50 protein-coding genes, 1 tRNA gene and 2 pseudogenes (1 of these 53 only partly in view) are annotated in these 56,703 nt (G+C 68.8%); 27 read left to right on the top strand and 26 right to left on the bottom strand.

Annotated elements, in window-relative coordinates:
• Both ACYVF6_RS02560 and ACYVF6_RS02555 read left to right on the top strand, forming a co-directional pair.
• Positions 1–610, top strand: partial view of an aldo/keto reductase gene (locus tag ACYVF6_RS02560; RefSeq protein ID WP_460515281.1) — the 3' portion only. The gene continues 260 nt to the left of window position 1, outside the view; the window shows 610 of its 870 coding nt (coding positions 261–870); its start codon lies off the left edge, out of view; the stop codon is at positions 608–610.
• Between the two features lie 184 nt (positions 611–794).
• The gene (locus ACYVF6_RS02555; protein ID WP_460515279.1) at positions 795–3,269 is read left to right on the top strand and encodes a DUF4091 domain-containing protein; all 2,475 of its coding nucleotides are present in this window, start codon (positions 795–797) and stop codon (positions 3,267–3,269) included.
• A gap of 30 nt (positions 3,270–3,299) precedes the next feature.
• Here the strand turns inward: ACYVF6_RS02555 and ACYVF6_RS02550 are convergent, their stop codons facing one another.
• From ACYVF6_RS02550 to ACYVF6_RS02540, 3 genes are all read right to left on the bottom strand, one after another.
• Entirely contained in the window at positions 3,300–4,301 is a 1,002-nt protein-coding gene (locus tag ACYVF6_RS02550; RefSeq protein ID WP_460515278.1) for an aminoglycoside phosphotransferase family protein, read from the bottom strand.
• A 39-nt stretch (positions 4,302–4,340) separates the two neighbouring features.
• Entirely contained in the window at positions 4,341–5,384 is a 1,044-nt protein-coding gene (locus tag ACYVF6_RS02545; RefSeq protein WP_460515276.1) for a phosphotransferase family protein, read from the bottom strand.
• Positions 5,385–5,484: 100 nt separating this feature from the next.
• Positions 5,485–5,976 (bottom strand): GNAT family N-acetyltransferase, encoded by a 492-nt coding sequence (locus ACYVF6_RS02540; RefSeq protein ID WP_460515274.1) that lies wholly within the window; start codon positions 5,974–5,976, stop codon positions 5,485–5,487.
• 212 nt (positions 5,977–6,188) lie between these two features.
• On the opposite strand from ACYVF6_RS02540, the gene ACYVF6_RS02535 reads away from it, so the two are divergent.
• The 3 genes from ACYVF6_RS02535 (at position 6,189) to ACYVF6_RS02525 (ending at position 12,773) form a co-directional block, all read left to right on the top strand.
• Positions 6,189–7,001 (top strand): hypothetical protein, encoded by an 813-nt coding sequence (locus ACYVF6_RS02535; protein ID WP_460515272.1) that lies wholly within the window; start codon positions 6,189–6,191, stop codon positions 6,999–7,001.
• Positions 7,002–7,499: 498 nt separating this feature from the next.
• Positions 7,500–9,038, top strand: a complete 1,539-nt coding sequence (locus tag ACYVF6_RS02530; protein ID WP_460515271.1) for a DNA polymerase Y family protein — start codon at positions 7,500–7,502, stop codon at positions 9,036–9,038.
• A 309-nt stretch (positions 9,039–9,347) separates the two neighbouring features.
• Entirely contained in the window at positions 9,348–12,773 is a 3,426-nt protein-coding gene (locus tag ACYVF6_RS02525; protein WP_460515269.1) for an error-prone DNA polymerase, read from the top strand.
• Between the two features lie 98 nt (positions 12,774–12,871).
• Here the strand turns inward: ACYVF6_RS02525 and ACYVF6_RS02520 are convergent, their stop codons facing one another.
• Positions 12,872–13,843: a CU044_5270 family protein gene (locus tag ACYVF6_RS02520; protein ID WP_460515267.1), complete on the bottom strand. Its 972-nt coding sequence runs from the start codon at positions 13,841–13,843 to the stop codon at positions 12,872–12,874.
• Entirely contained in the window at positions 13,836–14,462 is a 627-nt protein-coding gene (locus tag ACYVF6_RS02515; RefSeq protein WP_460515265.1) for an RNA polymerase sigma factor, read from the bottom strand. The genes ACYVF6_RS02520 and ACYVF6_RS02515 overlap by 8 nt, the downstream gene beginning before the upstream one ends.
• Before the next feature lie 218 nt (positions 14,463–14,680).
• Here ACYVF6_RS02515 and ACYVF6_RS02510 point away from each other — a divergent pair, with 218 nt between their 5' ends.
• On the top strand, positions 14,681–15,910 hold the full coding sequence (locus ACYVF6_RS02510; RefSeq protein WP_460515263.1) for a hypothetical protein: 1,230 nt from the start codon (positions 14,681–14,683) through the stop codon (positions 15,908–15,910).
• Here ACYVF6_RS02510 and ACYVF6_RS02505 read toward each other — a convergent pair.
• On the bottom strand, positions 15,907–16,725 hold the full coding sequence (locus ACYVF6_RS02505; protein ID WP_460515261.1) for a Rossmann-fold NAD(P)-binding domain-containing protein: 819 nt from the start codon (positions 16,723–16,725) through the stop codon (positions 15,907–15,909). The two genes, ACYVF6_RS02510 and ACYVF6_RS02505, sit on opposite strands and share 4 nt — an antisense overlap.
• Positions 16,726–16,772: 47 nt before the next feature.
• On the opposite strand from ACYVF6_RS02505, the gene ACYVF6_RS02500 reads away from it, so the two are divergent.
• The 6 genes from ACYVF6_RS02500 (at position 16,773) to ACYVF6_RS02475 (ending at position 21,731) form a co-directional block, all read left to right on the top strand.
• Entirely contained in the window at positions 16,773–17,426 is a 654-nt protein-coding gene (locus tag ACYVF6_RS02500) for an HAD family hydrolase (RefSeq protein ID WP_460515259.1), read from the top strand.
• A 242-nt stretch (positions 17,427–17,668) separates the two neighbouring features.
• Complete coding sequence (locus tag ACYVF6_RS02495) at positions 17,669–18,055, top strand: hypothetical protein (protein ID WP_460515257.1); 387 nt, start codon at positions 17,669–17,671, stop codon at positions 18,053–18,055.
• Between the two features lie 81 nt (positions 18,056–18,136).
• Entirely contained in the window at positions 18,137–19,045 is a 909-nt protein-coding gene (locus tag ACYVF6_RS02490; protein WP_460515255.1) for an ABC transporter ATP-binding protein, read from the top strand.
• Positions 19,046–19,057: 12 nt separating this feature from the next.
• The gene (locus ACYVF6_RS02485) at positions 19,058–19,795 is read left to right on the top strand and encodes an ABC transporter permease (RefSeq protein ID WP_460515253.1); all 738 of its coding nucleotides are present in this window, start codon (positions 19,058–19,060) and stop codon (positions 19,793–19,795) included.
• A 44-nt stretch (positions 19,796–19,839) separates the two neighbouring features.
• Entirely contained in the window at positions 19,840–21,102 is a 1,263-nt protein-coding gene (locus ACYVF6_RS02480; RefSeq protein WP_460515251.1) for a sensor histidine kinase, read from the top strand.
• Positions 21,099–21,731: a transcriptional regulator gene (locus ACYVF6_RS02475; protein WP_460515249.1), complete on the top strand. Its 633-nt coding sequence runs from the start codon at positions 21,099–21,101 to the stop codon at positions 21,729–21,731. Before ACYVF6_RS02480 ends, ACYVF6_RS02475 begins: the two co-directional genes overlap by 4 nt.
• Here the strand turns inward: ACYVF6_RS02475 and ACYVF6_RS02470 are convergent.
• On the bottom strand, positions 21,728–22,168 hold the full coding sequence (locus tag ACYVF6_RS02470; protein WP_460515247.1) for an NUDIX domain-containing protein: 441 nt from the start codon (positions 22,166–22,168) through the stop codon (positions 21,728–21,730). The two genes, ACYVF6_RS02475 and ACYVF6_RS02470, sit on opposite strands and share 4 nt — an antisense overlap.
• 31 nt (positions 22,169–22,199) lie before the next feature.
• Between ACYVF6_RS02470 and ACYVF6_RS02465 the strand changes: the two genes are divergently transcribed.
• From ACYVF6_RS02465 to ACYVF6_RS02450, 4 genes are all read left to right on the top strand, one after another.
• Positions 22,200–23,393, top strand: a complete 1,194-nt coding sequence (locus ACYVF6_RS02465) for a hypothetical protein (protein ID WP_460515245.1) — start codon at positions 22,200–22,202, stop codon at positions 23,391–23,393.
• Between the two features lie 186 nt (positions 23,394–23,579).
• Entirely contained in the window at positions 23,580–23,954 is a 375-nt protein-coding gene (locus tag ACYVF6_RS02460; protein ID WP_460515243.1) for an RNHCP domain-containing protein, read from the top strand.
• Positions 23,955–24,066: 112 nt separating this feature from the next.
• Positions 24,067–24,510: a nucleotidyltransferase domain-containing protein gene (locus ACYVF6_RS02455; protein WP_460515241.1), complete on the top strand. Its 444-nt coding sequence runs from the start codon at positions 24,067–24,069 to the stop codon at positions 24,508–24,510.
• Between the two features lie 90 nt (positions 24,511–24,600).
• Entirely contained in the window at positions 24,601–26,646 is a 2,046-nt protein-coding gene (locus ACYVF6_RS02450) for a tetratricopeptide repeat protein (protein ID WP_460515239.1), read from the top strand.
• A 339-nt stretch (positions 26,647–26,985) separates the two neighbouring features.
• Here ACYVF6_RS02450 and ACYVF6_RS02445 read toward each other — a convergent pair whose 3' ends face one another.
• Both ACYVF6_RS02445 and ACYVF6_RS02440 read right to left on the bottom strand, forming a co-directional pair.
• Complete coding sequence (locus ACYVF6_RS02445; protein ID WP_460515237.1) at positions 26,986–27,966, bottom strand: ribose-phosphate diphosphokinase; 981 nt, start codon at positions 27,964–27,966, stop codon at positions 26,986–26,988.
• Positions 27,967–28,086: 120 nt separating this feature from the next.
• Positions 28,087–29,289, bottom strand: coding sequence for an ABC transporter permease (locus ACYVF6_RS02440; protein WP_460515235.1), 1,203 nt, complete (start codon positions 29,287–29,289; stop codon positions 28,087–28,089).
• 104 nt (positions 29,290–29,393) lie between these two features.
• Between ACYVF6_RS02440 and ACYVF6_RS02435 the strand changes: the two genes are divergently transcribed.
• Positions 29,394–29,999, top strand: coding sequence for a TetR/AcrR family transcriptional regulator (locus tag ACYVF6_RS02435; RefSeq protein ID WP_460515233.1), 606 nt, complete (start codon positions 29,394–29,396; stop codon positions 29,997–29,999).
• A 38-nt stretch (positions 30,000–30,037) separates the two neighbouring features.
• Entirely contained in the window at positions 30,038–31,900 is a 1,863-nt protein-coding gene (locus ACYVF6_RS02430) for an acyl-CoA dehydrogenase (protein WP_460515231.1), read from the top strand.
• A 106-nt stretch (positions 31,901–32,006) separates the two neighbouring features.
• Here ACYVF6_RS02430 and ACYVF6_RS02425 read toward each other — a convergent pair whose 3' ends face one another.
• The 3 genes from ACYVF6_RS02425 to ACYVF6_RS02415 all read right to left on the bottom strand — a co-directional run bounded on the left by ACYVF6_RS02425 (position 32,007) and on the right by ACYVF6_RS02415 (position 36,447).
• The gene (locus tag ACYVF6_RS02425) at positions 32,007–32,813 is read right to left on the bottom strand and encodes a hypothetical protein (protein ID WP_460515229.1); all 807 of its coding nucleotides are present in this window, start codon (positions 32,811–32,813) and stop codon (positions 32,007–32,009) included.
• A 55-nt stretch (positions 32,814–32,868) separates the two neighbouring features.
• Entirely contained in the window at positions 32,869–33,846 is a 978-nt protein-coding gene (locus tag ACYVF6_RS02420) for an LLM class F420-dependent oxidoreductase (protein ID WP_460515228.1), read from the bottom strand.
• A gap of 279 nt (positions 33,847–34,125) precedes the next feature.
• Positions 34,126–36,447, bottom strand: coding sequence for a family 43 glycosylhydrolase (locus tag ACYVF6_RS02415; RefSeq protein WP_460515226.1), 2,322 nt, complete (start codon positions 36,445–36,447; stop codon positions 34,126–34,128).
• A 255-nt stretch (positions 36,448–36,702) separates the two neighbouring features.
• Between ACYVF6_RS02415 and ACYVF6_RS02410 the strand changes: the two genes are divergently transcribed.
• Entirely contained in the window at positions 36,703–37,176 is a 474-nt protein-coding gene (locus ACYVF6_RS02410; RefSeq protein ID WP_460515224.1) for a GNAT family N-acetyltransferase, read from the top strand.
• A gap of 27 nt (positions 37,177–37,203) precedes the next feature.
• On the opposite strand, the gene ACYVF6_RS02405 is transcribed toward ACYVF6_RS02410, so the two are convergent.
• Both ACYVF6_RS02405 and ACYVF6_RS02400 read right to left on the bottom strand, forming a co-directional pair.
• On the bottom strand, positions 37,204–38,751 hold the full coding sequence (locus ACYVF6_RS02405) for a DUF6297 family protein (protein WP_460515222.1): 1,548 nt from the start codon (positions 38,749–38,751) through the stop codon (positions 37,204–37,206).
• A gap of 386 nt (positions 38,752–39,137) precedes the next feature.
• Positions 39,138–39,764: pseudogene (locus tag ACYVF6_RS02400) on the bottom strand (ABC transporter ATP-binding protein); the annotation flags it as partial.
• Positions 39,765–39,886: 122 nt separating this feature from the next.
• Between ACYVF6_RS02400 and ACYVF6_RS02395 the strand changes: the two are divergent.
• Entirely contained in the window at positions 39,887–40,930 is a 1,044-nt protein-coding gene (locus ACYVF6_RS02395) for a glycoside hydrolase family 5 protein (protein WP_460515220.1), read from the top strand.
• Positions 40,931–40,983: 53 nt separating this feature from the next.
• Here the strand turns inward: ACYVF6_RS02395 and ACYVF6_RS02390 are convergent, their stop codons facing one another.
• Positions 40,984–41,787 (bottom strand): hypothetical protein, encoded by an 804-nt coding sequence (locus ACYVF6_RS02390; RefSeq protein WP_460515218.1) that lies wholly within the window; start codon positions 41,785–41,787, stop codon positions 40,984–40,986.
• 146 nt (positions 41,788–41,933) lie between these two features.
• Between ACYVF6_RS02390 and ACYVF6_RS02385 the strand changes: the two genes are divergently transcribed.
• Positions 41,934–43,166: an ROK family transcriptional regulator gene (locus ACYVF6_RS02385; protein WP_460515216.1), complete on the top strand. Its 1,233-nt coding sequence runs from the start codon at positions 41,934–41,936 to the stop codon at positions 43,164–43,166.
• Between the two features lie 464 nt (positions 43,167–43,630).
• On the opposite strand, the gene ACYVF6_RS02380 is transcribed toward ACYVF6_RS02385, so the two are convergent.
• The 4 genes from ACYVF6_RS02380 to ACYVF6_RS02365 form a co-directional block, all read right to left on the bottom strand.
• Complete coding sequence (locus tag ACYVF6_RS02380) at positions 43,631–45,439, bottom strand: NHL domain-containing thioredoxin family protein (RefSeq protein ID WP_460515214.1); 1,809 nt, start codon at positions 45,437–45,439, stop codon at positions 43,631–43,633.
• 93 nt (positions 45,440–45,532) lie between these two features.
• Complete coding sequence (locus ACYVF6_RS02375; RefSeq protein ID WP_460515212.1) at positions 45,533–46,471, bottom strand: phosphotransferase family protein; 939 nt, start codon at positions 46,469–46,471, stop codon at positions 45,533–45,535.
• A complete protein-coding gene (locus tag ACYVF6_RS02370) occupies positions 46,471–46,872 on the bottom strand; it encodes a RidA family protein (RefSeq protein ID WP_460515210.1) in 402 nt (133 codons plus the stop codon). The genes ACYVF6_RS02375 and ACYVF6_RS02370 overlap by 1 nt, the downstream gene beginning before the upstream one ends.
• Positions 46,869–47,474 (bottom strand): uridine kinase family protein, encoded by a 606-nt coding sequence (locus ACYVF6_RS02365; protein WP_460515208.1) that lies wholly within the window; start codon positions 47,472–47,474, stop codon positions 46,869–46,871. The genes ACYVF6_RS02370 and ACYVF6_RS02365 overlap by 4 nt, the downstream gene beginning before the upstream one ends.
• Positions 47,475–47,861: 387 nt before the next feature.
• Between ACYVF6_RS02365 and ACYVF6_RS02360 the strand changes: the two genes are divergently transcribed.
• The gene (locus ACYVF6_RS02360; protein WP_460515206.1) at positions 47,862–48,344 is read left to right on the top strand and encodes a GNAT family N-acetyltransferase; all 483 of its coding nucleotides are present in this window, start codon (positions 47,862–47,864) and stop codon (positions 48,342–48,344) included.
• 9 nt (positions 48,345–48,353) lie between these two features.
• Here the strand turns inward: ACYVF6_RS02360 and ACYVF6_RS02355 are convergent, their stop codons facing one another.
• Positions 48,354–49,001 (bottom strand): LysE family translocator, encoded by a 648-nt coding sequence (locus ACYVF6_RS02355; RefSeq protein WP_460515204.1) that lies wholly within the window; start codon positions 48,999–49,001, stop codon positions 48,354–48,356.
• 115 nt (positions 49,002–49,116) lie between these two features.
• Here ACYVF6_RS02355 and ACYVF6_RS02350 point away from each other — a divergent pair, with 115 nt between their 5' ends.
• Positions 49,117–49,578 (top strand): GNAT family N-acetyltransferase, encoded by a 462-nt coding sequence (locus ACYVF6_RS02350; protein ID WP_460515202.1) that lies wholly within the window; start codon positions 49,117–49,119, stop codon positions 49,576–49,578.
• Between the two features lie 7 nt (positions 49,579–49,585).
• Here ACYVF6_RS02350 and ACYVF6_RS02345 read toward each other — a convergent pair whose 3' ends face one another.
• A complete protein-coding gene (locus ACYVF6_RS02345; protein ID WP_460515200.1) occupies positions 49,586–50,047 on the bottom strand; it encodes an HIT family protein in 462 nt (153 codons plus the stop codon).
• An 11-nt stretch (positions 50,048–50,058) separates the two neighbouring features.
• Entirely contained in the window at positions 50,059–50,571 is a 513-nt protein-coding gene (locus ACYVF6_RS02340) for a 3'-5' exonuclease family protein (protein WP_460515198.1), read from the bottom strand.
• A gap of 71 nt (positions 50,572–50,642) precedes the next feature.
• Here ACYVF6_RS02340 and ACYVF6_RS02335 point away from each other — a divergent pair, with 71 nt between their 5' ends.
• Complete coding sequence (locus ACYVF6_RS02335) at positions 50,643–51,182, top strand: DinB family protein (RefSeq protein ID WP_460515197.1); 540 nt, start codon at positions 50,643–50,645, stop codon at positions 51,180–51,182.
• A 734-nt stretch (positions 51,183–51,916) separates the two neighbouring features.
• On the opposite strand, the gene ACYVF6_RS02330 is transcribed toward ACYVF6_RS02335, so the two are convergent.
• A tRNA-Gly gene (locus tag ACYVF6_RS02330) sits at positions 51,917–51,990 on the bottom strand.
• 63 nt (positions 51,991–52,053) lie between these two features.
• On the opposite strand from ACYVF6_RS02330, the gene dcd reads away from it, so the two are divergent.
• The 3 genes and pseudogenes from dcd to ACYVF6_RS02315 all read left to right on the top strand — a co-directional run.
• The gene (dcd, locus tag ACYVF6_RS02325; protein ID WP_460515195.1) at positions 52,054–52,629 is read left to right on the top strand and encodes a dCTP deaminase; all 576 of its coding nucleotides are present in this window, start codon (positions 52,054–52,056) and stop codon (positions 52,627–52,629) included.
• An 81-nt stretch (positions 52,630–52,710) separates the two neighbouring features.
• Entirely contained in the window at positions 52,711–53,568 is an 858-nt protein-coding gene (locus ACYVF6_RS02320) for an endonuclease/exonuclease/phosphatase family protein (RefSeq protein WP_460515192.1), read from the top strand.
• Positions 53,569–53,598: 30 nt separating this feature from the next.
• Positions 53,599–53,826, top strand: a pseudogene (locus ACYVF6_RS02315) (VOC family protein); the annotation flags it as partial.
• A gap of 36 nt (positions 53,827–53,862) precedes the next feature.
• On the opposite strand, the gene ACYVF6_RS02310 reads toward ACYVF6_RS02315, so the two are convergent.
• The 3 genes from ACYVF6_RS02310 to ACYVF6_RS02300 form a co-directional block, all read right to left on the bottom strand.
• Positions 53,863–54,768, bottom strand: a complete 906-nt coding sequence (locus tag ACYVF6_RS02310; RefSeq protein WP_460515190.1) for a hypothetical protein — start codon at positions 54,766–54,768, stop codon at positions 53,863–53,865.
• 94 nt (positions 54,769–54,862) lie between these two features.
• The gene (locus tag ACYVF6_RS02305) at positions 54,863–55,630 is read right to left on the bottom strand and encodes a phytanoyl-CoA dioxygenase family protein (protein ID WP_460515188.1); all 768 of its coding nucleotides are present in this window, start codon (positions 55,628–55,630) and stop codon (positions 54,863–54,865) included.
• Between the two features lie 62 nt (positions 55,631–55,692).
• Positions 55,693–56,592 (bottom strand): aminoglycoside phosphotransferase family protein, encoded by a 900-nt coding sequence (locus ACYVF6_RS02300; RefSeq protein WP_460515186.1) that lies wholly within the window; start codon positions 56,590–56,592, stop codon positions 55,693–55,695.
• Positions 56,593–56,703: the final 111 nt, after the last annotated feature.

Below are 56,703 nucleotides of genomic sequence, written 5' to 3'. Positions count from 1 at the left end.
GATCAACCATTCGCTCGAACGGCTGCAGACCGATCGCGTCGACCTGCTGCAGCTGCACGCGGTCGGCGACCTCGGTGAGCTCGACAAGGTCACCGGCAAGGACGGCGCACTCGAAGCCGCCGTCCGCGCCCGCGACGAGGGCCTGGTCGGCGAGGTCGGCATCACCGGCCACGGCCACGACGCCCCGGCGACGCACCGTGAGGCGCTGCGCCGCTTCCCGTTCGCGACGGTCCTGACGCCGTTCAACTACACCCTGGCCCGCAACGAGAAGTACCTCGCCGACTTCAACGAGCTCGCGGCCGAGACCCAGCGCACCGACACCGGCCTGATGATCATCAAGTCCGCTGCCCGGCGCAACTGGCCGACGGAGGAGCACCGCTACTCCACCTGGTACGAACCGTTCGACCAGCAGGAGCTCATCACGGCGGCGGTGGGCTTCGTTCTCTCGCGGCCCGAGGTCACGGGCATCGCGACGCCCGGTGAGGTGAAGCTGTTGCGCCAGCTGATCCAGGCCGAACGCGATCGCGCGGCGCTCACGAGTGCCGACATCGCGGCAACGCTGGACCGGGCCGAGGACTACACCTCACCCTTCGCGGCGATGCCGATCTAGCCGGCCCTCCGCTCACGCGCCCGTCGCTCCTGGTTGAGCGGCGGGCGCGCTCGTGTGCTCGCTGGGAAACTGAAAACCGCGACCACCTTTGACCAAGCCCTGCCGGATGCGTTGACAGCGTTCTCCACCCGGCCCTAATTTCGGTCCTGGTCAAAATTCCCCTCGAGGTACTTGGGAGGGTCTCGTGTCACGTCTCTCACTCGCCGCGGTCGTCGCCGCCTTGTTCGCCGCTTCGTCCGCCGCCCTGATCGCACCGATCCACCCCGCCGCGGCGGCTGAGGACGTCGTCCTGTCCGACTTCGAGACCGCCGACTCCCTGCGGGGCGCGACCCTGCCTGCCGGCGACGTCGACCACATCGAGGTCGCCCAGAACTTCGCCACCACGGGCAAGGCCTCGCTGCGCTTCGACATCGGTGCGTTCGACAGCGCGGCCGGCAAGGTCTTCCCGCGCGTCTGGCTGAACGTCGGCTCGACGCTGCCGGACGTCGACTGGACGCAGCGGCAGTACCTCCACGTCGGCATGGCGAACGCCTCCGCCGAGCGCGCACGCATGTACGTCGTGGTCTGGGACAAGGCCGGCAAGTACCTCCTCCGCTCGATCTGGGCCGACCCGTACGACTACCGCGTGTTCCAGATCAGAACCGCCGACATCACCGCGGCGGGCGTCGACCTCGGCAACCTGGACAAGATCCAGCTCAGCACCGAGCGTTCCGCGAGCCCGAAGCTGTTCTACGCCGACGATGTGCGCCTCACCGACACGCCCGCCGACGTACCGGCCGAGCAGGCCCGCGTCGCAGGCGACCTGATCGGGCTGATGCGGCTGTCCGTCCTGCAGACCGGCGCGGACCGTTCCCTCGAGGCGCTTCGTAAGCGAATCCCGCACGGCCAGGCCGCGCCGGACCAGGCGCTGACCGCCCAGGCCGACGCGCTCGAACAGCAACTCGCCGACCTCCAGGCAAGAATCGACGCGCTGGGCGGCGACGTGCCGGAAGCCCGCGCGATCTGGACGGCGCTCACCGGCATCGACTGGAAGATCAAGCGCCTCGGCACGCTCGTAACCGCCCGCGCCGCGCAGCCGAAACAGCCGATCGGGCTGGGCTTCGCGGACTCGATGTCGCGCGTCTACCCACGCGACCTGCCCTGTGCCTGCACGTTCGGGCAAGCCACCCTTGACACGGTGCGCGGCGAGCACGAGAGCGTGCAGCTGGTAGCGATTCCATACGCGGCTTCGCTCGGCAACGCCGAGGTCCACGCGACCGTCCAGGGCCAGGGAGTCAGCGTCGACGCCCACCCGGTCTACTCCCTGAACCTCGTACCGCCCGTCGAGCAGAAGCCGGCGGCGCCGACGAAGTACCGCCCGGCTGTGTACGAAGGCTGGACACCGGACCCGATCCAGACCGCCCGCGACAGCGTGAACGTCGCCTCCGGCGACCTGCAGGCGTTCTGGATCAGCGTCGAGACCAGCCGGAACACCAAGCCCGGCGACTACCAGATCGACCTCGAGCTGCGTACCGACGGTGTGAAATCCCAACGGACACAGCTGGAACTGCACGTCCACAACGCGACGATCGCCGACCGGCCCGGCCTGCGCACCGCCATCGGCCATGATCCGGCGGCGTACGCCGAGCCCTACGGCGTAACGGATCCGGCCGAGAAGGCGAAGCTCGTCGAGCAGGAGTACGCGTTCCTGAGCGAGTACGGCCTGCAGGGCGACAACATCTACCGCAGCATCTACGAGCCGAACCCACCGTCGGTCGAGAGCCTGCGGAAGGTCGACGAGGAGCAGGGCGGGCTGCGGCAGTTCAACGTGTGGTACTTCGACCCGCGCCTGTTCGACCTCCAGGCGCCGGACACCTGGCAGGCGCAGTCGGATGTGTTGTTCGACCGGATCCAGCCGTACATCGACCAGTACCGCGCCGCCGGCTTCGCCGACAAGGCGTACCTCTACTGCTGCGACGAGACCCGCGCGGAGTACACCGCGGTCATCACCTACGTCCTGACGCGCTTCAACGAACGCTTCCCCGACGTCAAGGTGCTCACGACCGCCATCGACGACCAGATGGGCAGCCAGAACGGCCTCGGCGACCTGATCGACTGGTGGGTACGCGACGTCCCGTGGTACGACCCGGCGATCATCTCGCAGCGGCACGCCGCGGGGCGCGAGGCCTGGTGGTATCTCCACGCGGGCAACACGAATCCGACGCCGAACCTGTTCGTCAACTACGACCCGGGACAGCTGCGCGTCCTGCTCGGCCCGATGTCACACCAGGCCGGAGTTGACGGATTCCTCTACTATCGCGTCGATCGGTGGTACGGGCACGGGATTCTCGACTCCGGACCGCTCAGTTCGTGGGAGCCACGAACCTGGAACAACCTGGCCGGAGACGGCTCGCTGCTCTACCCCGGACCGGACGGCCCGATTCCGTCCATCCGGCTGGAGAACATCCGCGACGGGCTCGAGGACTACAATCTGCTGGACGCGTTGCGCACCGCGATCGACCGCGCACCGGCCGGCACCGACCCGCGGCTGATCGAGCGGGCGAAGCGGTTGGTGAGCGGTTCGGACGTCGTGACGAGCAACTTCTCCTACGTCGACGAGCCGTCGGCCTACCGTGGCTGGCGTTCTGAGGTGTTGCGAACGCTCGACCGGCTCACCTAAGCCGCGTTCAGTGGTCCTGGTGCAGGCAGATCAGGTTGCCGCAGGTGTCGTCGAACATCGCGTCGGTGCCGCCGTACGGCAGCTTCGTCGGCGGATCATCCAGTCGAGGGCGGCGATGCCCTGCGCCCACTGGAACTGCCGGATCGTCGGCAGGTTGGGGATCGGCGGCTGCATGGAGTGCGGGATGAAGTAGCCGGTGAGTGCGGCGAGCGTGACGTCGAGGTCGTGATCCGGCACGTCGCGGGTCAGCGGATGCCGCTCGACGATCGGCTGCGGATCGGTGCCGTGCATCGCGACGCTCGGCAGCATGAACATCAGGTCGCAGTGCGGTGCACCGAGGCTGGCGAACGGCCAGTCGACGAAGACGACGCGGTCGGAGGTGAGCAGCATGTTGTCGGCGCGTAGATCACCGTGCACCAAGGTCTTTCCGGCGCCGACGTGCTGGAACTCCGCCTCCAGCTCGACCAGTTCGCCGAGATGTTGCGCAGCCCAGGGCGCGAGCTCCTCCAGCGCCGAGACGGCCTGCGGATCGGCGGCGACCTGCCTCCAGCCGTCGAAGTCCTCCGTGCCGACGATGGGTAGCGCCTCGATCGGCGCCGGCGTGAGGCTGGTCGCCAGGTCCGTCAGTGCGTCGAGGACCCGCTCCAGTTCGTCGTTACGCCATGGCACGGCCGGCTGGTGGCCGTCGACCGCCTCGTAGACCAGGGCGACCCAGCCGTCCTCGTCGTACGAGCCGAGGAACTTCGGCGCGGGCACGGCTTCGGGTAGGGCGGAGACGACGCGAAGCTCGTCGCGGTACATGCGCGGGCCCTCGGCTGAGCGCTCGGGCCCGACTGCCTTGGCGAAGACGCGCTGCCCGTTGTCGAGGTGGAGTACGGAGGCCAGGCCGGGGGAGAAGCCTCCAGCTTGGCCGTGTGCGCTCACGACGCGTCCGCCCGCGATCGCCTCGATGCCGTGGCGTACGGCAGCGGGCGTCTGGTCCCAGGTGATGCGCCGGCCGCCTTCCGCCGCCGGCGCGCTTTGCTCTGTCACGCTTGTAGAGCTTGCCAAACCTACGGCGGTTCACGCATCTCAGTTTCGCGGCAACCGCTCGATCAACTCCGCGACGAACTCGACCTGCTGGACGCCTGTCGCCCAGACCTCGTCCGGTGCTTTCGTGGCGGCGTTGAGCAGCTCGTCGATCTGCCAGCCGTGCCGGATCGCTGTGGACGTGGCGATCGAGCGCCGCAGCTCGTCGGCCGGTCCCGTCCAGCCGGCCTCGCGGATCGCGTCGACGTAGGTGCCGGTGAGCTCGTCCCAGTTGGTGCGGGGCGTCGAGCCGACCTGATGCCAGCTGTCGAGGGCCAGGTGACCGGCGTCGTGGCCGACCGGACCCCAGCCGACGTAAGCCCAGTCGATCACGCGAACGCCGCCGTCCGGTGTGCGGCCGATGTTGCAGTGGTGGAAGTCGTAGTGGGTGAGTACGGGTGGGAACTCGGCCAGCGCCTTCCGAGCCTCTGGGGGATCTGTGACGCGGTTGCTCACGGCCTCGCGAACGCGTGGGTCGAGCCCGCGTTCGATGGCGAGCTCCCAGTTCGGGTGCGCCTGGGTCTTGGCGTTGACGAGACCGTGGCGTCGCAGGTGCGTGGGTATCCAGTCGCGCGAGAGCCAGCCGGCGGAGGCTTTGGTGGTCGCGAGCTGCCAGTTGGCCAACGAGGCAAGAGCTTTCTCGTAGGTGTCGCGCTGCTCGGAGGCCACCTCAACCGCCTCCAGCCAGACCTCGATGGTCTCCGCCAGCCCGTCGGTGACCCCATAACAACGAGCGGCGGCCGCCTGCGGCCCCCAACCGTCGGTGGCGAGTTCGGAGCGGTAGAACTCGGCCTCGCGTACCCACCAGTGCGGATGCCCCGGCCCGAGCGACCCGCGCCACACCTTGTTGCGGCCGAGGAACTGCGCGCCGAGCCGCTTCACGACCAGCCCGGGCTCGAAACGCCAGATGCCACCGTTGGGAAAGTGCCCGTCGTAGCCGACCTTGCTGCGTTCCCAGCTCGCGGCAGGATCATCGCCGAGCTGCCGAATCACCTTGCCCGGTGGACGTTCCGGCGCCTGCTCGAACCGTTCGAGGGGTGCTGGCATGAAGGTAGTCTAGACATGCCAGGCAGTACATCGCTCGGCGAAGTGCTTGAGCGCGCCGCTCTTCACCACGATCGTGTGCGGGCGGAAAGGGCTACCGGGCTTACGGGCGGATCAGGGAGTAGCGCAGTTCGTCGCCGTCTTTGCCGGTGTATTCGAAGCCGGCTTTTCTCAACACGCCTTGGGATGCGGGGTTGTCGTCGGTGGTGCCGGCGCGGACTTCCTTGACGTCGGGGAAGCTCCAGGCGTGGGAGAGCATCGCGGCGAGGGCCTCGGTGGCGTACCCGCGTCGCTGCCGCGACGGGACGATGCCGTAGCCGATCTCGACCCAGCCGTTGTCGGGTGGGCCGAAGAAGCCGATTCCGCCGACCACCAAGCCGGATCCGATCTCGACGACCTGGCGGATGCCGAAGTCGACGGCCTCGGGCGACAGCGCGGGCGAGCCGGCGACGTAGCGCGCGATCTCGAAGTCTCCGGTGTCGGGGTAGTCATCCGCCCAGTCGGGCTCCCGCTTGCCGTCGACGATCGCCTGCGCGGACTCGGCGGTCAGCGGGCGAAGCAGCAGCCGCTTGCTGAGGATGACGTTCTGGGACACAGGTCTCCTTCTGGCTCTGTCGAACCGGAGCCCCTCCCGGCCCCGGTGGGAGCTTAGGCCCCGACGGTGCGAAACGCCAGCAGCCGGACAAACGGGTTCAAGATCATCGAGGTCGGCATTGTGGGCTGGGTGGTCGTGGCGCTGGGTAGTTGGAGGCGGTCGAGGCGCCAGCCGTGTTGACTTGTTCGAACTGATGTTCGATAATCGTTCGTGTGATGGTCAGCACGGCGCACAGCGGCCAATCCGGCAGCGTGACCTCGGCAGGGCGGCGCCGAGCCACGCTTGAGCAGCTGCGCGCCGAGCTGGCCACCACACAAGTCGCCGCCACGGTGCCGACGGATCCAGCGTTCTCCCGGTTGCTCTCGGGCCCGGGTTTGCGCAAGGGCGCGGTCTATGCCGTGGCGGACCAAGCTGACCGCACTGCGGGCCCGAGCGCGTCCACCAGCGTGATCCTCGGGCTGCTCGCCGGACCGTCGCAGGCCGGGCTGTGGTGCGGTGTGGCCGGGCTGCCCGGACTCGGTGTCGAGGCGGCCGCGGGCTACGGCATCGACCTGCGCCGGCTGGTGCTGGTCCCGTCGCCGGGGCCGCGCTGGCTGGAAGTGGTCGGTGCGCTGGCCGACGTACTCGACGTAGTGGTCGTGGAGCCTCCGGCACCCGCGCCGGACGCCCAGACCCGCCGGCTGGCGGCTCGCCTACGCGAGCGCGGCACGGTCCTGATCGTCGCCGGATCGGCCGGCCGGGCCGGCGCCGGAACCCGCGCCGAGCGCAACCTGGCGTGGCCGGGTTGCGAGGTGCAGTTCGCGGTGACGTCGAGCCAGTGGTCCGGCCTGGGCGAAGGCCACGGCTACCTCGCCCAGCGCCAGGTCACGGTCGAAGCCTCCGGCCGCGGCGTGGGCTGGCAGCCGCGCACCACCAACCTCTGGCTCCCCGGCGACGACGGCCGGTTAACCCAAGTCGAGGAGACCGCCCCGGTCCTCCCGCTGACCCGTGCCTTCGCCGATCGCGAACAGCAGAAGGCGAGCTGACCCCACAATGCCCACGATGTCGGTACGCTCAGCGCTCGCATCAGCCACGCCCGAGCCAGGCGGATGGCGTACCGACGCCACCACCGCCCGACCGCGCCTGAGCCCGCCCGGTGCTCCGGTCAGCGCCCGGGCCTGTGACCTGCCCTCGCACCGCCATCTCCCGTGCCGCGGCTGCCGCGAGGCGCTGGATGCCAGCTCGCGCGGCACCCCCGGCAGCCCGCGCCGTGGCGGGTCCTTCGGCTCACATGAGGTGCCGAGCATCGGCCTGAGCGATGGCCAGGGATGTCGCCGGAGCTGGGGCCTGCGCTTGAGCCGCTTTCAGCGCCGTGGCGGGCGCTGCGGTTCACGTGAAGTGCTGAGCGTTGACCTGAGCGGTGCGCCAGGTGGCGGCCGGAGCTGCCACTGGAGCCCGGGCTGTCGGCTGGGCGTTGGCTATGGCTGGGGGCGCTGCCACTTGTTCCATCCTTCGCGTCACCCTTCGCGGCAGGCGTTTCCGGCATGCGTACCGTCGTGATCTGGCTGCCTGACTGGCCGGTGACCGCAGCTGCCCGAGAGGCCGGTTACTCGCCCAACGAGCCGCTCGCCGTACTCGACAAGGGGCGCATCTTCGCCTGCTCGAAGCCGGCCCGCGACGTCAAGGTGCGCCGCGGCATGCGGGTCCGGGAGGCGCAGTCCCGCTGTCCCGATTTGGTGGCCTTGCGTTACGACCCCACCGTCGATGCGCGGGCGTTCGAGCCGGTGATCGATGCGGTGGAGGCGATCGCGCCGGGGGTGGAGGTGATCCGGCCCGGGGTGTGTGCGGTCGCGGCGCGGGGGCCGAGTCGTTACTTCGGGGGTGAGCACGCGTTCGCCGACGTACTCCACAACCATCTCGATGTCGTCGGCTACAGCTGCGTGATCGGCATCGCCGACGGGCCGTTCGCCGCTGAGCAGGCAGCGAGGTCCGGGCTCGAGGTCGGGTACGCCGAGTTCCCGCCCGGCGAGTCCGCCACGTCGCTGGCCGGCCTGTCGATCGACCTGCTCGAACGCCCCGAGCTCGTCGACCTGCTGCGCCGCCTCGGCATCCGTACGCTCGGCCAGTTCGCCGAGCTGCCCCGCCGCCAGGTGCTGGCCCGGTTCGGTACCGACGGTGCGCTCGCCCACCGGCTGGCCTCCGGCGACGAGGATCGCCCGCTCGCGCCTCGCCGGCTGCCGCCCGACCTGTCCACCGGCGTCGACCTCGAACCCGCTGTCGAACGGGTCGACCAGGTGGCGTTCGCCGTCAAGGGCGCCGCCGACCGGCTGATCGCCGGCCTGACCGAGCGCGACCTGGTGTGTACGTGCCTGCTGATCGAGCTCCACACCGAGAACGGCGAGGTATCCGAACGCCGCTGGCGCCACCCTCGCTGGTTCAGCGCCGCCGACGTGATCGACCGCGTGCGCTGGCAGGCCCAGGGCCGGGCCGGCAGCCGCCGCGCCGAAGACTCCGACCACGAAGGCCTTGTGTCCGGCGTCACCGGTGTCCGGCTCATGCCCGAAGAGGTGGCCCGTACCGGTGGCTTCGCCGAAGGGCTGTGGGGAGACCGGGCACCCGAAGAACACGTCCACCGCGGCCTGTCCCGGATCCAGAGCATGCTCGGCCACGAAGCCGTACTGACCGCCGTCCTCGGCGGCGGCCGTTCGCTCACATCCCGGGTCACCCTCGTCCCGTGGGGCGACGAGCCGATGGCCGAACGCCCGGCCGACCCGCCCTGGCCCGGCCGGCTACCGATGCCTGCCCCGGCCACCGTCCTCCCCACCCCTGAACCGATCGACCTGCTCGGCGCCACCCTCGACAACCGCGGCGACCTACTGGAGCCGCCGAAGGCATTGCGCCGCCGCGGCGAGCCCGCGACCGCGATCGAGCGCTGGGCCGGCCCCTGGCCCGTGACCGAACGCTGGTGGGACGAGAGCAAAGCCCGCCACTACGTCCGCCTCCAAGTCCTCTGCGCCGACGGCCGCGCCTACACCCTCCTCCACGAACACGCCCGCTGGTGGATCGAGGCCTGCCATGACTGACCGCCGGCCACCCGCCCGCCGCGCCGCCGATTGCTGCTCCGCCGACCGCCGCGCCGCGCTTGGCGCTGCCAGCGCTGTCGATTGTCGCGCTGTCGACCGTCGCACCTCCGACTGCTGCGCTACCGATCGCCGCACCGCCGATCGCCGCGTCGGCGACCGCGATGCCGTGCCTGGCTTTGCCGTCGCTGTCGACCACCGCGCGGTCGGCCAGGGCATCGCTGGCGAGTGGCTCCAGCGCGGGTGCCATCTCGCCGGTGGGTGGCGACGGTTCGGATTCGTTTGGCGTTGCTCGGTGGGGAGGGTCGGCTGATGGGCTGGGGTAATCCACCGATCTCGTGGTCGGAGTTCGAGCGGCGGTTGTCCGGTCGACGCCGGCCCGGCGGGCCGCCTGGCGAAGCCGACGGCGGTGACAGTCCTGCCTGGTCGCAGCATCGCCCGCCCTACGACCCGTCGCCCGCGGATCGGCCGCAGCCGCCCGTTGGGCCCCAGGTTCCCTATGCCGAGCTGCACTGCCACTCCAACTTCAGTTTCCTCGACGGCGCCAGCCATCCCGAAGAACTGGTCGAGGAGGCCGTCCGTCTCGGCCTCAAGGCCATCGCCCTCACCGACCACGACGGCTTCTACGGCGTGGTCAGGCTCGCCGAGGCTGCCGAGAAGTACGACCTGAAGACCATCTACGGCGCCGAGCTCTCCCTCGGCCTCACCGCCCCCCAGAACGGCGTCGCCGACCCCGAGGGCACCCACCTCCTCGTCCTCGCCAAAGGGGAGGAGGGCTACCACCGCCTCGCCGGTGCCATCACCCATGCCCAGCTCAAAGGCAAGGAGAAGGGCAAGCCCAAGTACGACCTCGAGAAGCTGGCCGCCACCGCCGACGGTCACTGGCGCATCCTCACCGGCTGCCGCAAGGGCCTGGTTCCGCATGCCCTTGCCAGCAACGGCAAAGCGGCCGCCGCCAAGGAGCTGGACCGCCTCACCGCGCTCTTCGGCCGCGACAACATCGCCGTCGAGTTGATCGACCACGGCTACCCACTCGACACCGACCGCAACGACGCGCTGGCCGAGCTCGCCGATGAGCGCCGCCTGCAGATCGTCGCCACCAACAACGTCCACTTCGCTACGCCTGCCCGTGCCCGGCTGGCCGCCGCGATGGCAGCCGTCCGCGCCAGGCGCGGCCTCGACGACCTCGACGGCTGGCTGCCCGCCACCGGAACCGCCTTCCTGCGTACGGGAGCCGAGATGGCCCGCCGCTTCGCGCGCTACCCAGGCGCCGTGGCCAGGACAACAGAAATCGCCGACGAGCTCGCGTTTCCCCTGAAGAAGGCCAAGCCCAACCTGCCCAAGCTCGAGGTCCCCGAGCCGTACACCAGCCTGATGGGTTGGCTGCGCGGCGAGGTCTGGAAGGGCGTGCGCGACCGCTACCGCAACTTCAGCCGCAAGGACATGGATGCCATCGAGCAGCGGGTCGCCAACGAGCTGCAGGTCATCGAGGACAAGGACTTCCCGGGCTACTTCCTGATCGTCCACGACATCGTCAACTTCGCCAGAAAGCACAGAATCCTCTGCCAGGGCAGGGGTTCCGCCGCCAACTCCGTCGTCTGCTACGCGCTCGGCATCACCGCCGTCGACTCCTACTCCTACCGCCTGCCGTTCGCCCGCTTCCTCTCCACCACCCGCAACGAAGAGCCCGACATCGACGTCGACTTCGACTCCGACCGCAGGGAAGAAGTCATCCAGTACGTCTACAACAAGTACGGTCGCGAGAACGCCGCCCAGGTCGCCAACGTGATCCAGTACCGCCCGAAGCTGGCCGTCCGCGATATGGCCAAGGCGTTCGGCTACAGCCCGGGTCAGCAGGACGCTTGGTCCAAGCTGATGGACTCCTGGGGCTCGACTCTCGTCAACCAGGACGGCGAGGTGCCGGAGCGCGTCATCGAGCTCGCCGAGGAGTTGATGAAGGCCCCACGCCACCTGGGAATCCACTCCGGCGGCATGGTTCTCACCGAGCGCCCGGTGGGCGAGGTCTGCCCGATCGAGCATGCCCGCAAGGAGAATCGCACCGTACTGCAGTGGGACAAGGACGACTGCGCGTGGATGGGCCTGGTCAAGTTCGACCTGCTCGGTCTCGGCATGCTGGCCGCGCTGAGCTACACGATCGACGACATCGAGCGGCATCTCGGCGAGCGCTGGGATCTCGGCACGATTCCCAAGGAGGAGCAGGGCGTCTACGACCAGCTCTGCCGCGCCGACTCGGTTGGTGTGTTCCAGGTCGAGAGCCGCGCGCAGATGGCGACGCTGCCCCGACTACGTCCACGGGCGTTCTACGAGCTGGCCATCGAGGTCGCGCTGATCCGGCCCGGCCCGATCCAGGGCGGTGCCGTCCATCCGTACATCCGCCGCAAGACCGGCCTGGAAGCGCCCGAGCCGCCGCACTCGTCGTTGCGCGACGTCCTCGAACGCACCAAGGGCGTGCCGTTGTTCCAGGAGCAGCTGATGCAGATCGCCGTGGAGGTCGGCGACTGTACGGCAGACGAGGCCGACCTGCTGCGCCGGGCGATGGGCTCCAAGCGCGGCCTGGAGAAGATCGGGTCGCTGAAGGACAAGCTCTACGACGGCATGCGCAAGAAGGGAATCGTCGGCGAGGCGGCCGACTCGCTGTACGAGAAGATCGAGGCGTTCGCCGACTTCGGTTTCGCCGAGAGCCATGCGATCAGCTTCGCCCTGCTGGTCTACGCGAGCGCGTGGTTCCGCCTGCACTATCCAGCGATCTTCCTGGCGGCGCTGCTGCGTGCCCAGCCGATGGGCTTCTACTCCCCGCAGAGCCTGGTCGCCGACGCCCGGCGGCATGGTGTCGAAGTACGCAAGCCCGACTTGCGCTTCTCCGGTGTGTTCGCCGACCTCGAGCAGCTCGACGACACGGTCGACGCCAGCCGGCCGACCGGCGATCCCGGGTGTCTCAACCAGTTCCCGCCACCGATCGAGGCGTACGATCCGGAAGCGCCGGCAGAGGACGAGAAACATCGCAGGGACGGCAACTTCGCCGTCCGGCTCGGGCTTTCCGACGTGAAGTCGATCAGCGACGACGTGGCCAAGCAGGTCGTCGGCGAACGCGAGCAGCACGGTCCGTACACCAGCCTCAACGACCTCGCTCGCCGCACCGGTCTGACCGCCGCACAGCTCGAGGCGCTGGCGACGGCCGGCGCGTTCGACGGCTTCGAGCTCACCAGGCGGCAGGCGCTGTGGATGGCCGGCAGTGCCGCGCAGGAACGCCCGGACCAGCTACGCGAGGAGCAGCCGCCGAATCAGACGCCCATGCTGCCGGTGATGAACGGGGCGGAAAAGGTGATGGCCGACCTCTGGTCGACCGGAATCTCGCCGGACGACTACCCGACCCGCTACGTACGCGACTTCCTCGACAAGTGCGGCGCGATCACAGCCGAACGGCTGAAGACGCACGAGAGCGGACGCAGGGTCCTGGTCGGCGGCGTCGTCACCCATCGCCAGCGTCCGGCGACGGCCGGGAGCGTGACGTTCCTCAACCTGGAGGACGAGACCGGCATGATCAACGTGATCTGCCCGCAAGTGGTCTGGGACAAGTACCGAAAAATCGCGAGAAGCTCGCCAGCACTGTTGATTCGTGGCATGCTCGAACGCTCCGAGGGGGTCACCAACGTGCTTGCGGAGAAGTTCGCCGAGCTGCCGATGACGATCCGCACGATGTCCCGCGACTTCCGTTGAACTACCAGTTGAACCACCGCTAGCCACTCCGGAAACAGTGATGCTCGCGGCCGGCGGCCTGGGGCTGGCCGCCGGCCGCGAACGTCACCACCCCCTGACTACGGCCGCTCGCCCGCACTGTCGACCATGCCCGACCGCAGCAGCGACGTCCCTTCGACGACCTTCCCGTTCTCGACCCGGCTCGCCGTGCCGAGGAACCCGTAGGTGTCCGGATCGATCACGATGCCGAACTCGAACGTTCGCGTGCGACGCGACAACAGCACTCCTTCCCGGCCCGCGAGGTCGGTGACGCCACGGGTGATCGTCAAGCCGGGGACCTTCGCCAGCGCGCGGTACAGCGCCGCCTGCTGCTCCGGTGCCGGCACCAGCCCGGGGTCTTCGCCGAGCAGGGCGCCGATCAGCCAGATCGTCCGCTCGTCGAGCCCTTGGCCGTGGTGGAACTCCGGATTGTCGGGATAGATCCGCTTCACCTCGGCGTGAACGGCGGCCAGTACCTTGTCGGGGTCGAGCGGAAGGGCGGCGTGCATGTTCCAGACCTGTGCCGGATAGCGCTCGTCGTCGCCGGTCAGGTCGATCGGGCTCTGCCGCAGCTTGCCACGTTCGTCGTAACCGGCCATCGCCGTGCCGTCGAACCGGAACCAGCCCTCGCTCGTCACGACGTCGACTTCGCGATCGCTCCGGGACTTCGAATCAGACCCGTCACCGAGCTCCTGACGGATGGTGACGTTCGTCGTCATCTTCTTCGTGTACAGCCACTGGTCGTCGCGGGGACGTTCCCGCGGACTCGGCTGCGCTGCCAGGGTGGTCGCGGCGCGTTCGAGAAACACCGAGGCACTCGCGGAGTCGGGCCGGAACCAGCCGCCTTGCGTGACCGTGACTCCCACGAGCATCGCGACCGCGAGCCCGCCCGCCAGGCCGATCCGCCAGGCGAGCTTGGGCAGGCCAAACCTGCGGCGCGGTGGGGCAGTGGTCATCGACCGGAACAGTCCGGCTCGCAGCGCCGCCATTCGCCGCGGCGAGGCCGGCTCGACCTCCCCGCGCAGCTCGCGCAGGGCTTGCATCTCATCCATTGCTGGGCTCCTCTTCTTCGGTCAAAGGATTGGTTCCGCCCAGCGCCTCACGTACTTTTCTTCGAGCCCGGTGCAACCGCGAGCGAACCGTGCCGAGCGGGATCCCCAGCGCGCCGGCGATCTCGTCGTACGCCAGATCCGCCCAGGCGTACAGCAGCAGCACGTCGCGGTCACCGCGGGACAGTCCCACCAGCGCGGCCGCCAGTTGACGTTCGACGGCTGCGGCCGCCACCCGTGACTCCGCGCGTTCGATTCCGGAGTCTTCGGAGATGAGGGAGGCGACGACCGGATCGCTGCCGGTACGGGCGAGCGCGCGGTAGGTCCGCACCTCCGCCCGCCGGTGCCGGCCGATCAGGTTCGACGCGATCCCGTACAACCACGGCCGGGCGTCGCCCCGGCCGAGGTCGTACTTCCGTCTTCGCCGGAACGCGGCCAGGAACGTCTCGCCCACCACGTCGTCGGCGGCCGAGTGGCCCAGCCGACGGGTGACGTAACGGTGGATCTCGGCCGCGTGCCGGTCGAAGACCGCGGAGAATGCTTCGGGCTCATCCCAGGACCGCTCGATGACCTCGGCGTCGCCGAGTGTCGGTTCTGCCGAAGGCTGCGTGGTCGCCGGCATCGAGTGCTCCGTCCTGGTCGAGGGTCAAGTGTTCTACGAAGGCGCATGACCCGGTCGACTTCTCTCACCCGAACCCCTCGAACGAGTTCACGCCCGGCACAGCTCGGCTGCCGGCGCGCCGATGATCGCCTCGCCGAAGCCGGGAACCACGCCGTCCGGTGTGGCAGCCAGCTGCCAGGCCGGTTGACACGAATCGGGCCACGACGGACTTTGCAGGCATGCGTAGTCGCAGCCTGCCGCCGCCGGCCCTGCTCACCGTCGCAGTCGCCGTCGTGCTCACGCTGGCCGTACTCACGGCACCCGCGCTGCTCGGCCGGCCCGCCGCCCGAGCCGCGGCGGCGTTTCCGCGCATCGACGCGTCGGGGTTCCAGCTGGTGGCGGGCTCGACGTTCGCGACGTACGGGCAGCGGATCGCCCAGCTGGAGCAGAACGCGCAGCTGACCCCGGCCGGCCTGGCGCCGATCCTCGACGAGGCCAACCGGCAGGGCCGCGCGCTCTGCCACGAGACGTACCTGTCGGCCTCGATCCCGCGGGACGGCTTCTGCTGGCAGGACGGCGAGGACGACGACGAGAACGTCTGGATCCCGCAGGGCGTGACCGGCTCCGGCGACGCGCAACCGTCAGGCACGGTTGACGGCAGGCGCGTCGTGGCAGCGACCTGGCACTACACCGACGACTCGCTGATCCGGGTGTCGTTCGTCGACCTCGCGACCCGGAAGTACCGGCACGTGCTGCTGGTAGAGCCCACGTCCGGCACCGCCTTCCAGGCGATCGCCGGGCACGGGCACGGCCTGTTCTGGTACGGCGACAAGCTGGTCGTCGCGACCGGTGGCTCCGTGCTGCGAGTGTTCGATCTCAACCACGTCTGGCGAACCGACACCTCGACAGCCGAGGTGGGCCTCGGCACCGACGGCCGGTTCCACGCGCGCTACCACGCGTTCGCGCTGCCACAGATCGGCGCGTTCTGGTACGAGGGCGGCGGAGGCTGTGCGCCGAGCACGGGCGATCACCCATGCTTCTCGAGCCTCGCGCTGGATCGCAGCGGTACGGACTCCTTCGTCGCGGCCGAGCACACCACGCGCGGCGGAGGCCGGATCGTACGCTGGCCTCTCGACGCCTCCACGGCGTTGCCGGCGATCTCCACCGACGGCTACGTCCACGCCCGCGAGGCGTTCGCGTCGCCCGTGTGGGGAATGCAGGGCGCGACGGCGTACGACAACGCGTTCGTGATCACCGGTGTCTGTCCGGAGTACGCCGACAACATCGGCGATGGCGTCGACTATCCGAGCTGCCTGCATCGCGGCATCGGCGGCGACTCGACGACGGTGTGGACGAAGGCGCCGAAGAACACCGAGAACCTGTCGTACTGGCCCGCGACCGGTGAGCTGTGGTTCATCAGCGAGCAACTCCGCGAACGTGTGACCGTGCACGTCCCGTGGCCGGGCTAGGCCATGGGCTGGGGGTCGTCGATCCCGTATTCAGCTGAGAGCTCTCCAGTGGTCACCACCTTTCCTGAATGGCGCATGACATCGGGGTCGGCGGCCAGCGCCGCCACCACCCGTCCGACGAACAGCGGCGACTCCGAGCTCGACAGGTCGAAATACTCGGAGGCCTTCAGCACCGACTCCGTGCGCACCAGTCCGGGATACAACGACACGACCGCGATCCCGTGCTCCCGAAGCTCGTGCGCCATGCACGCCGCCATCCGATCCGTCGCGGCCTTGGCAACGCCGTATGCGACACCGGCGTCGTCCTTGCCCGCCGCTTCGGCGGAGACGTGAACGATCAGGCCGCCGCCCGCCGGCACCATCAGCCGGGCTGCCTGAACGCTCGCGACGTAGTGAGCGCGCACACCCGCCGCGAACATGGAGTCCCAGCGGGAGATCGGAGCCGTCCAGAATCCGTGTTCGTTCCAGAACTGCGTGCCGTCCCAGAAGTGTTCGTAGCCGCCCCAGGCGTTGTTGACCAACACCTCGAGCCGGCCCGACCGTCGCCGGATCTCCGCATAGACCGCCTCGACCGCAGCATCGTCGCGATGGTCGCACGCCAAGGCGACACCGGCGCCGGCACCGCCCAGCGCCGTGATCTCCTCGGCGGTGGCCGAGACCGTGCCGGGCAGGGGGATCGCACCCTCGCCCTCGACCACCGTGCGCCCCGTGACATAGACAGTCGCGCCGGCCTCACCGAGGCGGAGCGCGATGCCTTTGCCGACGCCGCGACTCGCTCCGGTCACCAGCGCCACTTTGCGTGCGAGGACTTCCATGCGAGGAATCGTAGGTGGGCCCACCGACAATGGCAGAATCCCTGGACATGAGCGGGGAGACGAGCGCGCCGGCGAGCGACCAGGGCGCGTTCGACGCGGTGATCAGCGACGTCGACGGCGTCGTACGGCTTTGGCCGCCCGACTCCATGACCCGCTGGGACACCGCGTTCGGCCTCCCCGAAGGCACCCTCGCCGGCCACGCGTTCGCCGAGCACCGCCTGCTGCCCGCGATCACCGGCCAGGTCACCGACGAGGAATGGCGCGCCCAGGTCGCATCTGACCTGCAGCCCGTTTGCGGCTCGGTCGAACGAGCCCGGCAACTGGTGGCCGCCTGGCGAGCCCGCAACGGCGAAGCCAACGCCGAGGTCGTCTCGCTGCTCACCAAGGCCCGCCGCCACGTGCGAGTCGTCGCCCTGTCCAACGCGACCACGCTCCTGGAGGAGCAGCTCGCCGAGCTCGGGGCGCACAACGCGTTCGACGCGATCGTCAACACCGCAAGGGAAGGCGTCTGCAAGCCCGACCCGCGCATCTACCGGATCGCCGCCGAACGTGCGGGTGCCGACCCAGCCCGTTGCCTCTACGTCGACGACAGCGAACGAAACGTCGAGACCGCCCGCGAGCTCGGCATGCGAGCCGTCCACTATCGCGAATATCGCGATTTGGAAACCGCTCTCTCAGTTGTATTCGATCCATTCATGTAATCGTTCGGAGTCATTCGGTAACCAAATCACCCCTGGGGGTGTGGCGCCCACCCGTGCGGGCGCAACAATGATTTCGAATACGGGATTGCGCCCCCTCCGTACAGGCGCACGGCCGGGTCTCGAAAGCAACTCTCACGCCCAGGAGTAAAGCCATGAGATCGTCCCGTCCTGACCTGGTTCTCGTTCTCCAGGCAGCAGAAAACAGAACCATTCAAAAACTTCAACAATTCAGTGTTCCGTTGTTGCGTATAGCCATCGGTCTGGTGTTCGTCTGGTTCGGCGCGCTCAAGGTCGCGAACGTCACTCCCCTCGCCGACTTCGTGGCCAACACTCTCCCGTGGTTCGACCGGGCGTGGGTCGTTCCGCTGCTGGGAGGGTTCGAGATCGCGCTCGGGCTGGCGCTGCTCGCGGGCCGGCTCCTCACGATCGTCTGCGCCGCGCTGGTCGCCCACCTGACCGGTACGTTCCTGTCGGTCGCGATGCAACCCGACGTCGTTTTCCAGCACGGAAACCCGCTCATGCTCACCACCGAAGGCGAGTTCGTGGTCAAGAACATCGTGTTCATCGCCGCCGGACTGGTGATCGCCGCAAGGTATCGCCGGATGGATGCGCATCAACCGATCGGTTGACCGAGGTCTCAACCGCCGCCACTGGCAGGTCAGGCCACCTGGCCGATGTCCGGAGCCGGTGGCGGCGGCCAAGCTGAAGGCATGACAGTTATCGAGGTGACCGATCTCGTCAAACAGTACGGCGACAAGCGCGCCGTCGACAGCGTTTCGCTCGCGGTCGAAGAGGGTGAGATCTTCGGCATCCTCGGTCCGAACGGCGCGGGCAAGACGACCATGGTCGAATGCATCGCGGGTTTGCGTACGCAGGACAGCGGCACCATCTCCGTACTCGGAATGGACCCGCGCCGCGACCGGGAAGTTCTGCACGAACAGGTGGGCGTGCAGCTGCAGGAAAGTGAGTTGTTCGACCAGATCAAGGTGTGGGAGGCACTCGACCTCTACGCCTCGTTCTACAACTCTCCGGTCGACTACGACAAGCTGATCGTCGACCTCGGGCTCGCCGAGAAACGTAACTCCACGTATCGAAAGCTCTCCGGCGGCCAGAAGCAGCGCCTGTCGATCGCGCTCGCACTCGTCGGCAATCCGAGGATCGCGATCCTCGACGAGCTCACGACCGGGCTCGACCCACAAGCCAGGCGCGACACCTGGCAGGTCATCGAGGACATCCGCGACCGTGGCGTGACCGTCCTGCTCGTCACGCACTTCATGGAAGAGGCCGAGCGGCTGTGCGACCGCCTGGCGCTGATCGATCGGGGCAAGGTGGTCGCGCTCGACTCGCCGGCCGGACTGATCGAACGCATCAACGCCGAGCAGCGCCTGCGCTTCCGCCGCCCGGAGGGTTTCGACGAGCAGCAGCTCACCGGGCTCCCCGGCGTCGAGGACGTGAAGCTCGCCGGCCGGACGGTCGTCGTCTCCGGCACGGGCAACCTCGTGCACACGGTCACGTCGTTCCTCGCCCGCCACCAGATCGTCGCCCAGGAGCTTCGTGTGGAGCAAGCCAACCTTGACGACGCGTTCATCCAGCTCACCGGCCGCACGATCGACGCGTAAGGACCTGTCACCATGAAACAGCTCGGCAAGCTCATCCAGGTGGAAGCGAAGCTCTTCCTCCGCGACCCCGCGGGCTGGGTCTTCACGTTCCTGCTCCCCACCGGCCTGCTCCTCGGTCTCGGCGCCGTGCCCGCGTTGCGCCAGCCGGACGAGACGTTCGGCGGCGCCCGCTTCATCGACCTCTTCGCTCCGTCGCTGATCGTGATCACCCTCGCCGTGCTCGGCGTGAACATGCTGCCGATCCGGCTCGCGACCTACCGCGAGAAGGGAATCCTGCGGCGGCTGTCAACCACCCCGGCCAGCCCTGGGAAGCTCCTGCTGGCCCAGCTGGTGGTGAACACCGTGCTGGCGTTCGTCTCCGTCGCGCTGCTGGTCGTCGTCGGCAAGCTGGCGTTCGACGTCCCGCTGCCGAAGCAGCCACTCGGGTTCGTCGCGGCGTTCGTCCTCGGTCTCGCCTCGCTGTTCGCCATCGGCCTGCTGGTCGCGTCGATGGCCCGCACGGCCCGGGTCGGCACAGCGCTCGCGATGCCGCTGTTCTTCGTCGTGATGTTCTTCGGCGGCGTCTACGTGCCGAGGTATCTCCTGCCCGACATCCTGGTCCGGATCGGCGACTACACCCCGCCGGGCGTCCAGGCGCTGCTCGACAGCTGGAGCGGCGACGGCGGTGTTCGGCCGCTGCAACTGGCCTACCTGGCGGCGATTACCGTAATCGCTGGTGGCGTGGCCGCGAGGCTGTTCCGCTGGGAGTGACAGGCATGGCAGGAAGCGACGGTACGCCGGAAAGGAGGCGAACGATGCGAACGACCGAAGCCGAGCGGTCGCAGACCAAGTGGGAGCGCAACAGCAACATCACCGTCCACTGGACGCCGTACGTCACGCTGGCGGTGAGCACCACGCTGCTGCTGACGGTGTCCGACGCGCCCTGGCCGGATCGGCTGGTCACGCTCGCCATCGCCGGCGTGGCGTTCCTGTGGGTGCTGTTCTGGTTCACGCTCGCCCCGCAGGCCAGACGCGAACGCCTGCTGCCGATGGCGGTCTATTTCGCCGGCTTCCTGACGCTCGCGACGCTGCTGACGATGCGCGAGCTCTACTTCTTCGTCTTCACCATCACCGGCTTCCTGCACGCGTTCCTGCTCCGGCGCATGCTGCTGGTGTTCGCCGGCCTGTTCGCGACGTCGATCAGCATCAACATCGTGACGGCCGGGTTCCCGCCGGTGACGGTGGAGACGGTCGCGCTGTACGGCACGATCATCCTGATCCAGACGTTCGCGATCGGCCTGGGAACGATCGCGGGGGAGAAGGTCTCCCAGCTGGCCGAGCAGCGCCGGCAGACCGTGACGAAGCTTGAAGCCGCGCTGGAGGAGAACGCCGGCCTGCACGCGCAGCTGCTGACGCAGGCCCGCGAGGCCGGCGTCCTCGACGAGCGGCAACGGATGGCCCGCGAGATCCACGACACGATCGCGCAGGGCCTGACCGGGATCATCACGCAGCTGGAGGCCGCCGAGCACGTCCGGCGTGACCCGGAGGAGTGGCAGCGGCACTTCGACAACGCGCTGCGGCTCGCCCGCGACAGCCTCTCGGAGGCCCGGCGTTCGGTGCAGGCGGTCCGGCCGCAGCACCTGGAGTCCGCGCGGTTGCCGGACGCGATCGCCTCGGTGGCCAAGCAGTGGTCGGCGATCAACGACGTACCCGCCGAGGTCACGACCACCGGCGATCCGCGGCCGATGCATCCGGAGGTCGAGGTGGCGTTGCTGCGGATGGCGCAGGAGGCGCTCGCCAACGTCGCCAAGCACGCGAAGGCGAGCCGCGTCGGGCTCACGTTGTCGTACATGGGCGACGTCGTGACGCTCGACGTACGCGACGACGGCTCCGGCTTCGATCCGTCGGCCGTGAACGGTGCCAGCGGCGGTGTCGGGCTGACGGCGATGCGGCAACGGGTGCATCGCCTGGCGGGGAGCTTGGAAGTGGAGTCGGAGCCCGGGATGGGCACTGCGATCTCGGCGCGCGTTCCGGCGCTGCCACAGGAAGCGGGGCCAGAGGGGGTTGGTGGAGCGTGATCCGGTTGCTGATCGTCGATGACCATCCGGTCGTACGTGACGGGCTGCGCGGCATGTTCGTCGGAGATCCCGACTTCGATGTCGTCGGCGAGGCGAACGAGGGTGCGGAGGCGCTGCGACTGGCGGAGGTCTTCGAGCCCGACGTGATCCTGATGGACCTCCGGATGCCCGGCGTCGACGGCGTGTCGGCGATCCGGCAGCTGAAGGCGCGCGGCGACGCTGCTCGCGTGCTCGTGCTGACGACCTACGACACCGACACCGACGTGCTGCCCGCGATCGAGGCCGGCGCGACGGGTTACCTGCTGAAGGATGCACCACGCGAGGACCTCTTGCGTGCCGTACGCAGTGCCGCGCGCGGCGAGTCGGTGCTCTCGCCGTCGATCGCCACCCGGCTGATGACCCAACTGCGTGCACCGGAACGCGAGCCGCTCAGCCAACGCGAACTGGAGGTGCTGAGCCTGGTCGCGCAGGGCAAGTCGAATCGTGAAGCGGCACAGGCGTTGTTCATCTCCGAGGCCACCGTCAAGACCCACTTGCTCCACATCTACGCCAAGCTCGACGTCAACGACCGCGCGGCAGCGGTGGCGACGGCCTACAACCGCGGGCTGCTGACCCCGGAGCGGCCCTAACTCATCAGCTCCTGCAGGGCCTGCGCGTTCTGGACGAGGTAGTCGCGCAGCTCCTTCGGCCTCAGCTCGAGGTCGGCGAGAGTGGCGTCCCACGGCGTGGTGTACGGCTGGTAGGCGTCGGCCTTGTCACCCTGGTATTCCGACCCTGTGCGGGCCTCCCAGTTCATGTCCAGCACCCGCGCGAGGTAGAAGTACTGCATCGTGAGCACGCCGTCCAGCGGCATCGTGAGCACGTAGATCAGCGGTGCGGTGCCGACGACCGCGCCGAGCTCCTCGAAGACCTCGCGGCGCATGGCGTCCTCCGGCGAACGGTCCGTCTGGTCGATGCCGCCGCCGACCGTGGTGAGGTAGGTCTCGCCTTTCTTGTAACGCCGCATGAGCAGCAGCCGGCCGTTGCCGTCGATCAGCACAGCACGCGCGCCACGTCGGATCTTCACTCCGAGCCTCTCTTCTGTCAGAGTTCTCGACATGGTCAGTCTCGCTGATGCGGCCACCTCGGCGCGCGCCCACGTCCAGGCCGACGCCGGTCGGCTGTGGGGAAGGTCGCTCGCCGAGGTCGAGTGGATGGGGATCACCGACGACGAGATCCTGTTGACAGCCGACCCTGGCGTGGCCGGGTACGAGCCGGTCGAGTCGAATGTGTGGGCGGGTCCGCGCCCGGCCGGGATCGCGGCTTCGAACACGCCGCAGGCGTGGGCCGGCCGGACCTGGGCGACGGTCGTTCTCCCGTTGCCGGACGATCAGGATGCCGTGGTGCGCCTGCTCGTACACGAGGCGTTCCACGTCGTGCAGGGCCGTTTGTTCCCTGGCGAGGTGAACACCGAGGTCGCCGACGGCATGGACCTGCTCGACAGCGCCGAGGGCCGAACCTGGCTGCGGATGGAGCTCGCCGCCCTCGGCGCGGCACTGGAGTCGACGGGTGCCGAACGAGTCGCCGCGGCGGCCGATGCCCTCGTGTTCCACAGCCATCGGCTCGCTGCCGCGCTCCCGTCCGAGGCGAGCCGTGAACGCGAGCTGGAGATCTGGGAGGGCCTCCCGGAGTACACCGCGTGGCGGCTCACCGAAGCGACACCTTCTGAGGTCGCGCGCCACGCCCGGAGCCTTCCCGCCGATGCGGCCTGGGCTCGCAGCTTCGCGTATGTCACCGGCCCCGCCTACGGTTTCCTGCTGGACGCGCTCGGCCCGGGCTGGACTGCCGAGGTCGTACGGCAGCGTGATCTGCAGGCGTTGCTCGCAGCCGCGGTCGCGGATGCGCGCGGCGCGGTCTACGGCCTCAGTGAGGTGCGAAGGACCGAAGGAGAACGGGAGGGTCGCCATCGGGAGCGGGTGGACGGGTTGCGGCAGGCGTACGCGACCGGCCCGCTGTTGCGGCTCTCGCTAGACGGTCAGATGATCAGCTTCAACCCGCAGGATGTCGTCCCGCTCGACGACGGAGTGCACCGGGGCAACCTGAGCTGGCGCAACGGGGACGGCTCATTCCTTGAAGCGCCCCGTGGCGCACTTGTGACCCAGGACTTCAGTGAGATCCGGTTGGTGTGCCCGGAACCGCCGGAGGTCCCCGGCACCACGACCGGCGACGGCTGGACGTTGCGACTCGCTGACGGCTGGCAGGCAGAGGCTGTCGACGGCGGCTGGAAAATCCTTCGACAGCAGGGCGACTGATCTGCTGTCCTGGAACTGTCTCTTATCGAGCTCCACCCGAGCCCGGACATCGGAGTGTAAATGTTGGACGCCCGCCTGGTTGGCGCGCCCTGTAGGGGTAACGGAAGCTGACCTTCCGGCCCCGGAGCTGGCGCGCCGTCTCGCTGACGGAAACCCAACCAGCTCACACCGATAGGGGCTCCACCCTTGAACCACAACCGTCGTCGCGCCGGAGACCGCGCGCGACCGCGGCCGTTCCGCTGCGTCCACTGTCGTCTCGACGTACCGCCCGACGCGCCCGGAACGGCTCACCGAAACCACTGCCCGACTTGCCTTTGGTCCAAGCATCTTGACGACGACCTACCCGGCGACCGCGACTCCGAGTGCCATGCGTCAATGGAGCCGATCGCCATCACCGTACGCCGGGACGGCGAATGGGTCCTGATCCATCGCTGTACTGCTTGCGACCAGCTCAAACAGAACCGGATCGCGGGCGACGACAACCCGCTCATGCTTGTCCGGCTGGCGATCCGGCCACTGGCCCAGCCACCGTTCCCGCTCGAGCTGCTCGGCAGTCTTTAGCAGGCCCTCGTCTCAGCCGGTCGCCGGCGCTGTAACGATTCGATCTAATCGCGTCCGGCGCCCGGCTGACGGGGATGTTGCGTACACGTGAACCAGCGGTAGCGTGTGCCGGGTGCGAAACGACCGCGAGTTCGTGGCACGAGCAATGGCACTGCTTTCGGAGGCAGGGGTCCACACCTGGGTGTTCGGTGGCTGGGCCGAGGAGATGCGTGGCCTGGTGCCGCCTCGTGACCACCAAGACCTCGACCTGCTCTGTCCGGCGTCCGATCTGGCCGCGCTCGACGAGCTCCTGGCTTCCGAGCGCGTTCCCGAGCAACTGCTGAAGCGGTTCCCCCACAAGCGAGCGTTCGACCTCGACGACGTGTGCGTCGAGCTGATTCTCGTCCAGCGGGACGACCAGGGTTACTACACCAACTTCTGGGGCTCGATCCGGTACGACTGGCCGGCCGACGTGTTCGACGGCACCGTGAACGACCTCCATGTCGTCAGCAGCACGGCGCTGATCGACTTCCGGAAGACCTATTCGGAACGACGGCTCACCAAGCAAAGTCGTTGAGTTTCTCGTCGTTCTGGTCAGCGCGGTGGCGCCGCAAATGTCTGTTCTGAAGCCTTCCGTACATAGCGGTGTAATTGCTACCGTTCGTCCATGCCTGAGTCCGACCAATCCGATGGTCGTGACGCGGCGCCCGCCGATGTAGCGGTCAGTAGTTCCGATGACGCGCAAAGCGATCCTGCCGCGGTTTTGGAGGAAACGCCGGGCGCTCATCACCTGCATTTCGCGATCGCGTTCGCGGCAGTCGCCGTGTTGTTCGGTGTGCTGGCCGTCGTCAACGAGTTGGCCACGAAGCTCACGGGCACGGTGAGCTTCGTGCTCGCCGCGCTGTTTCTCCTGTTGACGCTGGTGGCGATCAGTTTCTTCGTACGCGCCCAGTTGCGGGCGCGGGCCGCGGCCCGGCGAGAAGTCCGGCAACAGCGGCGCGCGGAAATCAACGAGTTGTTGCGGGTGAAGTCGCCCTACAGCGCGCTGCCGCGGCTGAGCGAGATATCGGACGAGGCGTTCGGTGTGGCGCTGAACAAATACGGCGACCGTACTGACGCACCTTATGTTCAGCGCCCGGTCGCCGATCGCGATGTCGACCTGGTGCTGTCGAAGTCCGAGCCGCCGTATCCCTTTCTGCTGGTCGTCGGTGAAGCGCTTGCTGGGAAAACGCGCACCACGCTGGAAGCCGTCCGTTCGGCGTTCGGAGGCCGCAATCCAGCCGTCATCATCCCGAAGAACGGGCGCGCGCTGGTCGACCTGACGCGTGTCCGGCCGCTGCCGTCGATCGATCCCGCGCCGGCGATCGTGTGGCTCGACGACATCGACGGGCCGTTGCTCGACCACCTGTCGTGGCCGGTGATCGACGAGATCTCGCGCTGGGCGCTGATCGTCGCGACGATCCCGCTGCGGCGCTACCAGCAGTTGCGGCGAGGCGGGTCCGACGTCGCGACCACCGCGCACATGGCGCTCAGCCGGGCCGAGGTCGTCGAGCTCGAGCTCGCGCTGACCGACGAGGAGCTGGCGCAGGCTCGGTGGCGCTACCCGAGCGAGGAGTTCAAGCGTTCGGTCGGTGAGGCGCTGGTCGGCGCGCCCGAGCTGGTCTCGAAGTACCGCATCGGCGGGCAGGCGAACGCCCCCGGCACCGCGATCGTCCAGGCCATGGTCGACTGGCGCCGGGCCGGGCTGAACTGGCCGATTCCTGACTACGAGCTGCGCCGGCTGTTCCCGCTCTACCTGCGCGCGATCGATGCCGGCGTCGCGCCGGACGCGGAGCAGTTCACGCGCGGCATGGACTGGGCGACCGAGCCGATCAGCATGCTGGAGGGCCTGGTCCATCCGGTGGGCAGCGGCAAGACCGGAGGCTGGGCGGCGCTCGACTACCTCGTCGCCGTCGACGACGGGATGGGCGACCTCGCCGCGCGACCGGTGCCGGGCTTCGCCTGGCAGGAGCTGCTGGCGATGGCCGGGCCGGCCGATGCATTCGGGATCGCCGTCTCGGCGTACCTCCGTGGCGACCACCGGGCGGCCGCCGACGGCTTCCGCTACGCCATCGACGCCGGCGGCAGCTCCCACCGCCTCGCCGCGACGGTCGGGTCGGGCATGGCGATGTCCAAACTCGGCGACAACGACGGCGCGCGGGCCGCGTTCCACACGGTGATCGAGTCCGGGCACCGCACTCAGCTGCCGAAGGCCGCGCTGCACCTCGGCCTGCTGCTGAGCAAACAGGGCGACGTCCTCGGGGCGCGCACAGCGCTCGACCAGGCGATCGCCTCCGACCATCCGGAGCACGCGCCGCGGGCGGCGTTCAGCCTCGGGCTCCTGCTGGCCCGGCACAGCGAGCCGGCGGCGGCAGAGGCGGCATTCAACCAGGCAATCCGTTCCGGCCACCCGGACGCGTCGCCGTCAGCGGCGGTCGGCCTCGGCGGAATCCTGACGGCGCGAGGGGACATCGCGGCCGCGCGAGCGGTGTACCAGCAGGCAGTCAACTCGGGCCACCCGGACGCCGCGTCGCTGGCACAGGAACTGCTGTCGGAGCTCCCGCCCGAGCCACCCGCGGTAGTGGGTTACGGCGGCCCGGCACCCGCCGGCAGTCCCGGCGGGCTCAACACCCCACCGAACACTCCGCCGCCACCACCCAACCCGTGGCGCTGACCTGACTGGCTCTCCCGCATCGTGCGCGAATGACCACGTTAACCACGCCTTTGGCTGGTTAACCACGCCCCGGGGCGTGGCTAAGGTCCGTCCAGCGTGGCGAGGCGCGAATGACCACGTTAACCAGCCAATTACGTGGTTAACGTGGTCATTCGCGCGAGGCCGTGGCTGCCGCAGCGGCCCGGCGGCGGGTGGCCGGGGTGCGGTGGCGGGTGGCCGGGGTGCGGTGGCGGGTGGCCGGGGTGCGGTGGCGGGTGGCCGGGGTGCGGTGGCGGGTGCGGTGGCCGGCCGCAGCGACCCGGCGGCGGGAGGCCGGGGGTGCGGTGGTGCGGTGGCGGGCTAGCCGACGGCTGGGGTCGTCGCTGAGAAGAGGCTGCTGACCGACTCGCCGAAGTGGATCCGGCGGATCGTCTCCGCGAACAGGGGCGCGACCGACAGCACCTTGATGTTCGGCAGCCTTTTCTCCGGTGCCAGCGGCACTGTGTTCGTCGTCACGATCTCGGTGACGTCGGTCTGTTCGGCCAGCCGCTGGATCGCCTTGCCGGTGAACAACCCGTGCGTGCACGCGAGCGAGATCCGCCCGACGTTGTGGTCGCGCAGCTTGTTGAGCAGCTCCATGATCGTGCCGCCGTTGGCGATCTCGTCGTCGAGGACGATCACGTCGCGGCCCTCGACGTCGCCGACGATGGTGTCGATGACCACCTTGTCATCCGCGAGCCGCCGCTTGCTCCCGGCAGCCACCGGCACTCCCAGCAGCCGCGCCAGAGCAGACGCCGGCTTGGCGTTGCCGAGGTCGGGCGAGACCACGACGCAGTTCGACAGGTCCTGCGACTGGAAGTGCCCGGCGAGCTCGCCGATCGCGTTCAGATGATCGACCGGGATGCTGAAGAACCCGTGCACCTGCGGCGCGTGCAGCGCCATCGTGAGCACGCGGCCCGCGCCGGACGTGTGGAGCAGGTCGGCGACCAGCCGGCCACCGATCGAGATGCGCGGCTGGTCCTTCTTGTCGGACCGCGCGTACGCATAGTGCGGGATGATCGCTGTGATCTGAGCCGCCGACGCGCCACGTGCCGCGTCGAGCATGAGCAGCAGCTCCATCAGATGTTCTTGTACGGGCGGGACCAGCGGCTGAACGATGTAGACGTCCCGCTGCCGGCAGTTGGCCCCCAGTTGCACCTGAATGCAGTCGTTGGAGAACCGTTCGATGTTCGCTTCGGACAGCTCGACCCCGAGGGTCGAGCAGAGCTCCGCTGCGAATTCCGGATGTGCGCTTCCCGAAAAGACCACGAGTTCTCGAGTGGCGGGGCTCTCGAGTGACACGGCTTGTCGCTCCCTGGGTGAGGTACTTATCTGCGGCTCCGCCGCGTGGTATTCCGAACGGAGACTGACCGCCGCCAGAATAGCTGGCGACGGTCAGAAAGCGTCTGGCCACAGGTAACGTCAAGCCGGGTTTGCGCGCTGTGACGGGCGTACCCACCGTCCGACCACGACGAGCGCAAGACCGGCGAGCGCCCAGCAGGCGAGCACCAACAGCGGACGGTCGGCTCCGGCGCCATCGAAGAACGCCGTGCTGCGTACGAGCGTCCCGCCCGCGCCCGGTGGGAGGTACTGCCCGGTGACGCCGACCCAGGTCGGCAGCATCTCGGGCGCGGAGGTGAGGCCGGAGAACGGGTTGCCGACCAGCGCCATGAGCGCCGCGCCGGCGAGGAGCCCTGGCAGCCCGAACACCGCGCCGAGCCCGGCCACGCCCGCAGCGATCGCGAGGATCGTGAGCGCGAACGCGCCCGCGTTGACCCACCAGTCACCACCGAACGCGCCGAGCCAGCCCTGCGCGATTCCGATGACGACCAGCCCGGCCAGCCCGGCGATCGCGATCAGCGCGCCGGCCTGTCCCAGGCCGGGCCGGGTGCGGGTACCGAGCATGAACGCACCGACCAGGCCGGCAAGGAGGAGGGGGAACAGCGCCGCGCCGAGCACCACGCCGCGCGGGTCGTCCGGATCTGTGGGTACGACGTCGACCACCTTCGGCGCCGGAGCCGAAGGGTTGGCGGCGGCCAGCTGCGTACCGGCCTGCTGCAGCAGCTGCGCGACCACCGGGCTCGCGGCCGATGCCGTGAGCAACGTCACGCCGGACGGTCCGACGGAGATCGCGCCATAGATCTCCCGGTCCTGGATCGCCGAACGTGCGGCGGCCTCGTCGGGATAGGTGTGCACGTCGAACGCGTCCGAGCCGGCCTTGGCCGTCAGTCCTTGCTCGACGGAACCCACCGCCTGTGCAGGTCCGGCGATGCCGATCGGCAGGTTGCGTGGCTCCAGGTTCGCCGCCGGCCAGGCGAACAAGGTCAGCGCCACCGCGACCAGGAGTGGCACCACGATGATCCCGATCAGAGTTGTCGGCGGGCGGCGATGTCCCGGTTCGGCCGGAGCGGAAACGGGGGTGGCTTCGCCACCGCTACTCGCGGTTTCCGCTCGGGCGGCCGCGGTCTCGGCCCGCTCTGCCGCGGCTTCGGCCCGATCGGCCGCCGCCCGTACGGAGCTGCCTGTCATCTCGCTCTGTGCCGATGCACTCGTGGCCCGCGTGGGCTGGCCGGTCCGTTCGTTGGTGCGGCCGGCGTGCGCCGGCCCGCTGTCTTGCGTGGACATCTCGGCGTCTCCTGAGACGAATGTTCGTTCTCTTTGAACTGCCCCCAGCCTGCGACCTCACACCTGCTTTGTCAAGAACGAACGTTCGCTTTACGATGTGGCACATGCCACGCGTCTCTCCAGAGCACCTTGAAGCTCGCCGCCGCCAGATCATGGACGCCGCCCGGATCTGCTTCAGCCGCAACGGCTTCCACGCGACCTCGATGCAGGACATCTTCGCCGAGGCGCAGCTGTCCGCCGGCGCGACCTACCGTTACTTCAAGAGCAAGGAAGAGATCATCGGGGCGATCGCCACCGATCTGATCGGCCACCTCGGCCAGACCTTCAGCGGCGTCTTCGAGTCCGAGGAGCCACTGCCGCTGCACGAGGCGTTCCTGCGGATCGGGCAGACGTTCGAGCAGCTCGACAGCGAGTTCGGTGTGGCGAAGATCGCCGTGCAGGTCTGGGCGGAGGCGGTCCGGTCGCCGGCGCTCCGCGATCAGATGGGTGTCCTGATCGGCGGGATGCGCGACCTGATGGCGGAGTTGGTCGTCTACTACCAGGAACGCGGCGAGATCGGGCCGGGCGATCCGCAGCGGATCGGTAGGGTCCTGCTCGCCCTCTGGCCCGGCTTTATCCTGCAATACGCCATCTTCGAGGACATCGACGCCGAGTCGTTCGCGTCGGGGTTGCGAAGTTTGCTCCAGCGAGGCAAAGTTACTAGCGGGTAGACTACTGACGGGTAACCCGCTGAAGTGACGGAGCGCCGATGAGCCACTACCGCAGCAACCTGCGCGACATCGAGTTCACGTTGTTCGACGTGCTCGGCCGAGACCAGATCCTCGGCGCCGGCCAGTACGAGGACATCGACCTCGACACCGCGCGCAGCATCCTGTCCGAGATGGACCGCCTCGCCACCAACGAGATCGCGGCGTCCTACGAGTCCGGCGACCGGACTCCGCCAGTGTTCGACCCCAAGACGCACACTGCGACGCTCTCGGACGAGGTCAAGGCAAGCTTCAACGCCTGGATGGACGCGGAGTGGTGGCGCCTGGAGATCCCCTCCGGCCTCGGCGGCCAGCCCTGCCCGCCGTCCCTGCGCTGGGCGGCGTCCGAGCTGGTGCTCGGCTCCAACCCCGCGCTGTTCATGTACGCCAGCGGCCCGCGCTTCGCCCACGTGATCTACCGCAACGGCACCGAGGAGCAGCAGAAGATCGCGCAGCGGATGATCGAACGCCGCTGGGCCGCCACGATGGTGCTCACCGAGCCCGACGCGGGCTCCGACGTCGGCTCCGGCAAGGCCAAGGCCCACCTCCAGCCCGACGGCACCTGGCACCTCGAGGGTGTGAAGCGCTTCATCACCGCCGGCGAGCACGACCTGTCCGACAACATCGTCCACCTGGTGCTCGCGCGCCCGGTCGGCGTCGAGGGCGCGGGCGGCCCGGGCACCAAGGGCCTGTCGCTGTTCCTCGTTCCGAAGTACCACTTCGACTGGGACACCGGCGAGCTCGGCGAGCGCAACGGCGTCTACGCCACCAACGTCGAGCACAAGATGGGCCTCAAGGTCTCCACCACGTGCGAGCTGACGTTCGGCGAGGGCGGCACCCCGGCGGTCGGCTATCTCCTCGGCGAGGTCCACGACGGCATCCGCCAGATGTTCCAGGTCATCGAGTACGCCCGCATGATGGTCGGCACCAAGGCCATCGCCACGCTGTCGAGCGGCTACCTCCACGCGCTGGAGTACGCCAAGTCCCGCGTGCAGGGCGCCGACCTCACCCGCCAGACCGACAAGACCGCGCCGCGGGTCACGATCGCTCACCACCCCGACGTACGCCGGTCGCTGATGTCGCAGAAGGCTTACGCCGAAGGGCTCCGGGCCCTCGTGCTCTACACCGCGACTGTTCAGGACGAGATCGCCGACGCCGAGGCACGCGGCGAGGTCGACAAGGAGGCCGCCGGCCTCAACGACCTGCTGCTGCCGCTGGTGAAGGGCTACGGCTCCGAACGCGCCTGGGTGCTGCTCGGCACCGAGTCGCTGCAGACGTTCGGTGGCTCGGGATTCCTGCAGGACTACCCCCTCGAGCAGTACGTCCGCGACGCGAAGATCGACACGCTGTACGAAGGCACGACCGCGATCCAGGGTCTCGACCTGTTCTTCCGCAAGATCGTGAAGGACAACGGCCAGGCGCTCGGCAAGCTGTCGGCCCAGGTGCAGGAGTTCGTCGCGTCCGAGGCCGGCAACGGCCGGCTCAAGGTCGAGCGTGGCCTGCTGGCCAAGGCACTCGAGGACGTGCAGGGCATCGTCGGCGCGATGGTCGGCGACCTGCTCAAGGCCCAGCCGCAGGCGCCCGAGGGCGACATCACCAACCTCTACAAGGTCGGCCAGAACACCACCCGGCTGGTGCTCGCACTCGGCGACCTGGTGTGCGCGTGGCTGCTGCTGCGTAAGGCCGAAGTCGCGCAGGAGAAGCTCGCCGGCGACCCCAGCGCCGCCGACACCGCCTTCTACGAAGGCAAGGTCGCTGCCGCGCAGTGGTTCTGCCGGCAGGTGCTGCCGAAGCTGTCGGCCGAACGTGCGATCGCCGAGGCCACCGACAACGACCTGATGACACTGGCCGAGGAAGCCTTCTAGACCAACTGACGCGGTCGCTCATTCGCCCCTTGAGCGACCGCAACCCCCTCAGGAATGGCCACGTGAGCGCGCGCCCTGCTCGCCCCGTGGCCATTTCTGTTGCCCGTTACGCGGTCTGCGAGCCGGTGACGTGGGCGTATTGCCGCAGCAGCTCGTCGCGACGGGCGTTCTTCTCCTCGGCCTCGTAGGTCGTCCAGCTGACGCTCGAGAAATGCAGGACGCGGCGGCTGGAGCGGCGCCAGGTGCGGCCGTGGGTCTTCATCACCTGGGTGAGCAGGCCGAGGGTGTCCCACCACATCGCGCCCTTGACGCACTCAGTCGCCGAAGGGGAGAGGCCGATCAGCTCGACCGCGAGCCGGAACGGTGTGTCGTTGCGGACCAGGACGCAGAACGGATGCACGCGGTCGCCGTAGCCGGTGTCCCACTCCCCTGGGCCGCCGAACTCCGGCTGGCCGAACATCCGGACGCTCTGCCGGATCCGGCTGACGTTGTGGTTGGGGTAGCCGTCGGGCTCGTAGAGCGACTCGTCACCCCAGCCCTGCCAGAGCGCGCGGACGGCGAACAGCTTCGGGTCGGCGGACAACTCGGCGGCCATCGCCTGGATCGTGTTGTCTGTAAGGAAACACACGTCGGAGTCGACGAGCAGGTAGGCGTCGCAGCCGGCCTTGGCGAGGATGCCGTCGCGCAGGATCTCGCCGTGCGTCGTGATCGGCACGTCGAGAGCGTAGCCCGACGGCTCGACCTCGATTCCGAGTCGCCGAGCCCAGTCGAGACGTTCGAGATCGGGCGACTGGCTGTCGAGCAAGAGTACGTCGATCTGGCTGCGGTCGGCATGGTGCGCGACCAGCGACCGCAGCAACAGATCGGCGTAAGGCGTCGTGCCGTGGTTGACGCTGATCACCTGAACTCGCATGCGCGGCAATCTAGCCTGCCGCGCGCGGGCGATGCCAGGCGTTTTGCTTGTCCGGTTACTTGTCCAGCGCCGCCAGGGTTTCGCCTGCCAGGGCGACGGTTTCGAGGTCGTAGGCGTCCGGCAGGTTGAACAGGATGCCGTCGAGGCCGGCGTCGAAGTACGCCTGAACCTGCTCCTGCACCTGCTCCGGTCCGCCGGCGACGACCATCGCCTGCAGCCGCTCGAGCCGCTCCGCGTCGGCGGTCGCGCCCGCGCGCTCGGCGAGCGCGGCCATCTTGCGTTCGGCCGCTTCGGCGGTCGGCGCGATGATCAGCGTGCCGAGCTTGGTGTTGGTGATCTCGGCCGGGTCGCGACCCTCGACCTCACACCACTTCTCGAGCACTCCGAGCTTGTGCTTCACGGTTTCGACGTCGCCGAACAGGTTGGACGCGTCGCCGTACTTCGCGACCATCCGCAGCGTCCGCTTCTCACCACTACCGCCGATCATGATGGGCGGCCCGCCGGCGGTCACCGGGCGCGGCACGTTGTAGGCGTTGTCGATGGCGTAGTGCTTGCCGGTGAAGGTCGCCGGGCTCTCGGCGAACATCGCCTTGGCGATCTGCAGGGCCTCCTCGAGCCGGTCCATCCGCTCACCCGTCGACGGGAACTCGAAGCCGTAACCGCGGTGCTCGCTCTCGTTCCACGCCGCACCGAGCCCGAGGATCGCGCGCCCGGACGAGATCAGGTCGAGCGTCGTCACGATCTTCGCGAGCATGGCGGGGTTGCGGTAGGTCACGCCGGTCACCATCGTGCCGAGCTTGGCCTTCGACGTACGGGCGGCCAGGCCGCCGAGCAGCGTGTACGCCTCCAGCATCAGGTCGTCTTCCGGCCCGATGCCCGGAAGCTGGTAGAAGTGATCCATCACCCACACCGAGTCGAACCCGGAGTCCTCCGCCGTCTTCGCGATCGCCGCGATCCGGTCGAACAAAGCACTGTCGGGCACGTCGGGATAGGTGAAACTGGGGATCTGCAGGCCGAATCGGGTAACGCTCACGTTGCCTCCAGCGAAAACGGAAAGTGTTCCGCTCGCAGCTTACGCAGTTACATCGTTACCCGGCAAACGACCTGGTCGCGGCCACGCCCCACTGACCGCCTACCGCCTGCCCAACCCCGCGAATGACCACGTTAACCACGTAATTGGCGGGTTAACCACGCCCCGGGGCGTGGCGAAGCTCCTGTTGGCGTGGCGAAGCTCCTGTTGGCGTGGCGAAGCGCTAATGACCACGTTAACCAGCCAAAGCCGTGGTTAACGTGGTCATTAGCGGAGGGCGGCTCAGCGCATGACGCGGAAGTAGTCGAACTGCGACAGCGCCTTGCCGTACTGCTGCTCCGTTGCTGCGGAGGAGCCCTGCGACACCAGGCCGATCCTCGGCTGTGCCGAAGCCGGAAGCGTCCAGGTCAGGCCCCACGTCCAGTGCTTGCCGTCCGTGCTTGAGCCGGCCCGGTAGCGGTGCTCGCCGGTCTGCGGGTCCCGGCTGTGCACGAGCCGCAGCCAGGTCGTCTCGCCGGGCGCGCCGATTACGCCGCCGCCCCACGAGCGCCGGCCCTGGAACACCGTCTCCTTGCCGAACTCCGTGATCCGCGTCGGCCCGACGGCCACCACGTCGTAGCGCAGGAAGTCGTCGTCGTTGACGTAGACGATCAGGCCGCCCTGCTGGAAGTTGCGTACGACGTCGGTGCCGATGTCGAGCGTCAGCTTGGTCTCGACCGTGAAATCACTGTCGCCGTCCAGTCCGTCGCGGAACAGCACGCCCGGCGTGCCGTCGCCCACGATGTCGGCCGCCTGGGTCGGCCACTCCAGGTTGCCGCCGTTGAGCTTGGCCTGGTCGTCCTGCCGCAGCCAGGTCCAGCCGGCGCCGAGCGTGTCGCCGGAGAACTCGTCGGACAGTGCGCCGTCGACGCTGCCGGGCCGCGGATCCGGCACGGCTCGAGTCACCGGCCGGTACAGCCGGTTGGCCGAGAAGTTGTCCGCCTCGCCGGTGCCGACCAGTCCGGTCGCACCACCGTCGACGCGCGACACGCGCAGGGACGTCTCCGCCCACGGGTCGCTCAGCCGTGCGTCCGTCACGTTCGCGGTGATCGTCGCGCCGCGGGCCTCGAGAGCGGCCACGTGCCAGGCGCCGTAGTCGAAGCCGTCCGGCAGCCTCGTCGAGCTGGACCGGCCGCCTGCCTCGATCCGCAGTTCGTGCTTGCGCGCGTCGACCACCGCGCGTACGTCGCCGCGAGCCAGCACGCCGACGATGCCGCCAGCGCCGCTGCGTACGTCGGCCTCGACGCGGACGTCGGCGCCGAGCGGCCTGGTCACCGCGACCGTCCCGTTCGCCAGTCGCGCGAAGCCGCCGGAGTCGGACCGGTCGTCCGGCCCGGCGACGGTCAGGCCGCCCCGGAGCGAACGGAAGTTCCGCGCGGTCGCGGCCGCGTCGGAGAAGTGGTCGTCGACGTCGCCGCGCGCGACCGGCGCCGGCTGCGGAGTGTCGGAGGCGCCGAGCCCCGCCCGGACCAGCGGCCAGCCGTCGATCCAGTCCATCCTGTCGATGTTCATCGGACGCATGGTGAACCCGGGCGAAACGTCCAGCCACGGGTCGTTCCGGTCGATCGCGTGGTACGCCATGTACGACTCGCCCGACAGGTCGAGCGCGGCCGAGTGGTGGCCTGTGCCGATCCACGTGTTGCCGTTCGGCGCGATCACCGGAGTGCCGCCGGTACGGCTGGCCAGCATGTCGACGCCGAGCTTGTCCTTGAACGGTCCGAGCGGGCTGCGCGAGCGGCCGGCGAACACGGTGTACCCCGTCGTCGGGCCGGCACAGCAGTTGGCCGACGAGCCGAACAGGTAGTACCAGCCGTCACGGTGCAGGACGTTCGGGCCTTCGAAGCGCGACGACGCGATGTGCCGCGGCTCGGTGGTGGCCTGCCGGCCGTCGGCGGAGAGCTGCACGACCCAGATGCCGGTGCCGTACCCACCCCAGTAGAGGTAGTGCGTCCCATCGGTGTCGGTGAACATCGCCGGGTCGATCGTGGTGTCCCAGCCGCCGCCGTTCGGACGTGGCGGGATCAGCGGCTCGTCGGCCGCGGTCCACGGACCGGCCGGCGTGGGCGCGGTCGCGACGCCGATCGCGGGGTCGAAGCCGTTCGTGGTGAACGTTGTGTCGGGGACGGTGAAGTACAGCAGGTACTGGCCGTTGAGGTAGCGGATGTCCGGCGCCCAGAAACCCGTGGTGGCAGTGGCGTACTTCGGGCGGCGGCCTTCGGGGAACACCGGGCCGGCGTCCTCCCAGTGCACCAGGTCGGCGGACTTCGCGATCTTGTACGAAGAGCCTGGATCGCCGTCCTCGTCGAACGGCCCGCCGGTGGAGTAGGCGTACCAGTTCCCGTCCTTGCCCCGCATCACGGCAGGGTCGGGGAAGTCGATCGAGTAACCCCGTGTCACGTAGTTGGTGTAGGTGGCGCCGGCCGTGGTGCTGTGCTGGCTCGTGCCGTTCGACCCTGAGCTGCCGGGCGGTGACACGGCGGCGGTGGGTGAAGCGGCAAGGATCGTGGTGGCGATCAGACCGGCGCACCCTGCACCGATCATCGTCAGTCGCCGTCGTCCGGGCATTCTGCGACCTCCTGAGGGCAATGCTTGCCCATCAGTTCTTAGTCGCACTATTCAACGTTGTAAAGGTCGTTCCCGTACCGCTGTCGGAATCCTCGGTAGCGGTACGGGCACGCTCCCTCCCTGGTGCCTTCCCCGCGGGTGGCGTGGCTGCGGGGGCCCATCCCTCGGGACAAGAGATGTGCACCGGGCGGAATTGGTTGCGGGAAAGTTCAACCCTGCCTGCTGTAACAAGCAGATTGGCCTTATAGTCGTTACATGAGTGAGCTGCGGCAGGCAGTGGAAGACGACATCGCGGAGCTCGTACGGCTGCGCGCGTTGCTGTTCGAGACGCTCGGCGGCGAGTTCTTCAACCCCTCGTCGGCAGGCGACGGCTGGCGACAGGCCCTTGCCGGCGTACTCCGGTCCAAGCTCGCCACCGACGCCGCCCGAGTCCTCGTCGTCGACGGCGAACGCGGTCGGCTCGCTGCCTGCGGCATTGGAACCGTCGAGCAGTGGTTTCCCGGGCCGCACTCGCACAACGGCCGGGTGGGGCACGTGATCGGCATGGTCACCGATCCCGCGCACCGCAGGCTTGGCCACGGCCGAGCGATCATGCTGGGGCTGCTCGACTGGTTCCGCGAGCAGGACGTCGCGCGCGTGGACCTGACCGCGTCGCACGACGGTGCGCCGCTGTACCGGTCGCTCGGGTTCTTCGACCACCCCGACCCCGCGCTGTGCTGGCGTCCGTAGAAGTCGCTGCCGCCTGGGGTTTCCTGCTCAGCCCTTCGGGACCGCGGCTTGTCGCTTGGCTTCGTTGGCCGCGTCGAGCGCGCGCTGTGCTGACGCCCGGGCGCCGCCCTTCCAGAGGGCGAACGCCAGCAAGGCGAACGGCAGGAGCACCGAGAGCTGCCACCAGACCCCGAGCGCCAGCAGGGCGACGCCGACCAGCAGGAAGTCCGGTCCGCGGAACAGTTGCGCGACGAAGCCGGCGGGCAGGGCGCCTGCCGGCGTCGAGATCAGCGGGCCGTCGAATCTGATCGGCTGACGTGTCACCGAACGCAGCACGCCGGCGCTGATCGCGGCGGCCATGGCGATCCAGCCGGCAACCGGCGGCGTGTGGTCGGGGAGAGCCGGTGTGATCGCGAGACTCCACAGCACAGCGAAGGCGAGCATCGGCGCCGACAGTGCGAGGCGTAGCGGAACATCGTTGTACGGAAGGGATCTGCGCAACCCATCCGAACGTGAGATCGTGTGCAGGCCGCCGGCGAACGGTCGTAGCCCCAGGTAGCCCGCGATCGCCGCCGTGATCGGCACGATCGACGGCACACCGATCCGCGAGACGGCGTACGGCACGACCAGCAGGCCGGCAGCGATCACGATGCGGTACGGCGACCTCAACCAGCGTTGGGTTTCGCGGATCGCGATGGCGGCCCGGCCGCTGCCTCTGCCCCTTCGCGACGTGCGGGCGCCGAGCGCCCGGAACCGCCGTGACGTCAGCAGGTCGGAGATGAGCGAGGTGTCCATCGAGGTCGCGGCGCCGGCCAGCCCGGTGAGCAGGCCGCCGCCGGTTTCCATTTCGCGCCGGGGGATCGCACGTAGCTTGGTGATGGCGCGTACGAGCAGAGGGATCGCGGCCACACCGGCGATCGCGGTGACCGCCAGCAGCGGCGCCGGCCGCATCCACCGCGACGAGGCGAGCGCGGCGTCCAGCAGGAACAACGGCAACATCGCAATGGCGAGTACGAGCAGGACGTCGCAGATCGCCTTGAGCGCCCTGCGTACCGGCGGATGCGGCTGCGCGACGACCGCCGCGGTCACCAGCGCCAGGCCGAGGCAAGCTCCGCTTGACGCCGCGAGCCAGACGGAGCTCGCCGTGCCACCACCAAGCGTCGCGACCGAGAGCAGCAGCCCGGCGCCGATCACCAGGCCACCGAGGCAGAGCGCGGCGAGTTTCTTGACCAGCAACCCGGTGCGGTCCACGGGGGTGGTCAGCAACCAGGTCGCGCTGGCCCGGCTCGCGACGATCGGACCGAGAGCGAGCAACGTGCGCACGGCGAGCACCAGCACAGCCAGCCCGACCGGCAACGGCAACGCGTCCCGCGCGTCGACACAACTGGCGGTCTCACAGACCGCGATCTCGCCCCACGCCCGATGGACGACGACACCACCCATCGAGCCGATCATGGCGATGCTGAACAGCCAGTAGTAGAGCTGGTCGATCGCCTGCAGCCAGGTCTGGTCGGAGTGCCCGCGGCGTAGGGTGCGCAGCTCCCTCTGGATCCGCCGAGCCGACGGAATCGCCGCGGTAGCAGTGGTCGTCGCCATCACGCGTCCCGCTGCGTTTGCCCACCAGCCGGGCGGCGCTGCTTACGCTGCTTGCCGCGCCCGCCTCCACCAGCCTTGGCGCCGCTGCCGCCCGCGCTGCCGGCACTGGTCTTGCCGCCGCTGCCCGTGCCGCCGCTGCCCGTGCCGCTTGCGCTGCCGGCTCCGGTCTTGCCGCTGTTACCCGCGCCGCTGTTGCCGCCCCTGGCCTTCGCGTCGTCGGCACGGCTGTCGCTACTTGGCCGACCAGTCTTGCCCGCGCTGCCGCTCTTGCGCCCACCGCTGCCGCCGGATTTCCCATCGGCTCGCCCATCGCTGCCCGGCCCGTCGCCGTCCTCGCCGTCCTCGCCGTTGGCTGGTGCGTCCGGGGCGGCCTTGCTCACCTCGTCCACTCGAAGGACCTTGCCGGCGACCGCCTCCACCAGGTCGGGCGAGTGGCTGGCGAACACCACCGCCACCCCGTCGGCCAGGTCCGCGCGCAGCTTCTCCGCCAGCCAGGTCCGCCCCTCGTCGTCCAGGCGTTGCTCCGGCTCGTCCAGCAACAGCAGCCGCCGCGGCCGGACGAACGCCGTCGCCAGCGCGAGCCGGTGCCGCTGTCCCGACGAGAGTGTGCCCGGAAACTGGTCGCTCGCGCCGGCGATCCCCAGCTCGTACAGCACCGCGTCGACCCTGTCCTCGACGTCGGCCACTCCGTGCGCCCGCGCCAGCAGGTCGAGGTGCTCGGCCACCGTCAGGTCCGGAAAGAAGTCGATGTCGTCGAACACCGTCGCGACCTCACGCCGCACCCTCGGCGACGTCTCGTCGTAAGCCTCGCCGGCGTACTCCACCGTCCCGCCCGACAGCTCCTCCGCCCCGGTGATGCACCGCAGCAGCGTCGACTTGCCCGACCCGTTCCTGCCTACGAGCGCGAGCGCGGTTCCGGCGGCCACCTTGAACGAGATCGAGTCGAAGATGACGTGTTTGCCGTACGCGTGCCGCAGGGAGCGTACGGAGAGCAAGGGTGCGCTGGTCACGATCACAGACCTTACTTCCGCCGGCTGCGAGCCATCCGGCCACCGCGTGGCAGCAAGCTGTTAGTTAGGCAGCTTTCCTAACGAATCGATTGACGCCGACCCTCGCCCCACCTATCGTGCCGAAAATGAGACGACGACAGTTCTTCCGAAGAGTCCTGCCTGCCGTACTCACCGCCCTGATCCTGACACCGGTCGGAACGGCGTCCGCGTTCCCGCTGAACCCGGAGAAAGCGGTGTCCAAAACGGCGGCGGCCCCCGCACAGGCGAACGGCCAGCTCCGCGTCTGCGGCACCAAGCTCTGCGACGCCAGTGGCCGGCCGATCCAGTTGCGCGGCATGAGCACGCACGGCCTGCAGTGGTACCGCAACTGCGTCAACGACGCGTCCCTCGACGCGCTCGCGAACGACTGGAACGCCGACGTAATCCGCCTGTCGATGTACATCCAGGAGGACGGTTACGAGACCGACCCGGAGGGCTTCACCAACCTGGTGAGCAACCTGATTGACGAGGCGACCGAGCGCGGTCTCTACGTCATCGTCGACTGGCACATGCTCTATCCCGGCGATCCCTACTACAACCTCGCCCGCGCCAAGACGTTCTTCGCAGAGATCGCCCAACGCCACAACGACAAGACGAACCTGCTGTACGAGATCGCCAACGAGCCCAGCGGTGTCGAGTGGTCGAGAATCAAGAGCTACGCCGAAGAGCTGATCCCCGTGATCCGGCAGTACGACCCCGAAACGCCTGTCATCGTTGGCACTCCGGCCTGGTCCTCGCTCGGCGTTTCCGACGGTCGCGACGAGTCGGACGTCGTGAACAACCCCGTCGACGCGAGCAATGTGCTCTACACGTTCCACTTCTACGCCGCGTCCCACGGCGACGAGTACCTCGACGCGTTGTCGCGCGCTGCCGACCGGATCCCGATGTTCGTCACAGAGTTCGGAACCCAGACCTACACCGGCGATGGCGGGAACGACTTCGCGATGGCGCAGCGCTACCTCGATCTGCTGGCCGCCAAGCAGATCGGCTGGGTCAACTGGAACTACTCCGACGACTTCCGCTCCGGCGCCGTCTTCAACGAGGGCACCTGCCCGGACGGTCCGTACGCCGGAACGCCGTCGCTGAAGCCCGCCGGCACGTGGGTCCGCGACCACATCCGGGCCGGCTGACGGGGCCGGTCCGGCCGGCCCTGCCCCTACTCGCCGGGCAGGGCCGGCCCTGACTACACCTGTTTGTACGCGCGCATCCGCGTGAGCAGCAGGTAGCAGTTCTGCAGCGAGCCGGAGGTGTCGCCGAGCGAGCGGTAGATGCCCCACTTCGGCCGGACCCGATCGGCGAGGAAGGTGTCGACGCCGCTCTTCGTGACGTCGATGACGGTGCTGCCGCCGCTGCGGATCACCCAGCGCACGCGGCCGCTCGTACCGTCGCCGATCTTGATCTCGTACTCCACGTCGATCCACTTGTTGTGCAACGGCTCGAGATTCGTCCGCCCCACCAGGATGTTCGGCTCGAAGATCTTGTGCTCGATGGTCTGCACGCCGTCGACGCGGCGCAGCGACGTCACCGTGATCGGCGAGGTGCCGGTGCCGGGCTGCTTGGTCTGCATGATGTGCGTGAACGTCGTGGTGGCCTTGAGCGAGCTCGGGATGTACATGGAGTACGTCACGCGCCAGGTCTCGCCGGGCTTCCACTGCATGTACGCCCCGCCGGCCGGGTTACGTCCGCCGGTGACCTCCTGGCGCTGCCGGTCGGTGGAGGTGTCGCGGTCGACCGTGTGCATGTTGAACCGGAAGTTGTCGCCCTCGACGAAGATGTGCGGCTGCCCCGCCGGGTGCGAGTCGGCGCGGTCGTCCTCGATGGTCTCGAACGCGGCCAGCCCGTCGCGGGCGGCTTCGGGCGACCAGCGCAGGTCCCAGCTCGCGGCGGCGGCCGGCCGTGCGCCGGCGATGCCCGCCGTGATCGGCAGTGCGGCGGCCGCGCTCGCCGCGCCCGCCGCGAGGAGGTGGCGACGCGAAACGTTCTGCATGACAGACTCCACTTCTCGTCGATTAGTCAGCAAGGTTTCCTTTCTGTTCGACCATGCTCCGCGCCGGCGGCGAGGTCAAGGCTTTCGGATAGCGTTTTCCTGCGGATCCATCAATAGTTAGACCACCTGCCTATTACGCTTGGGGCATGACCAGGCTCGCCGGTTCGTCCAGGCTGCTCCGGGCAATGAACGAGAGCGCCGCGTTCAGCTATCTGCTGGAGCACGGCACGCTCACCCGCGGCGATCTGCGTGAGCTCACCGGCCTGTCCAAGCCGACCGCGTCCGAGGTGCTCCGCCGGCTGCACGAGCTCGGACTCGTCGTCGTCGCGGGCCGGTCGAGTGGTGGGCCGGGCCCGAACGCCGAGATCTACGCCGTCAACCCCGTGGTCGGCTTCACGATCGCGCTGTCCGTACGCGAGGTCCGTGACGCCACCGGTCCGGCGCTGGTCGGCTCGCTGGCCGACATCACCGGCTCGGTGCGGGCGACCCTGGAGACCTACATCGACTTCGGTTCAACCGACCCGGTCGAGCTCGTCCACACCGCGGTCGCCGACCTGTGCCGGCGGGCGCGAGTGGCTCGCAAGCGGGTGCTGCACGTCCAGCTCGGCGTACCCGGCTCGTACGACGAACGCACCGATACCATCCGCTACGTCGACGTGCCTGGCTGGTCGCGGGCCGGTCTGGTCGGCGAGATCCGCAAACGCCTGCGCTGCAAGGTCGAAGTCGACAACGACGTCAACCTCGCCGCGGTAGCCGAACGCAGCTCCGGCGTGGCGGCGGGGCGCGGCGCGTTCACGCTGCTGTGGCTCGGAGCCGAGGGTCTCGGCCTCGCCATCGACCTCGGCGACCGGTTGCTGCGCGGCTCCCGCGGCGGCGCGGGCGAGATCGGCTACATGCCGGTCGGGCGTCGCGGGCTCGGAGGGCAATCGGAGCAGGACTTCCAGGATCTGGTCGGCGGGCCGGCGGTGCTCGAACAGGCCCGCGAGTTCGGCATCACGGCGGCGACTCCGCAGGCAGCCGTCGCAGCGGCGGCGACCAACAGCTCCGAGCGCGACCTGGCCTTCCTCCGCGCGCTGGCCGAACGGATCGCCGTGGGCCTGTCCGCAGTGGTAGCGGTCTTGGACCCACCGCTGATCGTGCTGGGGGGAGAGATCGGCCAAGCGGGAGGCCCTGCCCTCCGCGACGCAGTCACCGACGCACTCCGCCGGATGTCGCCGCTGGAAGGCCCACTGGAAGGCGAAGTAGCCGCGACCACCGTAAGGGGCGACGCGGTGTTGCTCGGTGCCCTCGGCTCAGGTCTGGCCGCAGTACGCGAGGGCCTGCTGGCCACCCTCGCCGAGCCGACAGCCGCGTCGGCGCCCGCCGCCCGCCTCGGCTAGCGGCCCGCTTGCCGACCCCGTTGCGGCAGCCGGCGTCCACCGCCCATCGCGACCACCCGACCCGGGCGACCGCCCGCCCGCCCGCTCAGGATTGTCGCCAGGGCTGTCGCCAAGATTGTCGCCAATTGTGTCGCCGGGACTGTCGCCAATTGTGTCGCCGGGACTGTGGCCAGGATCGTCGCCAATTGTGTCGCCGGGACTGTCGCCAATTGTGTCGCCGGGACTGTGGCCAGGATCGTCGCCAATTGTGTCGCCAGGATCGTCGCCAATTGTGTCGCCGGGATCGTCGCCAGTTGTGTCGCCACGATTGTCGACGATCCCGCATGCGGTTCGGCCACAACTGTGTAGACAAGTTCGGCGACAATCCTGGCTCCAACTTTGTCACCAAATCCCACGCGGCTGGACCCACCTCGCCTGGAGCCGCGGCCCACCCGCACCACCGGCTCACACGCGCGCCCGTACGCTCAGCCTTCGAGCGCGCCGCCGAGCATGAGGGTGAGCTTCGGTTCGGCGCCGGGCTTGAGTAGGACCGGTACGCCCCAGTCCTGCTGGTGGATGTTGCACACCGGATGCTCGGCTTCCGCGTCACAGGTCGCCGCCATCGCGGCTACGTGGAGGACGCCCTCGCCCACGGCCGGGTCCAGCACGAGCCGCCGCGCCAGTTGCTCGCCCTTCCCATCGCCCTCCCGCAGCAGTGCCGGCGGCGTTGCCGAGACGTAGAGCCGCGTCGGCGCCCCGTCGCTGTCGTCCAGCTTCTGCCCCGGCGGCGGATCGAACACCACCACCAACTCGACCTCACCAGGCGCGATCGTGGTCGTCGGACGTTTGGTCTGGTGCGCCGGCCCCGCCACCTGCCTGGCCGCCGCCGTGATCGCCGGCAGCTTGAACCGCAGCAGCCGGTGCGCCGTCGACTCCACCACGATCAGGTCGTCACCGTCGAGCAGCACGTCGCTCGGCTCGGCGAGCCCGGTCTCCAACGTACTAACGGTTTCGGCGACCGGATCGTAGCGCCGAAGCGCCCCGTTGTACGTGTCGCAAACCACCACTGAGTCGTCCGGCAACACGCACAACCCCAGCGGATGCTGCAGCCGCGCCTCAGCCGCCGGCCCGTCCCGCAAGCCGAAGTCGAACAGCCCCGTGCCCACGACGGTCGTCACCATGCCGTTCTCGATCACCCGCAGCGCGGACGTCTCCGAGTCGGCGACCCACAACTTACTGCCGTCGTTCGACACCGCCAGACCCGACGGCTGCGCGAACCACGCCGACTCAACCGGCCCGTCCACCAAGCCCTCGTTCGTCGTGCCGGCCGCCACCTCGACCTCACCGGTCAGCGGATCGAACGTCCAGAGCTGGTGGATGCCGGCCATCGCGATCCACACCCGGCCCTGGTACCACGCCACATCCCACGGGCTCGACATCGCCGTCGTACCGTCGCCCGGCATCCACTGCCGCCCGTCGCCGGCCAGCGTGTGCACGTCATCGGAACGAAGCCGCAGCCCACGCAAGGCGTGGTTGACGGTATCGGCCACCACGACCGAGTACCCCACCTGCGACGCCACCTCGTGCGGCAGCATGCAGAGTCCGTTCGGCTCCGCGAACCGCGCGACCGTCGGTCCACCGTCCAGCAGCCCGCGTACCCCGGTTCCGACCCGCCGGACGACAGTCGTCAGGTCGGGCTCGAGTACGACCAGCGACCCGTTGCTCGTGTCCGACACCAGGAAGCGCCCCTTCGGCAGCCGAATCGCCTTGCCAGGAAAGCGAAGCGTCGTGCTCTGGCTGCTGCTCGCGACATACGGCGACTCCGACCGCCGGAGCGTCGACCGCGCGTCGTGCGCGGGCACGAGCTCGGCCAGCAGCGCGTCGATCGCATGCACGTGCCCCTCGCCGGCGAACTGCCCGACGATGTACCCCTCCGGATCGATCAGTACGAGCGTCGGCCAGGCCCTCGCGGTGTACGCCTGCCAGGTCGACAGCTCCGGATCGTCCAGCACGGGATGGTGCACGGCGTACCGCTCGACGGCCAAGCGCACGGCTTCGTGGTCGGCCTCGTGGACGAACTTCGGCGAGTGCACCCCGACCACGACCAGCGTCTCGGAGTACTTCGCCTCGAGCGGGCGCAGCTCCTCGATCACGTGCAGGCAGTTGACACAGCAGAAGGTCCAGAAGTCGACCAGCACGAACCGTCCGCGCAGGTCGGCGAGTCGAAGGTTCTGGCCGCCGGTGTTGAGCCAGCCGCCGCGGCCGGTCAGCTCCGGCGCACGCACATGGACCATGGTCACTCCCGTTCGACGATGTCGCCACCTGCACTATTCCCCCGCCCTACCCCGACCACCACGTCCGCCCCACCATCCCTTTCGGGGAGAACGTCATCGCAGGTCGCGCAGCAGGCCGAGGCCTTTCGCGCAGAGCGAGTCCATCCAGTCGTAGCCCTCGACCAGGCTCCAGTGTGCGTTGTCGATCGCGTTGTACGCGTCGTACAGCTCGGCGAGTGCCTCCGCGTCGATCCGTCCTAGCCCCGACCACCACCCCTGCCGGCCGCCGTAGAAGTCGAGCAGCGCCGGCCGGTACGCCTCCGGCCGCGGGTCGTCGACCGGGCCTCCGGCGACGAAGCGCGCGAACTCGTACAGCGGGTCGCCGACCACTGCCGCGCCCCAGTCGACCAGTTCGGTGATCTTCCGCGTCTCGGGATCGACGTAGACCTCGCCGTCGCCGAGGTCGCCGTGGATTAGGGCGCCCGGACGGGAGGCGAGCAACGGTGCCATCGCGTCGAGCACGTCGCCGACGAGTTGGTGGAACTCGGCGGTGAGGTGGCCGCGGGCGATCAGAGGATCTGCCGACGCGCGGAATCCGTCGGCCAGCCACTCCGCCCAGCTTGCCCGCTCGCCGCCGCCGGCCTCGGTCAGCCGGCCGAAGCCCGGCAGCCGGATCGCGTGCAGGGTGCGGAAGCAGGCAGCCAGCTGCTCGAGTACGGCAAGATCACCTTGCCGGTCGAACGTGACATCGGTCCAGCGCTTGCCGGGTATGCGCCGCATCAGGAACCAGCGCCCGCCCGGCAACCTCTGGTCAAAGCCTTCGGCGAGCACCTCGGGCGTGGGGATGCCGGCCTTGCCGGCGCGCGTGCAGGTCGCGGCCTCGATCGCGACGTTCTGCAGCTCGCTGGCCTTGAGTACGACCGGCGGGCCGGTCATGGGCTGCGCGCCGAACACGATCGTCGGGCCCCAGGTGTGGAAGCGGTTCGTGGTCTCGAGCGGGCCGGCCTCGCGCGTGATGATCTCGTACGCGGCCGCTCCCCAGCTCGCCTCCATCAGCCCGCGGTGGGCAGCGCCGCGGTCAGGTCGAGCTCGACGAGCTGGCCGGGGAAACCGAGCTGGGCGACGCCGAGCAGCGTGCTCGCGGTGGTGAACGCACCCGCGATCACCGACTCGTTGAGCCGTCGCCACACGGCGGCGAGCACCGGGCCTTCGTCGCTGACGACGTAGATGGTTGACCGTACGACCTGCTCAGGCGTGGCATCGACGGCCGCGAGCGCGGCCAACGCGTTCGCGGCGACCTGGTCGACCTGCGCGTCGATGTCCGTGGCGATCGAGCCGTCCTTGGCCAGCGGACACTGTCCCGCCAGGAACGCCAGCCGGCCCGCTTCGACGACGGTGATGTGGTGATAGCCAGGGGTTTCGTGCAGGGATTCAGGGTTGATGCGCGTGATCACCCCGGCAGTATGAACGACGGGTAGTCCGGCGTTCCAGCGGATTTCCCGCCGTCCAGAACGATGTCGGCGAAGGCGTGCGGCGCATGCGTCTCGACGTAGTAGTCCTCACCCGCGGTCCATTGCGCGATGTGGATCTCGTCGTTCTCGTTGCGATCCAGGATGCGGCGCCGGCGTTCATCGGGGGTCGTGTCGACGTAGATGGCGAAATCCCAGTAACCGAGGAGCTCCGGCCGAAGCGTCAGCACACCCTCGACGATCACGACGCGGCTGGGCCGGACGTCGACCGTGGCGATGCCGACCCGGTTGCGATCCCAGTCGTACGGCCGGTACGTGGCGGTGGTGCCAAGCCGGAGCGGCTGCAGGAGATCGCGTTCGAGGGTGCGGTAGTCCCAGAAGCCGCTGTAGGCCTCGGCCGGCTCCCAGCTCTCCCAGCCGGCCGGCTCACCGGCGTAGAAGTCGTCGCCGTGGACGACGGTCGCGTCCGCCAGGCCGTCGGCGATCACGCGAGCCAGCGTGGACTTACCCGCCCCGCTGCACCCGTCGATGGCCATGAGCAGCGGCCGCCCGGCGGGCAGTTCGGGCAGCACGACACGAGATGGCACGCCGCGAGTCTCGCGCGAGCGCTGTTGGAGCGTCCAGTCGTTTTCACCCGGCGGCGGGCGGAGCTGACGCGTGCGGCGTTGCAGTCGTGCGGGTTCCGCCACCTGATCGGCCCGGCAGGTAGCGAACGAGGGTTCGGCACGAAGCCGACGCGGCCGACCTTCGGGAAGCGTGTCCGCACCTCCGATCCAAGCCGCGATCCGTGTGCCGGAGCCCGTGTGCCGGCGTGGAGCCGGAGCGCGGGCGCGCTGGAACTCGTGTGCTGGAGCCCCGTGGCCAGGCGTACCGGAACCCGAGCGCTGGTGTGGCGGAGCCTGTGTGGTGGAGCCCGAGCGCAGGCGTGGCGGAGCCGGAGCCTGGTGGCCAGGCGCGGCCAGTAGCCTCCTGGAATGGACGAAGTCCGGATCCGGCCGATGCGGTCGCCCGACGACATCGAGGCCGTGGTCGATCTCTATACCGAAGAGGCGACCTGGCACTCCGACCACTGGCCGGAGGACTACCGAGCGCCGGAGTTCGGCGAGGACTTCCGCAAGTACCTCCGGGAGCCGCCGGAGACCACCTGCCGGATCGTCGCGGAGGCAGGCAATCGCCTGGTCGGCTTCGTCACCGGCCACCTGGAGCCAGAGCCGAAGCAGGGCGTCGTCCGCCATGACGGGCCGTTCGTCATCGTCGCGGACGTTGCCGTGACGAGTGAGTACCGCCGCCGCGGCATCGCCACTCGGCTGCTGGACGCCCTGGAGGGTTGGGCCACCGAGCACGGCGCCACGTCGCTCGTCCTCTATGTACACGCCGGCAATGAGCCCGCCAAGAACCTCTACGAAAAAAGGGGTTTCCGACCGGTCAACGTCCAGATGCGCAAGGACCTGTCCTGAGTAAGAGAGTTATGGCGTCGATAGCACCGCCTTCGATCGATCGGTCGCGAGCTTGATCGCCAGCGCGGCCAGCACTGTGCCCATGACGTAACGCTGGAACCGCAACCAGGTCGGCCGGGTCGACAGGAATGCGGCAAGTGCGCCGGCCGTCAGGATGAACACGGTGTTGCCCAGCAGGCTGATCCCGATCTGAATGCCGCCGAGCATGAAGCTCTGCAGCATCACCTGGCCGGACTGAACGTCGATGAACTGCGGCAGCAACGAGAGATAGAGCAACGCGGCCTTGGGATTGAGCAGGTTGGTGACCAGACCCATCGTGAACAGCTTGCGTGGCGAGTCTGGCGGCAACGCCTGTGGCTCGAACACCGACCGGCCGCCGGGCCGCAGCGTCTTCCAGGCGAGGTAGAGGAGGTAGACCGCGCCGGCGAGCTTGACCGCGGTGTAGGCCGCCGGCACGTAGACGAAGATCATGCTGAGCCCGAAGCAGGCCGCTGCGAGATAGACCAGCCATCCGACCCCGGTGCCGGAAAGCGAGATCAGCCCGGCCTTGCGTCCTTGCGTGAGCGAGCGGGAAACCAGATAGATCATGTTGGGCCCTGGCGTGAGGACCATACCTAATGCGACCAGTGTGATACCGGCCAGCGCGTGTCCGCTCACATCACCCTCCGTCGGTGGCTGTTCTGGCATCCATAGAACCACGGGAAGGCAAGTCATTAATCGCCTTGTTTTGAACGCTTTACAAGGATTTTTGAAACCGGCTAGCCTGTGCCCCATGACCAATGTGCGTAAGGCCACGGCCTCGGACCTGCCGGCTCTCACCGTCCTCAACGAGGGCCTGTTCAACGAGGACGCGGGCACGCGCGACCCGTTCGTCGACCTCGGGTGGTCCGGCCGCGATGCGTACCTCCGCGAGCTCGTCGCGGACGGCGAGCGCAACGTGGTCTGGGTCGCAGTCGACGATGGCGAGGCGGTTGGTTACCTCGTCGCCCGGCTGAAGGATGGCAACGACATCCGGCCGGTGCGGTCCGCGGAGCTCGAAAGCCTTTACGTACAAGGCGATCGGCGCAACGGCGGGCACGGCGCGGCGCTGGTCGAGCACTTCCTCGGCTGGGCGAAGGCCGTCGGCGCGGCGCGTGCGGTGGTGCACGCGTACGCCGCGAACACCGCGGCGATCCGGTTCTACGAGCGCTTCGGGATGCGTCCGAGGAGCACGATGCTCGACGTGACCCTGTAGCCCGGCGTCATCCCGCCAGCCGCGCGGCAAGGCGCAGCGCGAGGTCGTCGCGGGCCTCGGCGGTGGTCTCGTGCTCGGCGTCCTGGTTGAGGTAGCCGAAGACGCTGGGGCCACGGCGCTCTTCGGTGAGATCGGCCGCTCGCGGTACGACGTGGAAGTGCAGGTGGAAGCCGGGCTTCTCCCCGAACTCCGCGACATAGACCTTCGCGGCACCCGCGTCCGCGCCCAGCTCGGCGGTCAGCGCCCGCGCGAGCCGTACCTGCCAGCCGCCCAGCCCGCGCGCCTCGTCGTCGGTCAGCCCGGCGACCTCCATCACGTGCCGGCGCGGCGTCAGCACCAGCCAGCCCAGCAGCCCGCTGCCGGTCGCGTGGACGACCCGCCAGTGCTCGTCGACCCCGATTCGCTCCCGCGGTGGGAGACTGTCAAGCTCGGCTTCGCGGGCGCAGGTGTAACAGTCGGCTTGGGTCACGTCTTCGTACGTTAGGCGACGCCGGGCCGGTGCTCGACCGCGCGGTACAGGTCGCGTGCCCAGCGGGCGTCGGCGAGCGCGTGATGTACGTCCGGCGGCGCCTGGGGCAGGCTCGGATCGAGTGGCTCGACGCTGAGCCCGGCACGTTCGACCAGTAGCGAGACGTCGTACGCCGTGTAACGCCAGCCGTCGGGCACGCGATCGGCGGGCGGGAACAGTTGTGCCATCACCATGAAGTCCCATGGTGCGGCGAGCCAGGACCAGAAACGCGGGCGGTGCGTGCCGATGAACGTGAGCAGCTCGGCCCTCAGCTGGGCGCGGCTCATCCAGGCCGGGTGGCCGGGCGGCTCGAGCAGGGGGAGGACGACCGTACGGACGAACTCGTTGGCGCGCGAGTCGTCGAACTCCGTCGAGATCGCGTAGAACTCCCGTCCGTCAGCGGCGACGATGCCGAGGCTGATCAGGTCGATCTCACGCTCGGCGTCGATGTACTCGGAGTTGACGAAGAAGTCCATGAAGGCCACGGCCAGTACCTTACGAGGGCTGGAACGTCGGCCGGGCAGGGTTGTCGGTGGGCGCGGGTAAGGTCGCCGCCATGACAGAGTTCGACGACCAAGGACGCCCCGAACCGCCCCTCGACGGCGACGAGGCGGGGACCGTTCTGGGCTTCCTTGACTTCCAGCGCGCCACGCTGGAGTGGAAGTGCGCCGGGCTCGACGCCGACGGCCTGAACGCGACCGTCGGCGCGTCGACGATGACGCTGGGCGGGATGCTCAAGCATCTGGCCTACGTCGAAGACGACTGGTTCATCCGGATCCTGCTCGGCCAAGACCCACCCGAGCCGTGGAAGTCAGTCGACTGGAGCGCCGACCGCGACTGGGACTGGCACTCCGCCACCAACGACTCGCCCGACGAGCTGCGTGCGCTCTGGCGAGCCTCGGTCGACCGTGCCCGGGCTGCAACGGAGAAGGTCCTCGCCGAAGGCGGCCCGTCTGCCCTGGCCGCCCGCGGCTGGTCCGACGGCCGTACGCCCAGCCTGCGCTGGATCCTCGTCCACATGGTCGAGGAATACGCCCGCCACAACGGCCACGCCGACCTGATCCGCGAATCCATCGACGGCGAGACGGGGGAGTAGCCATTGGATAGCCCTGACGTGAAATAGCGACACTCGCGACACCGCGGAGCCAAGCCTGGGTCCGGCTGCAGACTCCTGCGGCCGACGCCGAGAGGCCGTGGCGCGTGACGTGGCGCGTGACGTGGCGCGTGACGTGGCGCGTGACGTGGCGCGTGACGTGGCCAAGCATCGGGCCGACTGCGGCAGCCCGATGCCGAGCCGAGGTGGCGCGGTGGTCCGGGTGCCTACTGGGCGAGCCAGCCCGAGCCTGCTGCGACCGCGTGGTCCGCTGCGGCGAACCCGGCTGACGTCGAGGTCATGGTGTAGCGCCGCCCCTGGTGCGCGCCGATGCGGCGTGCAGCGGATGCGCACGCTGAGATGACGCCGGGCCGATGCGGAGTCAAGACACACGATCGCGAGCGCCTGGACTGCGGAGGGCGCGGGGTACTCGTCTCCGGTCGCTGGACCGGCGAGACCCCTGACGGCGCACCAGGCCGACCGGATCGGTGCCGCCAGATCGCGGGCTCTATGAACGCCAGGGTCAAGGCAGCTCGACCCGAGCGGTCGACGAGGCGGAGGGTGTGTACGGCTCTGGCCAGGGCAAACGGCGCAGCCTCGGCGGGCAAATCCGCTCCGATGCCCGAATGGCACGTGGCTGGCACACAGTCCGGATTGCCGCGTTGGCCGAACGATCGAAGAGAGGCTCAGGTGATGTCGATCATGGCCGTGACCTGGTCCGTTGCCATGCTGAAGGGTGGAGCGGGTGACGAGAATCGAACTCGCACTGGCAGCTTGGGAAGCTGCTGTTCTGCCATTGAACTACACCCGCGCGGCGCCGGAACTACACGCGCCGGAGGCAGTTTAGCCGATGCATCAGGGTATCGTCGCGCGCATGCTCCTCTCCGACCGAGATATCCGCGTCGAGATCGACAAGGGCCGGGTCGTGCTCGAGCCGTTCGACGCATCGCTCGTGCAGCCGTCCAGCGTGGACGTGCGGATCGACCGTTTCTTCCGGGTGTTCGAGAACCACCGGTACCCCCACATCGATCCGGCCGAGGAGCAGCCCGACCTGACCCGCCTGGTCGAGTGTGAGGTGGACGAGCCGTTCATCCTGCACCCCGGTGAGTTCGTGCTGGCTTCGACGTACGAGCTGATCACGCTGCCCGACGACATCGCGTCGCGGCTCGAGGGCAAGTCCAGTCTCGGGCGGCTCGGCCTGCTCACCCACTCGACCGCCGGGTGGATCGACCCGGGGTTCAACGGGCACGTCACGCTCGAACTGTCGAACGTCGCGACGTTGCCGATCAAGCTCTGGCCGGGGATGAAGATCGGTCAGATGTGCTTCTTCCGGCTGTCGTCGCCGGCGGAGTACCCCTACGGCAACGAGACGTACGGGTCGCGGTACCAAGGGCAGCGCGGACCGACGCCGTCGCGTTCGTACCAGAACTTCCATCGCGCGAAGATCTGAGCCGCTGCGTTCGGTGACGAAAGCGCTCGTTGACGAGACCCGCGCCATCGTTACGGCGTGTGGCGAGCCAGGCTTGTCGGCATGCTGAGGTCCGAGTTGTCGTCTCACCTGCGTACGAACGAGTCCGTCCGACCCATGATCGGCCGGGCCGACAGCCCGCTGCTGCACGTGATGTCGTACAACCTGCGCAACGCCAGCGACACCAACCCGGACCCGTGGCCGCCGCGCAGGCCGGTGACCGCGGCGGTGCTGGAAGCCGAGCGGCCGACCGTGATCGGTACGCAGGAGGGCTTCTACCAGCAGATCCGCGAGGTCGCCGACGACCTGCCGACCGGGTACGAATGGGTCGGCGCGGGCCGCGAAGGCGGCAGCCGCGGCGAGTTCATGGCGATCTTCTTCGACTCCTACCGGCTGCAGCCGCGCGAGTACGATCACTTCTGGCTCTCCGACACGCCTTCGGTCGTCGGATCGGCGACCTGGGGCAACACCTGCGTACGGATGGCGACGTGGGTTCGGTTCGAGGACCTGGTGACCGGCAAGGAGTTCGTGGTGCTCAACACGCACCTCGACCACGCGGTGGAGCGCGCCCAGAACAAGGGCGCCGACCTGTTGCGCGAGTCGATCGCCGCGTTCGACGCCTCGTTGCCGGTGATCCTGACCGGCGACTTCAACGTGCCCGCGGAACGCTCGCAGCCGTACACCACCCTGGCCGGCGACGGCGAACTCCTCGACACCTGGCTGGTGGCAGAGCAGCGCGTCTCCGACCTCTATGCGACGTACAACGGCTACCGCCCACCGACACCGGACGGCGACCGGATCGACTGGATCCTCACCCGGCCAGGTATCCGCACCAGGGTGGCAGGCATCAACACCACCACAATCGAAGGCGAGTACGGCTCGGACCACTGGCCGGTACAGGCACTGATCGAACTGCCATAGGGTTGGTCAACGGTCAAGAACCCCCGCGGCGGCACGCAACTGTCGTTCCAGGGCGAGCCGAACTATCGGCCGCCGACGTGGCCGACCAAGCCCGACAGCCAGCAAATGATGCTGCACCTCGACTTCAACGTCGATGACCTCGAGGCAGCCCACGCGCATGCGGTAGCAGTTGGCGCAACCCCGACACCGTGGCAGCCGCAGTCCCACGTTCGGGTCTACACCGATCCAGCGGGGCATGTCTTCTGTCTCGCAAGCTGAGCTGCCGGGGCGACCATCGACCTATGACGCAGGCTTTCAGGCCGGCTCGTCCAGGGAGACGCGGGCGCTGGCGTTCAGCAGGGAGTACCGGTGGAGTGTGACTCCTGGCGGAGCGAGGCGGATGACGTCGCGCACTGTGAGAACCTGGCGAGGGCTGAGCCATTCCTGACCTGGCTTGTGCAGCACCCAGCCGCCTCCAAGGGTGACGGCCGCGTGCGTGTTGTTGCCGTCGGCGTCGCGCCATACTAGTACAGTGCCGGGCAAGTCGTCGCTGCCGCCTGCGGCGCAGTTCGCATCTAGCCACGCGTCGAAGGGCTCCTCGTCGGGGCTCTGGACTCCTGCCGCTGCCATGACTGTGGCGAAGCAGAACGTTGCGCTCCCTCTCGCGAACGAGCTTCCTCTGCTCCCACCGGCGAAGGTTCCACTGAGTGCTCGGGCACGCGGAAGTATGGATGAGGCTGAGCGCCAGATCTCCTCCGGTACCGCCATGCGCTGGCAGGGTAGCTGCCACTCGCCGAAAACGCGCTGGAGGATGGTCTCGAGCTGGTGCTCCACAAGGGTTGGCCACCAGACGAACCGATGCCCGTCGGCCTGCTGGCGCAGCACCTCTGCATCAAGGAGGTCCGTCCAATCCGTTATGGACGGCACGGCTCCTCGCCCGTGTCTGGCCTGCGCCAGGACGAGCCTGGCGCGAACATCGGGCGGCTGAGCATGGAACGCGTCTTCGTCAAGCCACACGACCTCCAGATCCTTGGCGAGGTTCCACGTCTCGTAGGTGTCGCGAAGTTCCGGTGAGAGGGTGTCCACGAGGCCGGCCTCTGAAGCGAGCCCGAGTTCGACTGCTTCGGCGGCGGTCAAGAAGAACGGCTGACGGGCCGGCGCCAGCCAGCCGGCCCAGCGGCGCACGAGTGACGTCTCGACCTCGATCCCCAAGATGTCCACCGCCGCATGGTAGGTGAGGGCTGGCAGCAAATGCGACAGAAATACTCAGGCTGACAGTCGGCCTCCCGAGCGCCGACAAGCAGTCCGTGCCGGCCTAGAGCGAGATCGGCGCCCGCTCCTCACGGCTCTCGGCGTAATAGACGCCAGGAGCACCGACCAGCGCCCGTTGCCGCGGAGTCAACGCCGCCAGCTCCTCCGAACTCCACTGGTACGACAGCCAGGCCGACTGTCCCGGCGCGTACTTGTAGAACAACGCCCGCCGCGGCTCGTGGTTCACCCAGTCCAGCGATCCGTGCGTCAAGGCCTCGGTGAAGATGACGGCATCGCCGGCCTTGAGCTCGGCGTGCCTCAGCCACGGAGCCTGCCCGTCCGCCGGCGCGTCGAGGAACGGGCACGGGAAGTTCGCCTTGTGGCTCCCTGGCACACACACGAACCCACCGTCGGCAGCCGAAACGTCGGTGAGCGCGAAGCTCACAACGGTGAGTCCGGCGGAGATGCAGCCGTTGCGCACGTGGTACCACGCGCAGTTGCGCGGCCGGTCGTCCGGAAAACCGTGCAGCCCAAGGCCAGGCGTGCCCTCGACCATCTGAATGGCGTACGCGTGGTCGAGCCGCACGCGTTCGTCGACGAACTCGAGGAGGTACGGAAGGATCCGCGGATGATCGATCAGGTCGAGGAAGGGTCCGCCGAACGAGGGTAGCCACTCCAGCTTGCGTTCCCGCTCGGCGTCGGACAGCCCTTCGAGCCCTTGCCGGTCGAGCCCTTCGTTGAGCCGCGCCACCTCGTCCGCGTCAAGCACGCCTGGCACGACGATGAAGCCGTTGAGGTCGAACAGGTACCGTTCCAGCTCGCTCACGCTCATGCCGACCATGCTTACGCGCCCCGCCTCCGAGCCGCAACGACATTTCCGCCGACGCCACGCGCTCAGGCCAAAACGGTCGCCGCCCGCTCGGCGAGCTCGACACCGCGCGTCGAACCGGACCTGCGGCCGCGGTACGCATGCAGGAGCGCGTGCAGCTGCGCCCATCGCACCACACGTTCGCGTTCCAGTTCGGCCGCCGATGCGAAGAGGGACAGCCTCCGCCGCACGTGCGCGACGTCGGCAAGCGGCAGCTGACGCTGAAAGGCGCCGATCAGTACGCCGATCGCGTTGCTCGCCGGATCGCCCGCGAACCCCTTCGGATCGATGACCAGCCAGGGCTCACGGGTAGCGCGGACGATGTTCTTGTAGTGCAGATCGCCGTGGACGAGCAGCTCCGGTTGCTCACGAACGAGCTCGCGGACCGTGCCCAGCGCCAGCTCGACAGCCCGCCGCGGCACGTGGTCGCGCAGCACGGTGAACGCGTCGCGCACGGAGCGCTCGTTGTGGTCCGCGCGATCGCTGAGCCGCGGCAGTCCAAGTGGAGCAGGCACGGCCAGCCGCCGGGTGAGCCGGCCACAGACGGCCGCCGCCTCGTCGTCATCGTCGAGGTCGAGCAACGTGCTCTGCGAGACCAGTTCGAGCAGCATCGCGAACCGCGCATCGTCCCGCTCGTACAACAGCACAGCCCCACGCCCCGCCCACGTCGCGAACGCCAGCGGCTCGTGCACGTTGCCTGGATGGGGAAACGAGACCTTCAGCACGGCCGCCGCTCCATCAGAGCGCCGCCGCACCGGTACGACGATCCCGACCCGCCCGTGCATCACCGAGCCGGTCGGCGCTGTGCACCCCCACCGCTCGAGAAGCTCGTCGACGAGCCCTGGCAGCGAAGCGATCCACCGCGCTCCCGCATCGCCTTCTCGATCAACGATCTCCCGCGCGAACACCTGCGGCACCTCGATCATCGAAGCAGCCTAGACGATCTATTCCAAGGGGTCGCCTGACGCGCGACGCCTGGCATCCACGCTGGCTGCGTTGTCGTCGATCGCCGGAGGCCCCTCCTGGCTCCTCCTCCG

It is taken from the genome of Flindersiella endophytica (assembly GCF_054779015.1).
The sequence above is the reverse complement of the archived record's forward strand: the minus strand, read 5'-3'. Positions and strand labels throughout refer to the sequence as shown.

Bases quoted from the DNA above. Each gene is read 5' to 3' on its own strand.
- ACYVF6_RS02410 (WP_460515224.1), top strand. From the start codon at position 36,703: ATGAGTGAGCTGCGGCAGGCAGTGGAAGACGACATCGCGGAGCTCGTA.
- ACYVF6_RS02545 (WP_460515276.1), bottom strand. From the start codon at position 5,384: ATGCCAGCACCCCTCGAACGGTTCGAGCAGGCGCCGGAACGTCCACCG.
- ACYVF6_RS02350 (WP_460515202.1), top strand. From the start codon at position 49,117: ATGACCAATGTGCGTAAGGCCACGGCCTCGGACCTGCCGGCTCTCACC.
- ACYVF6_RS02425 (WP_460515229.1), bottom strand. From the start codon at position 32,813: ATGCGAGTTCAGGTGATCAGCGTCAACCACGGCACGACGCCTTACGCC.
- ACYVF6_RS02530 (WP_460515271.1), top strand. From the start codon at position 7,500: ATGCGTACCGTCGTGATCTGGCTGCCTGACTGGCCGGTGACCGCAGCT.
- dcd (WP_460515195.1), top strand. From the start codon at position 52,054: ATGCTCCTCTCCGACCGAGATATCCGCGTCGAGATCGACAAGGGCCGG.
- ACYVF6_RS02440 (WP_460515235.1), bottom strand. From the start codon at position 29,289: ATGTCCACGCAAGACAGCGGGCCGGCGCACGCCGGCCGCACCAACGAA.
- ACYVF6_RS02405 (WP_460515222.1), bottom strand. From the start codon at position 38,751: ATGGCGACGACCACTGCTACCGCGGCGATTCCGTCGGCTCGGCGGATC.
- ACYVF6_RS02415 (WP_460515226.1), bottom strand. From the start codon at position 36,447: ATGCCCGGACGACGGCGACTGACGATGATCGGTGCAGGGTGCGCCGGT.
- ACYVF6_RS02385 (WP_460515216.1), top strand. From the start codon at position 41,934: ATGACCAGGCTCGCCGGTTCGTCCAGGCTGCTCCGGGCAATGAACGAG.
- ACYVF6_RS02500 (WP_460515259.1), top strand. From the start codon at position 16,773: ATGAGCGGGGAGACGAGCGCGCCGGCGAGCGACCAGGGCGCGTTCGAC.
- ACYVF6_RS02360 (WP_460515206.1), top strand. From the start codon at position 47,862: ATGGACGAAGTCCGGATCCGGCCGATGCGGTCGCCCGACGACATCGAG.
- ACYVF6_RS02435 (WP_460515233.1), top strand. From the start codon at position 29,394: ATGCCACGCGTCTCTCCAGAGCACCTTGAAGCTCGCCGCCGCCAGATC.
- ACYVF6_RS02430 (WP_460515231.1), top strand. From the start codon at position 30,038: ATGAGCCACTACCGCAGCAACCTGCGCGACATCGAGTTCACGTTGTTC.
- ACYVF6_RS02485 (WP_460515253.1), top strand. From the start codon at position 19,058: ATGAAACAGCTCGGCAAGCTCATCCAGGTGGAAGCGAAGCTCTTCCTC.
- ACYVF6_RS02395 (WP_460515220.1), top strand. From the start codon at position 39,887: ATGAGACGACGACAGTTCTTCCGAAGAGTCCTGCCTGCCGTACTCACC.
- ACYVF6_RS02335 (WP_460515197.1), top strand. From the start codon at position 50,643: ATGACAGAGTTCGACGACCAAGGACGCCCCGAACCGCCCCTCGACGGC.
- ACYVF6_RS02505 (WP_460515261.1), bottom strand. From the start codon at position 16,725: ATGGAAGTCCTCGCACGCAAAGTGGCGCTGGTGACCGGAGCGAGTCGC.
- ACYVF6_RS02300 (WP_460515186.1), bottom strand. From the start codon at position 56,592: ATGATCGAGGTGCCGCAGGTGTTCGCGCGGGAGATCGTTGATCGAGAA.
- ACYVF6_RS02380 (WP_460515214.1), bottom strand. From the start codon at position 45,439: ATGGTCCATGTGCGTGCGCCGGAGCTGACCGGCCGCGGCGGCTGGCTC.
- ACYVF6_RS02320 (WP_460515192.1), top strand. From the start codon at position 52,711: ATGCTGAGGTCCGAGTTGTCGTCTCACCTGCGTACGAACGAGTCCGTC.
- ACYVF6_RS02490 (WP_460515255.1), top strand. From the start codon at position 18,137: ATGACAGTTATCGAGGTGACCGATCTCGTCAAACAGTACGGCGACAAG.
- ACYVF6_RS02520 (WP_460515267.1), bottom strand. From the start codon at position 13,843: ATGGATGAGATGCAAGCCCTGCGCGAGCTGCGCGGGGAGGTCGAGCCG.
- ACYVF6_RS02465 (WP_460515245.1), top strand. From the start codon at position 22,200: ATGGTCAGTCTCGCTGATGCGGCCACCTCGGCGCGCGCCCACGTCCAG.
- ACYVF6_RS02305 (WP_460515188.1), bottom strand. From the start codon at position 55,630: ATGAGCGTGAGCGAGCTGGAACGGTACCTGTTCGACCTCAACGGCTTC.
- ACYVF6_RS02480 (WP_460515251.1), top strand. From the start codon at position 19,840: ATGCGAACGACCGAAGCCGAGCGGTCGCAGACCAAGTGGGAGCGCAAC.
- ACYVF6_RS02390 (WP_460515218.1), bottom strand. From the start codon at position 41,787: ATGCAGAACGTTTCGCGTCGCCACCTCCTCGCGGCGGGCGCGGCGAGC.
- ACYVF6_RS02510 (WP_460515263.1), top strand. From the start codon at position 14,681: ATGCGTAGTCGCAGCCTGCCGCCGCCGGCCCTGCTCACCGTCGCAGTC.
- ACYVF6_RS02515 (WP_460515265.1), bottom strand. From the start codon at position 14,462: ATGCCGGCGACCACGCAGCCTTCGGCAGAACCGACACTCGGCGACGCC.
- ACYVF6_RS02450 (WP_460515239.1), top strand. From the start codon at position 24,601: ATGCCTGAGTCCGACCAATCCGATGGTCGTGACGCGGCGCCCGCCGAT.
- ACYVF6_RS02525 (WP_460515269.1), top strand. From the start codon at position 9,348: ATGGGCTGGGGTAATCCACCGATCTCGTGGTCGGAGTTCGAGCGGCGG.
- ACYVF6_RS02375 (WP_460515212.1), bottom strand. From the start codon at position 46,471: ATGGAGGCGAGCTGGGGAGCGGCCGCGTACGAGATCATCACGCGCGAG.